Below are 52,976 nucleotides of genomic sequence, written 5' to 3'. Positions count from 1 at the left end.
TCGTCCACGACCGGCAGCTTCAGCCAGGTGTACGCGGACCGGCGGCCGAGCCCGGAGGCGATGGTGATCGACTTGATCACCGCATCGGGCGAGAGATCGTTGTGGATCTTGCCGTCCTGCCACGTGGACAGGAACGGCTCGACCAGGGCGATGAGTTGACGGTCATTCAGCTCGTCGACCGCGCGGGCGGAGTTCTCCAGGACCGATGGCGTCGCCGGGTCCTGAAGGGCGATGCGGGTGAGCATCTTGCCGCCGTCGAACCCCCTCGCGGCGATCGTCTCGGCGTCGTAGCCGGTGAAGCGGTCGTCGATCTCGAAGACGGACCCGGCGAGTCCGGCGCGGTTCATCGAGCCGAAGACGCTCTTGCCGTCGAGGACGCCGAGCAGCAGCAGGTCCTCCAGGATGTCCGCGGTGGCCAGCACGCCGGTCACACCGGGGCGCTCCAGGGCGGCACACAGCCGGTCCAGCAGCGCGGTGCGGTCGGCCATCGCGGAGGGGTCGCCGCCCACGGTGTTGGCGCCGCGCGCGGGGTGGTCGGCGGCGATGATCATCGCCTTGCCGTGCTCACCGAGCGGCGAGGAGGCTTTCACGCGTCGTGCGGCCGCTGTCGCGATGGCGCCGGGGTCACCGACCCGGGCGGCCACGATCCGGCTCATGTTGTCGGACACCACGTCGTCACACCTCTCGCTGAGAATCGTCGGAGGAACCGGAGGCCGCCCGGCGGAGTTTCTCCTCCACCTCGGCCTCCGTCGGCATGGCGTCGGAGCAGGACAGCCGGCCCGCCACCAGGGCGCCGGCGGCATTGGCGAAGGCGATCGTGCGGCGGGTCTCCCAGCCGGCCAGCAGGCCGTGGCAGAGCGCGCCGCCGAAGGCGTCACCGGCACCGAGGCCGTTGACGACATCCACCGGGACCGGCGGGATCTCGATGGCCGAGCCGTCGCGGTCCATGGCCAGCACGCCCTTGGGCCCCTGCTTCACCACCGCCAGCTCCACACCGGCGGCGAGCAGCGCCTTCGCCGCGGCGTACGGCTCGCGCTCACCGGTGGCGACCTCGCACTCGTCGAGGTTGCCCACGGCGACGGTGGTGTGGCGCAGGGCCTCTGCGTAGTACTCCCGCGCCTGGGCCGGGTCATGCCAGAACATCGGCCGCCAGTCGAGGTCGAAGACCGTGGTTCCGGACTTCGCCCGGTGGGCGAGGGCGGCGAGGGTGGCCGAGCGGCTCGGCTCCTCGCTCAGCCCGGTTCCGGTGACCCAGAAGACCTGGGCGTCGCGCAGGGCCGCGAGATCGAGTTCGTCGGAGCTGATGTCCAGGTCCGGGGCCTTGGGCAGCCGGTAGAAGTAGAGCGGGAAGTCGTCCGGCGGAAAGATCTCGCAGAAGGTCACCGGGGTCGGCGCGATGTCCGACGTACCGACGAAGCGGGTGTCGACGCCGTAGCCCGTGAGGGCCGTACGGACGAAGTCGCCGAACGGGTCGCGGCCGGTCTTGGTGATCACGGCTGCGGAGCGCCCGTAGCGGGCGGCGGCGACGGCGACGTTGGTCGGGCTGCCGCCCAGGTACTTGCCGAACGAGGTGACCTCCGCCAGTCCCACGCCGGTCTGGAGCGGGTATACGTCCACTCCTGTGCGGCCCATGGTCAGCACTTCCAGCGGCATAGCGTGGTTTCCCTTCGCTCCGGGGATACCGGGGGATGGAGGATTTAAAGCGCTTTAAAAGCGCCTTCGCGAGTACGATGCCTTCGCTTAAATGTCATGTCAATAGGTTGTTACTACGAGATTTCACGGGCCTGTTGACCAGGGCCCCGGCCGCCGCGCACCGGCAGGGCGGGAGTGCGCCCGAGGCGGGTGCCGGGGCGGCCGGGCTCGGCGGTGTCAGCGGGCCAGATACTCGGTGATCTTCTCGCGCATGAACACCGAGGACTCCTTGGCGCGCTCTTCCCAGGCGAAGACACAGGCCGTGAGGGTGCCGTCGAAACCGTTCGCGCTCAGCTCGCGGAAGAGCTCGTCGAAGTCGACCTCGCCCTGGCCGATGTCCAGGTGCTGGTGGACGCGGGCCGAGGTGCCGGGCGGGTTGAGGATGTAGCGGTTGCCGGAGGACGCGTTGTGGTCGAAGACGTCGGCCAGATGGACGTGGGTGAGGAGGTCGCCCGCGTACTTGATGATGCCCGGCGCGTCGTTGCCGATGTGGAACGTGTGCGGGGCGCAGTACAGGAAGCTGACGTTGGGATGGTTGATCCCGCGGATCAGGTTGACCGCGTCGTAACCGTTCTCGATGAAGTCGTCCGGGTGCGGCTCCAGGGCGAGGTGGATGCCCTCCTGCTCGAAGACCGGGAGCAGTTCCTCCATGGACCGCCAGAACTGCGCCTCGCTGCGGTCGGAGTCCTCGGGCCGGCCGTTGAACTCGGAGATCATGCTGTCCACACCGAGGTCCGCGGTGATACGGATGGCCCGCTTCCAGTAGCGGACGGCCGCCTGCCGGGCGTCCTCGTCGGGGCCGGACCAGCGGAACAGGGGCAGGACGGAGGAGATCCCGACGCCCGCGGCGTCCAACGCCTTACGGAACTTCCGCACGGTGGCGTCGTCGACGCGTGGGTGCCGGAAGAACGGGATGAAATCTTCCCGGGGGGACATCTCGATCCACTCGTAGCCCAGCTCGGCCACCACGGCGGGCAGTTCGAGGAGGGGAACGTGGCGGAGCATGTACGGGTCGAGGGCGATTTTCATGAGGGAATGCCTTCGGGTCGTTGGGAAGCGGTAGAACGCGGAGCCGGGGCGTCCCCGGCCGGGCGGCCGCGGCCCGGGGCGGAGGGACCGCCCCGGCGGACCACCGTTGTCAGGAGGCCCCTCCGGACGAGGTCCCCACGGGTGCGGTGAGGCCCTTCTCCTCGGGCAGCTCCTCGACGTCGACACCGCGGACCTGGGCCAGCTCGTGCTTGAGCGAGGCGAGTTCGGCGCCACCGGCCATGTGGTTGGTCAGCTCTTCCAGGCTGACCTCGGACCGGGCGGCGCTCAGCTCCAGGGTGCCGAGCCGCAACACACTGAAGTGGTCGCCGACCAGGTAGGCGTGGTGCGGGTTGTGGGTGATGAAGATGACGCCGAGACCCCGGTCGCGGGCGGCGGCGATGTACTTCAGGACCACACCGGACTGCTTGACGCCGAGCGCGGCGGTCGGTTCGTCCAGGATGAGCACCCGCGCACCGAAGTGGACGGCGCGGGCGATGGCCACACACTGGCGCTGGCCGCCCGAGAGCGTACCGATGGGCTGGTCCAGGTTGTCGAGGACGATGCCCATGTTGCGCAGCTCCTCGTCCACCGTCTGCTTCATGCGCTCGATGTCGAGGCGGCGGATCGGCCAGGGCCCCTTGGTCAGCTCGGAGCCGAGGAAGAAGTTCCGCCACACCGGCATGAGCGGCACGGTGGCGAGGTCCTGGTAGACGGTGGCGATGCCCTTGTCGAGGGCCTCGCGCGGGGTGCTGAAGTGCACCGGCTCGCCCGCGACCAGGAACTCTCCCTCGGTGTGCTGGTGCAGCCCCGCGATGATCTTGATGAGGGTCGACTTGCCGGCGCCGTTGTCACCGAGGACGCAGGTCACCTTGGAGGGATGGACGGAGAGGCTGACACCGTGCAGGGCGCGGACGTTCCCGTAGGCCTTGCCCGCGTTGCGCAGTTCGACGATCGGCGCGTTCTCCTCCGGGGCGGTGCCGGTGAGGACCGCTCCGTGTGCGGCGGTTCCGTTGGCTGTCATGGGTTACCTCCGGGTCGCCGTGCGCTGGACCCACAGATTGATGAGAGTGGCGCCGAGGAGCATCACGCCGAGGAAGGTCTTGAACCAGTCGGGGTTCCAGCCGGCGTAGACGATGCCCTGCTGCACCATGCCGAACATGAAGGCACCGAGGACCGGGCCGATGGCGGAGCCGTAGCCGCCGGTGAGCAGACAGCCGCCGATCACCGCCGCGGCGATGTAGATCAGCTCCTGGCCGACGCCCTCACCCGACTGAACGGTGTTGAAGGAGAACAGCTGGTGCATGCCGACGAACCAGGCGCCGAAACCGACCAGCATGAACAGCGAGATCTTGGTGAAGGTCACCGGCACACCGACGGCACGGGCGCTCTCCTTGCTGCCGCCGACCGCGAAGATCCAGTTGCCGTACTTGGTACGCAACAGCACCCACGTGGCCAGCGCCGCGAAGACCAGCCACCACACCACGGTGATCTTCACATGGACGCCGCCGACCTCGAAGGACGAGGCGAAGAGGGCCTTGGCCTGGTCGAAACCGTCCATGGTGCTGATGTCGTCGGTCGCCACATTGCCGGTGATCAGCTTGGTCACCGCGAGGTTGACGCCCTGGAGGATCAGGAAGGTGCCCAGAGTCACCAGGAAGCTGGGCAGACCGGTTTTCACCAGAATCCAGCCGTTGAACGCGCCGATCGCCAGCGAGACCAGCAGCGCGACGATCACACCCACCCAGATGTTCATGGTCAGCTGGTAGCTGAGCATGCTGGCGGTGAGCGCCGAGGCGACCACCGCGACACCCGCGGACAGGTCGAACTCCCCGCCGATCATCAGCAGGGCCACGGGCAGTGCCATGATCCCGATGGTCGACGACTGGTACAGGATGTTGGCTATGGCGCTGCCGTCACGGACCGGGGGGGCTGTGACGAGGAAGAAGACGAACACGGCGACGGCGCCGAGGAAGACCCCGACCTCGGGCCGGGCGAGCAGTCTGAACGCGAGCGGACGCTGTGTGGTCCGCCCGTCGGTCTGCTTCGGGCCGGGAGCCGGCGGTATGGTCACCGCCGGCTCAGCCTGCTGGGTCACACTCATCACCTGGTGCCCTTCGCGGCGAACTTGGCGATGGCGTCGACGTTGGTCTTGTCGACGAAGGCGGGTCCGGTCAGCACCGGCTGCTCACCGCCACCGCTGTAGTTGCCATTGTTCTTGTAAAGCCAGAGGGAATCGATCGCCAAGTAGCCCTGAAGGTAGGGCTGCTGGTCGACCGCGAACTGGATACTGCCCTTCTCTATGGCGGAGATCAGATCCTTGTTGAGGTCGAAGGTCGCGACCTTGGCCTTACTGCCCGTCTCGGATGCCGCCTGCGCGGCCGTCAGCGCGAACGGGGCGCCGAGCGTGACCACTTCGTCGATGGACTTGTCCTGCGTGAGCTTGGCGGTGATCGTCGACTTCACCGACGGCATGTCCGTGCCGTTGACGTAGAGGATCTCGGTCGTACCGCTGAAGGTCTTCTTCACCCCGGCGCAGCGCTCTTCGAGGTTGACGTCGCCCTGGGCCTGGATCACACAGAGGGTCTTCTTGGCGCCGGTGGTGTTGAGCTTGGTGCCGAGAGCCTGGCCGGAGACGGACTCGTCCTGGCCGAAGAAGGACAGCAGGCCCTGCTTCTTCCAGACACCCAGACCGGCGTTGAGGCCGACGACCGGGATGCCGGCCTCCTTGGCCTTGGCGACCACGGCCTTCAGGGCGTCCGGCTTGGCCAGGGTGACGGCGATGCCGTCGACCTTCTGGTCGATCGCGTTCTGCACCAGGCTGGCCTGGTCGCCGGAGTTCTCATCGTTGGAGTAGATGAGCTTGATGTTGTCCTTGGCCGCGGCGACCTCGGCTCCCTTGCGGATGGTGTCCCAGAAGGTGTCGCCGGAGGGGGCGTGGGTGACCATCGCGATCGTCATACGAGGGGTGCTTGCCTTGCCCGCGGAGGCACCGCTCTCGGCTTCTTCGGTCTTCTTGCCGCCCGCGCTGCTGGAGCAGCCGGCGAGGGTGAGGGCCGCCGCCGTGGCGACTGCCAGGATGGGGACGATTCTGCGGGAACGGGGGAGTGTGCGGGTCATCTTCATGCACCTCGCTGTGCAGTGGGAGTCGGGCAGTGGCGGTCGGGCAGTGAAAACGCGGCTGCTGTTCGGCCGGGTCGCGGCGTGTGAGTGGGGATTCGGACGGACCGGGTTCCGGCCGGTCCGCGGAAGAGGAGAGGCGGCGCCCGAAGGGTGTCGGTGGCCGGACGCGGGTCCTCGGTCCGGTCGAGTTCGTGACGCTTTGTATGAGCGCGCTTGGGCTTTACGGTCGTATCGGGGCCAGGATCGTGTGCGGGTTCGGGCCGGTACGAGGGATCGGGAGCGTACGGAGGGTCGGGGCCGTGGCCGGTAAGACGATGCCACGGCCGGCCATGCCAGAACCGTTCGGTCGTGTCCTCACGGGGACTCCTTCCGGCGCGGGGCTGCTGACTTGGTCGGAACATCAGGACAATTTAAAGCGCTTTAAGTTCTGGTACTATCGGCTTGTTTCGTGAGCGTGTCAAGGGTGTTGCGCGAGGAGATTGCGGCCAGGAGGCACAGGTGGAGGACGTGGGTTCCGCGCATCGTCGGAATGGTACGAAGAAGCGCCCGAGGCTGGAAGAGGTAGCGGCCCGCGTCGGTGTGTCCACCGCGTCGGTGTCCCTGGTGCTGCGGGGTGTGCCGGGTCCCAGCGAGCGCACCCGGCAGCGTGTCCTGAAGGCCGCCGCGGACCTCGGCTACCAGGCGGATCGTACCGCGAGCCTGCTGGCCAGCAGGCGCACCCGGCTGCTCGGTGTCATGGTCGACATCCGCAGCCCCTTCCACGCCGAACTGGTCGAGCACCTGCACACCGCCGCCGAGGGGGTCGGTTACGACCTCGTCCTGAGCACCCAGACCCGTACTCGCGACGAGCGCACCGCCGTCGAGACACTCCTCGCCTTCCGCAGCGAGGCGCTGATCCTCCTCGGTCCCACCGCCCCCACCGAGATACTCGCCTCCCTCGACCGCAAGGCGCCCGTCATCGCCGTCGGCCGTCGGATCGCCGAGGCCGACCTGGATGTCGTCCGCACCGCCGACGACGACGGGGTCGGCCAGATCGTCGACCATCTGGTGGCGCTCGGACACCGTGTGATCGCGTATGTCGACGGCGGCAAGGGCGTCATCGCCACCGACCGGCGCCGTGGCTATCGCAGCGCCATGCGCCGTCACGGCCTGGACGCGCATATCCGTGTCCTGCGCGGCGATCACACCGAAGCCGCCGGTGAGCGCGCCGCCCGCCAGCTCCTGGACGGCCGCGCCCTGCCCACCGCCGTCGTCGCGTTCAACGACCAGTGCGCCATCGGTGTGCTGGCCGCGTTGTTCCGCGCGGGGGTCGCCGTGCCCGGCGAGGTCTCCGTGGTCGGCTACGACGACGACACGCTCTCCCGGCTGAGCTGCTTCAATCTGACCACGGTGAGTCAGGGTGCCGAGGAGCAGGCCCGGCACGCGGTGGCCACCGCCGTCGAGCGGCTGGACCAGGGGCGGACGGAGTCCCGCGAGGTCGTCCTCACCCCGCGCCTGATGCTCCGCGGCACCACGGGCGAACCCGCCTGACGCGGCTGTCTGTTCATCATCCGTACGGTGACGTACGTTTCTCCTGTCCGGTGGCCGCCCGGACGTCGCACACTTACCCGTGCCGGAGGAATGCCGATGAGCCGCAGTAGCTTCAACAGTGGATGGCAGTTCCGTGAGAAGTCCAATCCGTTCGCGGAGATGGGCCGGGCCGCGATTCCGTACCAGGACGTCACGCTGCCGCACGACGCGATGATCGCCCGCGTCCGCGACCCCGGGTTGGAGCGGGGCGCGTGGACGGCGTACTACCCCGGTGGCGTCTACGAGTACCGCGCGTCGTTCATCCTTCCCGAGGATGCCGTCGGCAAGCGGGTGGTCTTCGAGTTCGACGGTGTCTACCGGGACGCCGTGATCCATGTGAACGGCGACTACGCCGGTCAACGGCCCTCCGGGTACGCCCGGTTCCTGATCGACGCGAGCGAACTGGTCCGCGCGGGCCGCAACGAGATCCATGTCGAGGCGCGCAACCACCAGGACGGCCGGTGGTACACCGGCGCCGGTATCTACCGGGACGTCTGGCTGCATGTCCTGGAACCGGTGCATCTGGCGGTCGACGGCGTCCGGGTCCGTACGCCCGACATCGAACCCGAACTGGCGTTCGTGGAAGCCGAGATCACGGTGGACAACGACTCCGCCGCCGTCCGCACGGTCGAGGTGCGGACCGAGATCGCCGACCCCGGCGGCCGTGTGGTGGGCTCGTCCCACGCGGTGGTCACCGTACTGCCCGGTGAGCCGGCCGTCAGCCGCCTCGCACACTACGTCGGCGATCCCGAACTGTGGAACGTCGACACCCCGCACCTCTACACCCTCGTGACCGAACTGTACGACGACGGCGGGCCGATCGAGTCACGGTCCACCCGATTCGGCATCCGCCGACTCCAGTTGAACCCGGTCTCGGGGCTGCGTATCAACGGCGAGACGGTGAAACTGCGGGGCGCGTGTGTCCACCACGACAACGGCGTCATCGGCGCCGCCACCGTCGCGCGGGCGGACGAACGCCGGGTGGAGATCCTCAAACAGGCCGGGTTCAACGCCATCCGGTCCTCGCACAATCCCCTCAGCACGGCCATGCTCGACGCCTGCGACCGGCTGGGGATGCTCGTACTCGACGAGGCCTTCGACATGTGGACCACGGGCAAGACCGAGTTCGGCGCGGCCCTGCACTTCGTGGAGTGGTGGGAGCGGGATCTGGAGTCGATGGTCGCGAGGGACTTCAACCACCCCAGTGTGATCCTGTACTCGATCGGCAACGAGATCCCGGAGACCGGGACGCCCCGGGGCGGAGTGTGGGGCCGCAGGCTCGCGGAGAAGGTGCGGTCGCTCGACGACACGAGGTTCGTGACGAACGCGATCAACGGACTGCTGGCCGTGATGCCCGACATCGTGGAAATGATGCAGCCACAACCTCGGCCCGGCTCAACGGAGTCGGCGGACACCGTGACCGCGCCCCCGGCCGGTGGCGACGGTCCCGGTGTCAACACGCTGATGTCGGACCTCGGCGACATGATGAACGCGATCGGATCCTCCGAGAACGTCACGCGCAGGACGGCGGAGTCGTTCGGTGTGCTCGACGTGGCCGGCATGAACTATCTCGACGGCCGGTACGAGACGGACCGCGAGCTGTTCCCGAACCGGATCATCCTGGGCACCGAGACCTTCCCGACCCGGATCGACCGCTACTGGGACCTGGTCCTGCGCCACGGCCATGTCATCGGCGACTTCACCTGGACGGGCTGGGACTATCTCGGCGAGGCCGGCATCGGACGGGTCCGCTATCCCGATGACGAGGAGCCCGGCGAGGCGCTGAGCGGCGCCTATCCCTGGCTGGTGGCCGCGTGCGGTGACATCGACATCACCGGGTGGCGGCGGCCCGCCTCCTTCTACCGGGAGATCGTGTACGGCCTGCGCGCCGATCCGTACATCGCGGTGCGCCGTCCCGGGCGCTATGGCCAGCGGGTCGAGACGGGCCCGTGGGCGTGGAGCGACGCCGTCGCGAGCTGGAGTTGGGGGGAGACCGAGGGGCGCCCCGTCGTGGTCGAGGTCTACAGCGACGCCGACGAGGTCGAGCTGCTCATCAACGACCGGTCGGTCGGCCGCCGTCCGGTGGGCCCGGCACATCGGTTCCGTACCGCGTTCGACACACTCCACGAGGAGGGGACCGTGACCGCGGTCGCCTATCGCGGAGGGGCCGAGACGGGGCGCTGGAGCCTGCGCTCCGCGACCGGTCCCGTACTGCTCCGGGCGGTCGCCGACCGGCCGGTGATCCGGGCCGACGACTCCGATCTGGCCTATGTCGAACTCTCCCTCGTCGACGGCGAGGGCACCCCGTTCGTCGAGGACCGGGAGGTCTCGGTGGCGGTGGCCGGTCCGGGCGTGCTCCAGGGGATGGGGAGCGGCGATCCGGCCACCGAGGAGAGCTTCGCCTCCGCGACCCACCGCACGTTCGACGGACGGGCCGTCGCGGTCGTACGGCCGACCGGGGCGGGCCGGATCGGCGTCGCCGTCACGGCGGCCGGGTGCCCGCCCGTGGAGGTCGTCGTGGAGGCGACGGCGGAGGCCGGGCGCCGGGGCTGAGGAGCGCCGGGCGGGGCGTATCGGATGGGGTCGGACGGGTCGGATCAGACGGGGCGTACCCGGTCGGTGAAGAGCGCCCGGTACAGCATGGCGCGGACGCGGTCGCTCATCTGCTCGCGGTGGACGAGGTCGTTGTCCGCCATCGCTCCGTTGGCCATGGGGAAGGCCAGCATCAGGTCCCGGACGCCGACATCCGGATGGACGAGTCCGGCCTCACTGCCCCGTGCGAGGTGGGGCCGGAACGCGGCCACGGTCCGGGCGGACAGCCCGGCCAGCCACGCGATGTCCGCGTCGCCGGTCAGGACGCGCGCGAGGCTGCGGTTGTCGCGCTGCATGTCGAGGACGAAGTCGAAGAGGCTCACGATGCCGTCCGGGCGCTCGCCGAGCGCGGCGGCGTGCTGCTCGATGCGGGCGACGTTGTCCTCGAAGACCTGCGCCGCGAGCTCCTGGCGGGTGGCGAAGTTGCGATAGAGCGTGGTCCGGCTGACCCCGGCGGTGCGGGCGATCTCCTCGAAGGCGACGTCGGGCCCGCACTCGGCGAACACTTGACGGGCGGCTGCCAGCAGCCGCTCCCGGTTGTGTGCGGCGTCGCGCCGCTGTGTGCGTTGAACGTCTTCCGGCATACGCGCAGACTACTGGTCATTATCCGTACGCGCATGTACGTTTCTTGTTCGTGCGCACTTGTACGTTTCTTGTGCCGGTGGCACACGGACCGAAGGAGATCGCTGATGGAAGGCCTCAAGAACAAGGTCGTCGTCCTCGCCGGCGCCGGTGGACTCGCCACCGCGACGGCGAAGTTCCTGGGTGCGGGCGGCGCCGCGATCGTGGTGAGCGATGTCGTCGAGGCATCGGCCGAGGCCACGCTCCGGGCCGCGCGGGACGCCGGGGGAGAGGGCATCGCCCTGACCGCGGACATCTCGGACGAGGGTCAGGTCAAGAGCCAGATCGACCGGGCGATGAAGGAGTACGGGCGGATCGACGGGCTGTTCAACGTGGCAGCCAACATTCACCCGGCGGAGGTCGTCAAGGACACCAACGTGATCGACATCGATCTGGCGGCCTGGCAGCGCACGATCGACGTCAACCTCACGGGCTATCTGCTGACCCTCAAGCACGCCCTGCCCCACATGATCGCGGGCGGTGGCGGCTCCGTGGTGAACACCCTGTCCGGCGCCGCCTACGCCGGTATGCCCGACAAGGTCGCGTACTCGGTGACCAAGGCCGGGATCGGCGCGCTGACCCGGCATGTCGCCCGTAAGTACGGCAAGGCAGGGGTGCGCGCGAACGGGGTCGCGCCGGGCCTGGTGATGACGGAGGCGACCAAGCTGAACCTCCCCGAGGACTTCCGCGACAGGATCCTCACGGGGACGCCCGCGCCGCGCCACGGCGTCCCCCAGGACATCGGCGCCACCGTGGCGTTCCTGCTGTCCGACCTGGGCGAGTGGATCACCGGTCAGATCCTGTCCGTCGACGGCGGCACCACCATGCGTGCCTAGTGGCCCTCCCGGCAAGCTTTGCCCGTCGCGCCGCCCATCACGCACTCCCCCAGCTACCGCTGGGAGGTGCCCCCACCCGGCGTTGGCCAAAAGCCCTCGTAGCTCCTCCCCCATAGCCTTGAGGACATGGGAGGTGCCCCCACCGAGGGCTCCCGGCCGCCTTGTGATCGCACGCACTGGACGACGCTCCTTACGGGGCAGACATTGCCGGTCACGGCACTGGCCACGACCGGTCCGGAGCCCGGCTGTCCGGGCGCGCCGTTCGCTCACAGGACGGGGAGGGCCACCTCGACCAGGGTCCCCCCGCCGGGCGGGCTGTCGACGCGGACCGTACCGCCGTGCAGGTCGGCGATGGCCGCGACGATGGCGAGCCCGAGACCGCTGCCGCCCCGGGCCCGGCTCCGGCTCTTGTCGGCGCGGTAGAAGCGGTCGAACACATGCGGGAGCGCCTCGGCCTGGATGCCCGCGCCCTCGTCGCGCACGCGCAGGACGGCCTGCCCGTCCGCCACCGACAGCACGACCGCGCAGGCGGTCCCGGGCGGTGTGTGCATCCGTACGTTGGCCAGCAGGTTGGCGACGACACCGCGCAACTGGGCCTCGTCGCCGCTGACCGTCACCTCGGGCGCCACCGTGAGCGTCCAGGGGCGGGCCGGTTCGACGGCGGCGGCGTCCCGGCAGGACTCGGTGACCACCCGGGAGAGGTCGACGGGTTCGAGGTCGGCCGGGTCGTCCTCGTCGAAGCGGGCCAGCATGAGCAGCGATTCGACGAGCCGTGTCATCCGGTGCACCTCGGCCAGCATGCGCTCCATGGCCTCGTCGACCGCCTGGGTGTCGGGCAGGGCGCCGCGCTGGTACAGCTCGCCGTAGCCGCGGATCGACTGGAGAGGGGTACGCAGTTCGTGTGAGGCGTCCGCGACGAACTGGCGCAGCCGCTCCTCCGAGGCGTCCCGCGCGGCGAGAGCGGCGTGGATCTGGTCCAGCATCCGGTTGAGGGCCCCGGAGAGTCGGCCCACCTCGGTCCTCGGGGCGATCCGGGCGTCGACCAGACGCGGGGCGAAGTCACCGGCGGCGATCCGGTCGGCGGTGTGCGCGGCCTGTTCCAGCGGGCGCAGCGAGCGCCGTACGACCAGGACCCCCAGCACGGCCAGGACGACATCGGCGAGCAGCTGGATGGCGATGAACAGCCGGACGGCGCTGTTGACCGCGGCCTCGGTCGTGGCGGTGTCGACGGCGGCCACGGCGGTGCGTCCGTCGGTGAGCCGGGTGGTGGCGAGCCGGTAGTGCGCGGAGCTCGACGGTGTGTCCGCCGGTACGGTCACGGGGGTGCCGGCCGGGGGCGGCGGGTCCGGGTAGCGGGGGCCGGGACCGGTGGGCCGCTGGTCGCCGCTGAGCAGGGCGATGTACAGGTCACCGCCGAACTTGACCCACCCGTACCGGGCCGAGTCACCGCCGGCGAACGAGATGCCCGAGGCGTCGGCGAGCGCGATGCCGGAGGTCGTCGCGGACAGCCGGTGGTCGAGCTCCTGGTACAGCGAGGACCTCAGGACGGAGAACGTCACGACGCCGGTGACCGCGAGCACACCGTTGCACAGGAGGATGAGCAGGAGACTGAGCCGGGTGCGCAGTGGCCGGCCGCGCCACCAGCCGGTCCTCAGCACTCCGGGGTCCGCAGGCTGTAGCCGACACCGCGGTGTGTGTGGATCAGTCGTTCCCCGTGGCTGTCGACCTTGCGGCGCAGATAGCTGATGTAGGTGGCCACCACGGTGTCGTCGCCGTTGAAGTCGTACGACCACACGTGCTCCAGCAGCCGGGCGCGGGTGACCACCCGCCCCTGGTGCAGCATCAGGTACCGCAGGAGCCGGAACTCGGTGGGCGAGAGGTCGATGGCCGCGCCGTCCCTGCGTACCTCGTGGGTCAGTGTGTTGAGGGTCAGACCGGCGGCGCGGAGTGTGGGGTCGCCGGGGCGGTGCTCCCGGGTGCGGCGCAGCACGGCGCCGATGCGGGCGGCGACCTCGTCGAGTCCGAACGGCTTGGTGATGTAGTCGTCCCCGCCCGCGGTGAGTCCCCGGACGAGATCCTTGCGGGTGTCCCGGGCGGTGAGGAAGACCACCGCGACCGGCAGCCCGTCGGCGCGCAGCCGGTTCAGCACCTCGAAGCCGTCGCAGTCCGGCAGCATGATGTCGAGCAGGATGAGTTCCGGCAGGAAGTCCCGGGCCAGCGCGAGGGCCTCACGGCCGGTGGCTGCGGTGCACACCTCGTACCCGGTGAACCGCAGGAACCGGGCGACGCTGTCCACGATCGCCGGCTCGTCGTCCACCATCAGCAGCCGTCCCCGGACGCCCGGCTCCGCGCGTCCGGTGCTGCTCCCGCGTGTGTCGACGGTCGCCTCCTCGCTCATCCACGCGGCCTTTCCACCTGTGCGACGGGATCCGGCGGTCACCGTATCCCCTGGTCAATCGTGCCCGAGGGGCCGGGCGCCGCGCATGGGAGTTCCGTGTGAGAAGCGGTCGGAACGGGGCAGAACGGCGTTCGCCGGTGGGCGCGGCTCGTAGCGTCGTCGTTGTCGGGTCCATCTGTCGATGTGCTGCCCGCGGGGCCTTTCGGCCGCGCACGGTCCGCCGGGCCCTCCCGTCCGCGTTCACTCATCAGGGAGTTTCCTTGTCCACGTTCCTGTATCGCCTGGGTAGATTCTCCTACCGGCGCAAATGGACAGTGATCATCGGCTGGTTCGTGGTGCTGTGCGCCCTCGGTGTGGCCGCCGTCACCCTGATGAAGCCGTTCACGTCCGGCACCAGCATTCCGGGGACCGAGGCCCAGCGGACCATCGACGTCCTCGACAAGGAGTTCCCGTCGGGCACCGACGGCATCACGGGACAGATCGTCTTCCGCGCGCCGCAGGGCAGGACGGTGACGGCCGGTCCCGAGGCGGAAGCGGTCCGTACGGCCGTCTCGCGCATCGCGAAGACGCCCGGCATCGAGTCCGTGACCACTCCCGCGCCCACGGCGGGGAACGTGTCCCCCGACGGACGTACGGGGATCGGGCAGGTCACCTTCACCGCGGAGCAGTCCGACAAGATCGACGCGGCGACGGTGAAGGTCGTCGAGGAGGCGGCGGAGCAGGCGCGGTCCGCCGGGCTGACGGTGGCGCTGGGCGGCCGTGCGTTCGACCCGGTACAGAAGGCCGTCGGCGGTGCCGGTGAGGCGGCCGGTGTGCTGGTCACCCTGATCGTCCTCGTCCTCGTGTTCCGCTCGCTGCGGGCGGCGATCATCCCGTTGGCCACCGCCATGGTGGGGGTGGGGCTGGGTGTGCTGTCGCTGCTGGCGCTCACCCATGTCGTCGAGATGGACAGCACCGCGCTGATGCTCGCGGTGATGCTGGGCCTGGCCGTCGGTGTGGACTACGCGCTGTTCATCGTCTCCCGGCACCAGAACCAGGTCAGGGACGGCATGGACCCGGAGGAGTCCGCCGGTCTCGCCGTCGGGACCGCGGGCTCGGCGGTCCTTTTCGCCGGGGCCACGGTGGTCATCGCGCTCGCCGCGCTGACCGTGGTGGGCATCCCGTTCCTCGGCGTCATGGGGCTGGGCGCCGCCCTCACCGTCGTCATCGCGGTACTGCTGGCCATCACCCTGCTGCCCGCCGTGCTCGGTCTGGTCGGCGCGCGCATCGCCTACAGCCGGATACCGGCGCTGCGCAGGTCCGCCGAGCGCTCGCTGGCCAAGGAGCGGTCCGGCGCGGTCCCGGTGGGTGTGCGCTGGGCGCGGCTGATGGACCGGCGCCGCTGGGCCGTCCTGCTGCTGGGCGTGGTGGGTCTGGGGGTCCTCGCGGTCCCGGCCGCCGATCTGCGGCTCGGGCTCTCGCTTCCCAGCACCAACGCGCAGGCCGAACTGGCCAAGAAGATGACCGACGAGGCGTTCGGCCCCGGCTACAGCGGTACGTTGATCATCCTGGTCCAGGGTGATGGTCCCCGGGCGACCCAGTCGGCCGCCGACCAGATCTCCCAGCGTGTCAAGGGCCTCCAGGACATCGCCGCCGTCGCGCCCGCCCGGCTGAGCAAGGCCGGGGACGCGGCCATGATCGCCGTCGCACCGGCCAGTGGTCCCGAATCCGAGCGCACCGAGAAGCTGCTCACCGACATCCGCCACTCCCGCGACGGCCTGGAGAAGTCCACCGGCGCGGAGATCAACGTCACCGGCTCCACCGCCGTGAGCCTCGATGTCGCCGCCAAGCTCAGCGACGCGCTGCCCGTCTACTGCCTGGTGGTCATGGGTCTCGCGGTGCTCCTGCTGACCCTGGTGTTCCGCTCCATCGCCGTTCCGCTGAAGGCCGCGCTCGGCTTCCTGCTGTCGCTCGGCGGATCGCTGGGCGTCCTGGTCGCCGTCCTCCAGTGGGGTTGGTTCTCCTCCGTACTCGGCACCCAGGCGAGCCCGACAGTGATCAGCTTCCTGCCGATCCTGCTGGTCGGCATCCTGTTCGGCCTCGCCATGGACTACGAGGTCTTCCTCGTCTCCCGGATGCGCGAGGAGTACGCCCACGGCAGGCCCCCGGTCACGGCCATGGTGAACGGCTTCGGCCTCGGCTCCAAGGTGGTCACCGCGGCCGCGGTCATCATGGTGAGTGTCTTCGGCTCGTTCATCTTCGCCGATATGCAGATCACCAAGGGCATGGGCCTCGCCCTGGCCGTCGGTGTCCTGCTCGACGCGTTCGTCGTCCGGATGTGCCTGGTCCCCGCCGCGATGTCGGTCCTCGGGCACGCCGCCTGGTGGCTGCCGCGCTTCCTGCACCGGGTGCTGCCGCACGTCGACGTCGAGGGCGAGAAGCTGATCCGTCAGCAGGCGCGTCCGGCGGAGAGCGACCAGGAGAAGGACCTGCTCGCCACCCACCGGTAGGTCATGGCGTACGTACGGTAGCGGCGGGGCCGGGAGCACTTCCCGGCCCCGCCGTCGTCGTACCTCACCGCCGGTGGCGCCCGGGAACCTCCGCGAGCCCGTACGGCAGCAGCCGCACCGGCGACGGCCGCCGCCGCGAGAAGGGATCCGCGCGAGAGGAAAGACATCATTTCCTTGGCTCGGGACCGGTTCACCCGGCGGACACCGACGGGTGGCGCGATACGACGAGAGGCCGCCGACAGCGGGCGGTCGCGCATCTGTCCGCTGTCGACGGCCTCCACGGGGGAGTGTGTTTCCCCGTTACGGGATCTCGACCTGCCGCGCCTCGCGCCGCATCTCGTCGGCGTCCTCCGCGAGGAGCCAGCCCTCGGCGACGAGTTCGTCCAGGCGGCGGTCGAAGCGCTGGAGATAGCCGTCGGAGTCGTGGTACAGCTGACGCAGTGTTTCCGCGTCGAGCGGCTCCTCGCTGCCGACCGTGAGCGAGCTCGGAGTGCCGTCCCGCCTGGTCGGGTTGGGCCGGTACGTGGAGTGCGGTACGTCCAGCTGGACGCTGCGCACCCCGCCCCGGGTGTTGCCGTGCTCGTCCCGCGCGAAGTAGCCGTCCTGGCCCACCTCGATACGGTCGGCGCGCGGTGGCACGGTGCCGTTGGCCACCCACTCGACCAGGTGGTGCAGGCCCATGCTGAACAGTTCGAAGTGGGGCAGGCTGTTCATCCGGGGGCCGAAGACGACATCGTCGTCCGGGAAGGTCGCCTTCCACAACGACACATCGTTGTAGGGCGCGTAACGGGTGCCCATGTGCGGGATGCCGGCGAGTTCGTAGAGCCGGAACAGGTCGCCGGGCTTGTCGCTGTCGTCGCGACGGTACGTGCGCCCCTCGTAGCCGGGGAGGAACGAGTAGCCGGGGACGGAGACATCGCCGTCGCACATGACCTGCACGACCGGCACATCGATGTTGTGGAAGGCGTCGAGGGGGAACCCCGAGGGGAAGAAGCCGTCGTAGACGGGCGAGCCGTCGGCGAGACGCCGTGTGGTGTGTCCGTCGCCGATGAAGGCGGTGGTCACACTGCCGGTCTGCGAGTGTCCGGCGAGGACGACCTGGGCCACCGGCGTCCCCTCGAACGGTCCGCCGGGACCGCGGAGGGCCGCGCCGACCTGGGCGAGGATCGAGCCGGTGGCCCGGTTCCTGCGGGTCAGCCCGGTGAAGAACGCCCTCGCCGGCTCGGGCTTTCCGAGGTTCGGGTTCAGGTCGAAGTCGCCGCTGTCGGGCCCCTCCATGTGCAGGGACTCGTAGCGCTGTGGGCCGGACGGCTTCACATGCAGGTCCAGCGTGGTCTTCTGCGCGGTGATCTCCACCCACGCGTGACCGGACCGCAGGATGTAGGGGCCGCTGTAGATCCAGATCGGCGCGATCCCGTGGACGTGCAGCGGTTCGGCGATCACGGTGCCGCTGAAACGCGCGCCGTCCCGGGGCCGTCGCACGAGCACCGTCGTCGCGTAGGTGTGACCGTTCTCCTCACCGGTGGCGATCCACTCCTCCTCGACGTAGTCGTACGTGTCGAGCGAGGGCACATGTGTGCCGTACGGGGTGAACGTCGCCGAGCCGTCGTCCGGCGATCGGCGCAGTACTGCGGGGGTCACAGCTTCCATGACGCTCCTTGATGGGGGCGGTCGTCAGCGGGGGATGACGGGGAGGATCAGGCGGGACGGGTGCCGCTCGTCGTGGAAGACGCGCTGGGTGGCGGGGACCGTCCTGTCCGAGGTGGCGTGGGTGATGCGCTCGCCCGTGTTGGGGTTGAGGTCGAAGGTGGGGAACTCACTGGAGGAGATGTCCAGCCGGACGCGGTGCCCCGGTTTGAACACGGTGCTGGTCGACCAGAGACCGATCTCGTAGCGGTACGCGGTCCCCGGCGTCCTGGGCTCGGTCACCCCGTGTCCGGTGCGGACGATGCCCTGGCAGACCGGGACGGCGGTGCCGTCGGGGAACACATCGACGAGCTTGGCGGTGAAGTCGGTGTTCTCCACCGAGGACGACGCCCACAGCTCCAGTGTCACCGGACCGGTGACCTCCAGCTCGGCCGTCAGCGGCGGGGTGGTGTAGACGAGCACATCGGACCGGCGGGCGACGGCGTCGAGGTCGACGGGGTCGTTGTACGTCGCGCCGGTCCTGATCGAGCCGGGCACCGGGTCGCTCGGGTCGTACACGTACTCGTCGGGCAGCTCGTCGGCGGGCGGATGTACGGACAGACCGCGGTCACCGCCGGTGTTGTGCAGGTGGTACGGGGTCCACTGGGTCCGGGCCAGCGGCCACTCCCGCTCCTCGCGCCAGACGTTGTCGCCCATCACGTACAGCCTGACCGGCGGCTCCTGTTCCTCGTAACCCGGCAGCCCGCCCTTGAGGTGGTGGGCGAAGAACCGCATGACCGGCGCCTCGGGGCCGAAGTCGACGAACAGCCCGGCGTTCGCGTCGGCGTCGGGCCGCAGCTGGCCGCAGTTGTGGTTCCACGGCCCGACGACCAGACGCTGTCCCGTGCGGGTCCGCTCGGTGACGCCGTGCTGCGACAGCGCGGTATAGGCCTCCAGATTGCCCTTGGCGAAGAAGTCGTACCAGCCGGCCAGATGGAAGACCGGCAGGTCGATGTCGTCGGCGTGGGCGGCGGCGCTGATCGGCTGCCAGTACGGGGCCTTCCCGTCCTCGCGGTCGCACCACTCGCGGAACCACGGCGCCAGCTCCCGCAGCTCCTCGACGTCCCGCAGCGGGCGGCGGTCCAGCATGCCGCGGGTGCCCTCCGCCTCCAGCCGGACCATCTCGGCGAGCTTCGCCGGGTCGCCGAGGCCCCTCTCGTCCATGATCCGGCCGGCGGCGGCGAATCCGGGCAGCGGCGACGGCACCCCCCGGCGGGCGGCCTCCTCGGTGGTCATGAGGCCGCTCCAGCTCAGCGCGAGGCCGAGATGAAGCACACCGGGGGCGTAGTACCAGGTGCTCTCGTTCCAGTCCCAGGAGCAGGTGAACGGGGCGATGGCGACCAGGTGGGGCGGCCGTGCGATGGCGGCGGCCCACTGCGAGAAGCCGCTGTAGGACATGCCCCACATGCCCACCCTGCCGGTCGACCACGGCTGCGCGGCCGCCCACTCGACGGCGTCGTAGCCGTCCTCCACATCCGGGAAGAACGGGTGGAACTCCCCCTCGGAGCCGTACCGGCCCCGGCAGCTCTGCACAGCTACGACATAGCCCTGACGGGCGATGACCTGCGCGAACATCGCCGCGATACCGTCACGCGGGGTGTACGGATAGCGCTGCACGAGCACCGGGTACGGGCCGGGCCCGGCGGGCCGGAAGATGTCGGTGCGCAGGCGGACGCCGTCGCGCATCGGCACCATCACATCGTTCTCGATGACGAGTTCATCGGTGGTGGTCATGTCGTTGTGCCCTTTCACGTTGCTGCCGGGGCCCGGTCCGGAGACCGGAGGGGATGCGAAGCGTTCGGACGCGCAGGTGTGACAGGGGGAGCGTGGGCGTGCCGTGCGAGGTGTCAGCGAAGGGCGCTGCCGATGCTGATGCCGCCGTCCACGTCCAGGACCACGCCCGTCACATACCCGGCGGCCTCCGAGCACAGATAGGCGGCGGCCTCGGCGATGTCCGTCGGGGCGCCGATGTGCCCCATGGGCACCCGGGCGGCGAGTTTCGCCCGCCCGGCGGCGTTCATCGAGGCCAGCATCGGTGTGTCGATGAGGCCGGGGGCTATGGCGTTGGACGTCACACCGTGGGGCGCGCCCTCCAGCGCGATCGTACGGGCCATGCCCACCACGCCCGCCTTCGCGGCGGCGTAGTTGACCTGCCCGAAGTTGCCCCGCCAGGACATGGACGAGAAGGACAGGATCCGGCCGTAGCCCTGCCGTTTCATCTCCGGGAACACGGCGCGGCAGCAGTGGAACATACCGCGCAGGCTGACGTCGATGACGGAGTCCCACTCGTCGTCGGTCATCCGCTCCAGGCGGTTGTCCCGGATGACACCGGCGTTGTTCACCAGCACGTCCACCCGGCCGAAGACCGCGAGGGTGCCGGTGACCCACTCGCCGACCTGCTGGGCGTCGGCCACGTCCACGACGGAGGTGTGGACGCCCTCACCGCCGCACAACTCGGCGGTCTCCTTCACCGCGGTCTCGTTGACGTCGCACAACGCCAGTCGCGCGCCCTCCGCCGCGAACCGCAGCGCCATGGCCCTGCCCAGTCCCTGTCCGGCTCCGGTGATCATCACGGTTCGGTCCGTATAACGTCGCACGGTGCTACCTCGTGGCTCGCTGGTCGAAGAAGTGGGTGAGTTTGGCGGCGATGTCCTGCTCGTGCCAGTGCTCGGCGAAGATGTCGAGCTCCCGGGCCAGGGCCTTCGGCGCGTTCGGATCGGCGAGCAGTCGCTTCATCCGGCCGTGGGCGCCCGGCGGCAGTCCGGTGTAGGTGGCGGCCAGGGCCGTCACGGCCGCCTCGAACTCCTCGGCCGGCGCGACGGCTCGTACGAAACCACTGGGCAGGAACTGTTCGGCCGGCAGCAGTTCGCCGGTGAGCATCAGATGCCGGGCCAGCGGGTCGCCGACCTTGCGGGGCAGCCGTACGCTCGAACCGGCGCCGGGCAGCAGGCCGTTGAGGATGTGCCCGTCGCCGATGACGGTGCCCGCCCGTGCCACGACCGCGTCACAGGCGAGCGCCAGCTCCAGTCCGCCGGCGACCACGTGGCCGTGCACGGCGGCGATGACGGGCTTCGGCGACTCCTCCAGCCGGGTGAAGCACTCGGAGACGGTACGGAGGAACGCCAGGGGGTCCTGGCCGGTGCGGGCCAGCTCCAGCAGATGGCGCAGGTCGGCTCCGGCGCAGAAGCTGGGCCCGTTGCCGGAGATGACCAGGGCCTCGGTGGCCGGGTCCTGGATCGCGGCGGAGACGGCGTGGTCCAGGGACTTGACAAGGTCGGGATTGATCGAGTTCCGGCTTCCGGGCCGGTTGAGCCGGATCCGGCGGACGCCGCCGGTCTGCTCGGTGAGAACCGCGGTGGTCACGGACGGGCTCCCGGGTCGGTCTGGCGCCGCTGGCGCAGGACGTAGCGTTGGATCTTTCCGCTGGGTGTCTTCGGCAGTCGGTCGACGAAGTGCACGGTGCGGGGGTAGGCGTGGGCGGCGAAGCGCTTCTTCACCAGTTGCTGGAGCGCGGTGGCCAGGGCGTCGGACGCCTCCTCGCCGTCCCGGAGGACGACGAAGGCCTCCAGGACCTCGCCGCGGACCTCGTCGGGCGCGGCGACGACCGCGCACTCGACCACCGCGGGGTGGGTGACGAGCACCGACTCGACCTCGAACGGGCCGATGCGGTATCCGGCCATGATGATGACGTCGTCGTCCCGGGACGAGAAGTGGAAGTAGCCCTCGTCGTCCACCCGGCCGACATCCCCGGTGTAGTACCACCGGCCGTCGTCGCTGAACTTCTCCGCGCTCTTCTCGGGATCGCCCTCGTACCCCTGGAACCAGGCGGGCGGGCTGGCGGTGAGGTCGGCGGCGATCCGGCCGACCGTGCCGGCGGGCGCGATCTCGTCGCGGTCCTCGTACAGTACGTGCAGGCTCCACCCGGGCATCGGATGCCCCATGGATCCGGGGCGCACCGGCCGGCGCAGCGCCGGGTGCTGGTGGTTGTTGACGAGCATGCCCGCCTCGGTCTGCCCGTAGTGGTCGTGGACCTGGATGCCGAACGCCTCCTCGGCCCAGGTGTTGACCTCGGGGGTCAGGGGTTCGCCCGCGCTGGAGACCCGGCGCAGCGCGAGACCGTCCGGCACCGGGACGCCGGAGGCGCGCAGCGAGCGGTAGACGGTGGGCGCGGCGGTGAAGTTGGTGACCGCGAGCTTCTCCATCACCTGCCAGGTCAGCTCCGCCGAGAACCCGGAGTGCAGCAGCACGCTGGGCACCCCCAGGCTGAGCGAGGCGATCACACCGAAGTAGAGGCCGTACGCCCAGCCGGGGTCGGCGGCGTTCCAGAAGACGTCGTCGTCGGTCACCCCGCAGCCGTACTCGGCGTAGAGCCGGAAGCCGGCGATGGCCGAGGTGGGCACCACGACGCCCTTGGGGCGGCCCGTCGTACCGGACGTGAAGATGTGGACGAGCGGTGCGTCACCGCCCAGAGCGGCGGCGGGGAAGCCGGGCCCGTGCGCGTCCAGCAGCTCGGCGAAGGAGAGATCACCGGGCCGGCCGGCGCTGCCGCTGACGATGATCCGCCACCGCGCGTCGGCCGGGATGTCCTCTCCCGGCTCCAGCTTCGCGCGCTGGGTGTCGTCGCAGATGACGACCTTGGCGTCGCCGGCCAGCAGGCGCAGCGCGATGGCCGGGGGCGCGAACGCGGTGAACAGCGGCACCGTCACGGCGCCGAGCCGCCAGGTGGCGAGCAGGGCGACGAGGTAGTCGGCGCTCTTGCCCATCAGGGTGGCCACGCGGTCACCGGGCCCGACGCCGAGCGCGGCGAGGGCGGCGGCGAACCGCTCGGATTCGGTCTTCAGCCGGCCGTAGGTGAGTACGGTGGCCGAAAGGTCCGGCTCGACGACGGTGTAGGCGACGGAGTCGGACGGATAGCGGTCGCACAGCAGCTGGGCGACGCTCGCGTGCCGGTCGCTGTAGCGGGTGACCAGTTCATGGACCCGGACGAGCGGGTCGATGGCCGGGCGGGGGTCGGAGGGGGTATCGGAGAGGACCATCGTGTGCCTCATAACGGAACAAGGAAGTCGACCCTAAGGTCTGGGTACGATTTCCTGTACGTTAGTACTCTGTTAAGTATCCATCAAGGGTTTGGGGTCCACTCTCCTTTCCGCTCTCCGAAGAGGGGCGGCGGAGCGGCGCGGTGGCCTCCGGCCGGCCCCGGGACAGCGCCCGGGGGACCCGCCGGCAGCGGCTACTACTGGCCGGTGTCCGACGGCTTGCGGCCGTCGAGCGCGCGCCAGCGCTTCCGCAGCGCGTGGGCGGCGGCCTTGGGCTGCCGGTCGCGGGTGAAGATGCCCTTCTTGTTGCCGCCCACCCGGTGGATGCCGTTCGAGGTCTGGAAGTCGGCGAAGTTCCAGACGTGCTCGCCCACGAAGGCGTCGATACGGTCGAACGCGCGGTGGTTCGCCTCCAGATAGGCGAGCTGGTACTCCTCGGTCCACGGCACGTCCCACACCGAGTGCAGCCCCGGCAGGGTGTCCGCGCCGTACTCGCTCATCATGATGGGCTTGCCGAACTTCTCCGCCCAGCCGCGCAGATCGCCTTCCGTGTACGTCTCGGCGGCGGCGAGGTCGCCGATGGCGATGTACCAGCCGTAGTAGCGGTTGACGCACAGGACGTCGAAGAGATCGGCGATGAGGTCGTTCTCGTGCGTCGCGAACATCACCGCCGCGTAGGTCACCGGACGCGTGGGGTCGAGCTTGCGGGTGAGCTCGACGAGCGGCTCGAAGTAGGCGCGCGCGCCCTCCTCGTTGGAGGCTGGTTCGTTGGCGATGCACCACATCACGACACTGGGGTGGTTCTTGTCCCGGGCGATCAGCTCCCGGATCGCCCGGGCATGCGCCGCTCGGGTGTCGTCGTTGAACGTCTCGTCGGAGAAGGTCGTCCGGGGCGGGGTGCCCATGAGCCCGCTCTCGACGGCCAGGTTCAGACCGACCGCCGCGGTCTCGTCGATGACGACGATGCCGTGCCGGTCCGCGAACTCCATGACCTCCTCGGCGTAGGGATAGTGCGAGGTACGGAAGGAGTTGGCACCGATCCACTCCATGAGCTGGAAGTCATGGACGAGATAGGCGTCGTCGTGGCCCTTGCCGCGCACGGCGGTGTCCTCGTGCTTGCCGAAGCCGGTGAAGTAGAACGGCTCGCCGTTGATGAGGAACTGGATGCCGCGCACCTCGACCGTGCGCACCCCGAACGGCTCGGTGTAGGTGTCCACGACCTGGCCCGCGCCGTCCAGGACCTCGACGACGAGGTCGTAGAGGTACGCCGCACCCGGCCGCCACAGCGTCACACCGTCGATCCGCAGTGTGCCGTTCGCGCCCTCCCCGTCGGCGACCTCGGTGCCGGCGGCGTCGAGCGCGCGCACCCGGACCGTCGCCGCCGTGTTCGTCCCGACCGAGTAGTCGACGGTTCCGGTGGTCCCGTCGAGGCCGGTGACGACCGTGATGTCGTCGACATGGACAGCGGGCTTGCTGTACAGCCACACCGAGCGGGCGAGCCCCGCGTAGTTGTAGAAGTCGTGCAGATACGTCTGCTTGCGCCGCCCGTCCTGGGTGACCGTGATGCTCCCCGGCGGGATGGAGACGCTCGTCAGCTCATTGTTCACCCCGATCGTGAGACGGAACTCCCCGCCGGGGCGCACCTGTTCGGTGATGTCGGCCTCGAAGGGCGTGTACCCGCCGACGTGTTGGGCGACCAGGACATCGTCGACGTACACCTTTCCCTCGTGCGTGGCGGCGTCGATCCGCAGGACGACGCGCTCGCCCGCCCAGCCGCGCGGCACCCGCACCGGGCGCTGGTACCACACCCAGCCGACGTGGTCGCGGATCGCGCTGTCGGTGAACACGTCGTTGTAGCTGGCCGGTACGGGGGCTTCCAGCCTCGTGTCGAGCGGGGCGGTCCACGGCTGGGGACCGACGGTCCCGGCGATGGCGAACCGCCAGATCCCGTCGAGGTTCACCAGCTCGCGGGTGGCGGTGGAGCGGGGCTTGAGCATCGAGGTTCTCCTACACGGTGTTGTCGTGGGGCCCGGCGGCGAACGGTCGGCCGCCGGGCGGACGTGCCGTGCGCCGTCAGTCGGCGCTCTTGAGGGTCAGCCGCCATTCCCATGCGTACTCGCTGCCCGGGAGCCGGTGGCGCGGGTGGGTGTCGGGGCCGAGGACCGCCGTACCGAGACCGCGGTGGGCGATGTCGAGGTGCACCACGGTCTTCTCGCTGGGCGCGAGCTCCCACCAGTGTTCGGCCGTTTCCAGCTCGTCCACCGAGTGCCGGCCCACATTCATGTGCAGCGGGGTGGGATGCGTGGTGTGGACCGTACCGGCGGGGCCGGTGAGCCGGAGCGCGGTGACCTCGCCGCGGGTGCCGTTCTCCTGCGGGAGGATATAGGGCACGGCCAACTCCTCGATGGGGCTGTTCCACGCTCCGAGCAGGGCCGATGCCCGCCGGTCGGGGTAGTTCTCCCACGGGCCGAGGCCGGTCCAGCCCGCGTCCCCGAAGCCGTCGACGAGTTCGAACTCCATGCCGACCCGCAGACCGTCCTGGGTGTCCTCGGGCAGCGACACCTGCTCGGCGAGGACCCAGTCGCCGTCGTCGAGCACCGTGACCGTCCGCCGGTGCACGACCTCGTCACCGAAGGCGGCCGCGTAGCGGGTGGTGACCACGGCCCCGTCACCGGTCTCCTTGACCTCGACGTCGACGGGGGTGAGCCGGAAGAAGCCGGAGCGGACGAACCGGTTGTCGAGGGAGAACGACTTGTCGTGGCAGGTGAGCGCCCGCCACAGACTGAGCTGCGGGGAGCGCCGCAGCAGGGGGTGGCGCAGGGCGCCCGTGGCGTCGACGGGCAGCGCGGCGGAGCGCGCCGGGGTCCGGGGAAGCGGTTCGGGCGCGTACGGAAGGACGACCTGCTCGGCGGCCACCTCGGTGCCCGCGTCCGCCCACAGGGCGGTGTGACGGGTGCGTACGGTCAGGGTGAGCGCCAGCGCCGACTGCGCGGCGAGCGGTTTCCGCAGCGTGGCGGGGATCTCGATGGTGTCCTCGTCGCCCGCGGCCAGCGCCGGGGTGGGGACCGCGACGGCGTCGGTCGGACCGGTGGGGGTCTCGACGCGCAGTTCGAGTGTGTACGCGCCGAGGTCCGCGAACGTCTGGCGGTTACGGATCCGCAGTGTTCCCGCGAGCGCTTCGGCGGCGTCCGAGACGATACGGACCGGGCTGAACACACCGCGTGCCTCGAAGAGCGCCGGCTTCGGGGTGAGGTCGGGGAAGACCACACCGTTGGCGAGCATGGGCCCGTTGTGGGTCTCGTCGCCGAAGTCGCCGCCGTACCGGAGCTTCCCGTCGCCGTCCCGGTCGAGGGAGTGGTCGGCGAACTGCCAGATGAAACCGCCCTGGAGACCGGGCAGCGACTCGAACAGCTTCCAGTAGTCGGAGAGCCCGCCCGTACCGTTGCCCATGGAGAACGCGTACTCGCAGGTGATCAGCGGGCGGTCGGCGCGCGGATCGGCGGAGTAGCCCTCAAGACTGGCGAAGGCCGGGTACATCGGACAGAGGAGGTCGCTCACCGCGTGGCCCGCGTGCCAGTCGGTGGAGACCGCGCCCTCGTAGTGCAGGGGGCGGGTGGGGTCGAAGCGCCGCAGCCAGCCGGCCGCCGCGTCGTGGGCCGAGCCGTAGCCGGTCTCGTTGCCCAGCGACCAGGAGATCACCGAGGGGTGGTTGCGGTCGCGCAGCACCATCCGCGAGACGCGCTCGACGATCTCGGACAGATAGCGGGGGTCGTCGGCGATCGTCGAGGCGAAGGCGTGTCCCTCGACGTCCGCCTCGTCGACGACGTAGAACCCGATCTCGTCGCACAGGTCGAGGACCTGCGGGTCGTTGGGGTAGTGGGAGGAGCGGATCGCGTTCACATTGAACCGCTTGAGCAGGGACAGCTCCGCCAGATGCCGCTCGCGGGACATGACACGCCCGGTGCGCGGTTCGACGTCGTGGCGCGCGACCCCCTGGACCAGGATCCGCTTGCCGTTGACGAGGAGGTCGCGCCCCTCGACCCGGACCCGGCGGAAGCCGATCCGGATACGGGTCTCGTCGGCGACGCTCCCGTCCGGGGCGAGGAGCTGGACCACGAGGTCTTCCAGGTGCGGGGTCTCCGCCGACCAGGGGGCGACCCCGAGGTCGCCGAGGGTGAAGGCCGCACAGCCGGCGGGCGCGGCCGGGTCCGGAAGCTTGGTCATGGTCGCGGGGATCGCCCGGAACTCCGGCGGGACGGGCGCGCCCGCCGCGTTGATGCTGATCAGGTCCATGAAGTCGGGGGGCAGCTGGGGCTCGGGCCGGGTCGACCTGTCCAGCGAGGGCTTGGGGAGGGTGCGGGTGGCGAGGCGGGCGGAGACCGGATGGGTCAGCGACTGGCCGAGCACCTCGATCCGTACCGACCAGTCGACCTCGTAGAGGTGGTCGAGGCCGACCGTGAACACGTTCACCTGAAGGTTGCCGAGCCCGGTCTCCGGGTCGTAGTCGGCGACGGCGGACACATCGGCGAGCGCGATGTCCGGCACGGTGCAGAGGAAGACCGGGCGGGTCAGCCCCGACTGCCACCAGTGGTCCTGGTCCTCCAGATAGCTGGCGGAGGACCACTTGGCGACCCGGAGGTCGATCCGGTTCGTACCGGGGACGACGGCTTCGGTGATGTCGAACTCGGCCGCGAGGTGTGAGTCCGAACTGTTGCCTATCGGGCGGTTGTTGACGACCACACGCAGCAGCCCGGAGGCGGCTCCGACATGGAGGATGGTCCGGCGTCCGGCGACGGGCGACAGCTGGATCACCCGGCGGTAGACGCCCGTCGGATTGTGCGCGGGGACCTGCGGGGGCACCTCGTCGAACGGCATCGGCACGTTCGTGTAATGCGGCACGTCCCCTTCGGCGAGCTCCTCCCGCATCGTCCACAGGCTCGGGACCTGGACCTTCTTCCAGTCCAGGCCGAGCGGCGCCGTGGGCGTCGGCAGCAGCTGGAAGTCCCAGACGCCGTCGAGCTCGATGTCGGGGGTACGGCGCAGCGCGCGCATCGGCAGCCGCCCGACGGAGTGCAGGCCGGAGGCGTCCCAGGGACCCGTGGTGTTGTCCGATGTTGTCATGCCGAGTCCTCCAGACCCTTGCCGCCGCGGCGGGCGACCTCTCCCAGCCAGCCGAGGCTCGGCTTCGGGTGCCGCTCGAACGTCTCGCGGTCGACCGCTATCAGCCCGAACGTCGGCTCCCAGTGGCCCCATTCGTAGTTGTCGAGGGCGCTCCAGTGGAGGTAGCCCCGTACGTCGATGCCGTCGTCGACCGCCGCGAACAGATGGCGCAGCGCCTCGGAGGTGTACGCGATCCGCCGGGTGTCGTCGTCGGTGGCGATGCCGTTCTCGGTGACGAGCACCGGGACCCCGCCCGTCGTCTCCCAGGCGTGCCGGACGGCGATGCCGATCGCGTCGGGCCGGTACGCGTTGCCCGTCAGTGTGGTGTCGGGGCTCAGCGGGTGGGGGACGATGCCGTTCGCGTCGACGGCCTGGCTGGAGTACGACTGCACACCGATGAAGTCGTCGCCGCGGGCGGCTTCGAGGTACAGGTCCTCACGGGTGTACCGGATCGCGCGCAGCTTCTCCTCGTACCCCGGGGTCGCGGTCAGCGCCTGACTGGCCACCGTCCAGCCGGACTTGGCGTTCGTGCGCTCCTTGAGGATCTCGCGGGCCGCGTGGTGTGCCTCGGCCAGGCGCCGCCCGATCCTCGGGTCGGGGTCCGGCAGCACCGGGCGCGCGGCCCCCTCGACGGTGGGGCTCATCCACTTCGCCGCGTCCTCCTCGGACACGGCCGCCGCGTTCTGGCTCATCGTGGCCATCAGGGCCAGCATGTTCGGCTCGTTGATCGTGCAGACCCACTCGACACCGTCGAGGATCCGGGTCGCCGTCTCGACGTACGACCGGAAGCGGTCGATCGCGCGGTCACCCATCCAGCCGCCGTCCTCGGTGAACCAGCGGGGGTGGGTGAAGTGGTGCAGTGTGACGACCGGGGCGAGGCCGAAGCCGATGGCGGTGTCGATCATCCGCCGGTAGTGGGCCAGTTCGGCGAGGGAGACATGTCCCTCGGCCGGCTCGATGCGCGCCCACTCGATCCCGAAGCGGTACGCGTTCAGACCCGCGTCGGCCAGCAGCCGCATGTCCTCGGCGTACCGGTGGTAGCTGTCGATCGCGTCACCGCTGCGCTCCATGCCGGGCATGTTCGGCTCGTGCGCCCACCAGTCGCTGTTGACGTTGTTGCCCTCGATCTGATGAGGGGCGGTCGACGCTCCCCAGAGGAAGCCGGGAATGAGTTCAGTCACCGTCGAGATCCTTGCTCTGGACCGGCAGGGGAAGCCACGGCTCGGAAGATGTGGAGCGGCGGCGAGGGTGACACGTTAGCATGAATTTCGAATCGCGATACTATTTTCGCGAGTGGCCGACAATGAAGGCCGCCGGACCGGTCCGTAATCCAGCAGCGGGAGAGAGCGCATGAACGCAAGCAACGGCCGCGGGCCGTACGCGAAGACGGCGGAAGTACGCCGCCGGATCCTCGAAGCCTGTGTGGACGCCTTCGGCGAGACCGGCTTCTACGGCGCCACCATGAAGGACATCGCCAAACGCGCCGGGATCAGTCACACCGGACTGCTCCACCACTTCGCACGCAAGGAGGGCCTGCTCATCGCCGTACTGGAGCTGCGCGACGAACTCAGCGCCCAGTTCCTGACGTCGGCCGACGCGATGGACCCGTCCTCGAACCCCGTCGAGGCGCTGCGCGGCATGCTCACCGTTGTCGTCGACAACGAACTCCAGCCGGGAATCATGGAACTGCACTGTGTCCTCTCCGGCGAGGCGACCTCACCCGGCCACCCCGCACACACCTACTTCGCGAAGCGCTATCGCAGCGTCCGCCGCTTCTACACCGACGCCTACACCGAGCTGGCCAAACGCGGCGAACTGCGGTCGGAGGCGACACCGGAGACCCTCGCCACGATGACGATCGCCCTCATCAACGGCCTCCAGGCGCAGTGGCTCTTCGACCGGGACTCGGTGAGGATGGAGTCCGCGATCCATGCCTTCCTGCGGTCCGTCGTTCCGGGACTGGCCCGATGAGCGTCACGGTCGGCGTGCTCGGCGCGGCGCGCGTCGTACGGTCGACCCTCCTGGAGCCCGCCGGAACGCTCGACGGCAGCGAGGTCACCGCCGTGGCGGCCCGGGGCAGGGAACGGGCCGTCGCGTTCGCCGGCGAACACAACATCCCGTGTGTGCTCCTCTCGTACGACGAGATCATCGACGACCGGACATCGACGCCGTCTACGTCCCCACCCCCGCCGTCCTGCGCGGACACTGGACCCGCCGCGCGATCGAGGCCGGCAAGCACGTCCTGTGCGAGAAACCGTTCATGGCCGACGCGGAGGAGGTCGCGGCGGTCGCCCGGCTCGCCGAGTCGAGCGGCCTCGTCGTGATGGAGGCATCCCACTCGCGCCACCACCCGATGCGGACGCGCGTGGCCGAACTGACCGGCTCCGGCGCACTCGGTGAACTCCGCACGGCCCGAGCGGAGTTCGCCGTGCCGCACGCGGACACCACCGGCATACGGTGGCAGCGTGAGCTCGGCGGCGGCGCCCTGATCGACCCGGGCTGTTATCCGGTACGGCTGCCGCGCCATCTGTTCGGCGAGCCGCAGGTGACCGGGGCACGGGCCGACGGTGTCGACGCGTCGGCGACGGCCCGGCTCGCCTTCCCCGGCGGGGTGTCCGCAGAGGTGGTCGCGAGCGTGCGGACGGAACGCCCGCACACGGTCGCACTCCACGTCACCGGCTCGGCGGGGACCCTGCGGGCCGCCGACCCCACGGCCGTACCACCGCTGCTGCGCGGGCTGCTGCCCGCCGCGGCCTGTTCGACGCCGCCATGGCGCTGAAGGAACCCCTGGTCGCGCCCGTCGGACTGGACCCGGCCGTTCCTGGACGTTCGCATGCCCTACCTGTACGGGCAGTCGACGATCACCGCGGACGCGGGCGTCGTCACCGAACAGGGCGGCCCGCGGACCAGTTGCTCCTTCCGGCCGGAGGCGTTCCGCGACACCGTGACCGACGGCGGCCCGAACCTGACGGATGTCCGGCAGGCCACGGCGGCCATGCGGGCGACCGGCGAGATCTCCCGGGCCGCCGGCCTGCGACCGCGCACCCCCCTGATTCCCTGGCCGAGCCGCCGCGACGGTGACCGGCCCGGCCGCCGGAAGGGGGCCGGGCCGGTCCGGGCGGCCGTGGGCGCGTACGGGATCAGGCCGCACCGGCTCGTACATCCTGCTCGCGGCCGGTCTCGGCCAGCCGCCGCCGCTCGGTACGCCGACGCGCCTGCTCGACCGGGTCCGCGACCGGAGCGGCGAGCAGCAGGCGCTGGGTGTAGGGATGCTCGGGGGTGGAGGTGACGAACCCGGCGGGACCGGTCTCGACGATGTCCCCCTTGTGGACCACACCCACCCGATGGCTCACATGCCGCACCACCGCGAGGTCGTGCGAGACGAAGAGATACGCGACCCCGGTGCGCCGCTGGATGTCGATGAACAGATCCAGCACCCGTGCCTGCGTCGACAGGTCCAGCGCCGAGACGGGCTCGTCGCAGACGATCAACCTCGGCTCGGGGGCGAGCGCGCGGGCGATGGCGACACGCTGGCGCTGCCCGCCGCTGAACTCGCGCGGCAGCCGCTCGGAGGCGTCCGCGGGCAGCCCCACCTGGTCGAGCAGACCACGCACCCGGGCCCGCGCGTCCTGGGCGGTGGCGCCCTGCACCACCAGCGGCTCGCTGAGGATGTCACCGATGGTCAGCGACGGGTTCAGCGAGGTGTACGGGTCCTGGAACACGACCTGGATGTCTCGCGCGAGAACGCGCCGTTCCCTGCCCGAGGCGTGGGTGATGTCCTGGCCCCCGAAGAGAACCCGCCCACCGCTCGCCTTCGCCAGCCCGAGCACGGCACGTCCGATGGTCGTCTTGCCCGACCCGGACTCGCCGACGATCCCCAGGGTCTCGCCCTGACGCACCGTCAGTGATACGCCGTGCAGGATCTCCACGGGACGGGCGCGGAAACCACGTCCCGGATAGGCCACCCGCAGATCGCTCACGTCCAGCAGCGGAGTCGTCATGACGCCTTCTCCTCAAGCACCTCGGCCGTGTCGACCGGGGGATCGGCCCGCAGACTGCCCTCGTCGAGGATGGAGCCCAGAAGCATGCGGGTGTACGGATGCTGTGGCGCCCGGAAGATCTCCAGTACGTCACCGACCTCGACGACCTCGCCCCGCTGCATGACCGCGACCCGGCTGCAACTGTCCGCGACCACACCGAAGTTATGGGTGACCAGCAGCACCGCCATGTTCAGCTGCTTCTGAAGGTCCCGCAGCAGGTCCAGGATCTCCGCCTGGACGGTCACATCGAGCGCGGTCGTCGGCTCGTCGGCGATGAGCAGCTCGGGACCGCTCGCCACCGCACCGGCGATCAGCACACGCTGTGCCATCCCGCCGGAGATCTGGTGCGGATACGAGTCGAAGGTGCGCTTCGGGTCCGGAATGCCCACCCGGTCCAGCAGCGCGAGCACATGGGCGCGTGCGGCCTGCCGTGACATCGGCTGCGAGGCGCGCAGACCTTCCACGAGCTGCGCCCCCACGGTGAACGACGGGGCCAGGTTGGACATCGGTTCCTGCGGTACGTACGCGATGGACGTGCCGCGCAGGTTCCGCAGCTCCCCCTCGCCCAGGTCGAGGAGTTCGCGTCCGTCGAGTCTGATCGAGCCGCGGGTGACGACTGCTTCCGACGGCAGCACACCGAGGGCCGCGAACGCGGTCTGGGTCTTGCCCGATCCCGACTCACCGACGAGGCCGAGTGTTTCGCCCGCCGCCAGGGTCAGTGTGACACCGCTGACGACCTCCCTCAGCTCACCGGAGGGCGACGGATAGGCGATGGCGAGGTCCTCGATCGTCAGCAGCGGCGGAGCCGGGGAGGAGGCGTCGGGGCCGGTGCTCCTGGTGACCCCGGCCCGCGCGGGCGCGGTGATCCTGGCCGCCTTCGGCACCACCTGCTCCAGCGCGTCCCGCAGGGAGTTGCCCATCAGCACGAACGACGCGTTGATGAGGCCGAGCAGCAGACTCGGCCAGACGAACTGCATCGGCTTCTCATAGAGGTTGACGAAACCGTCGGCGATCATCGCGCCGAAGCTGGGGATGGTGTTCGACCCGAGGCCGAGGAAGGCCAGCCCCGATTGCAGGCTGATGGACGACCCCATCAGGAACGCGGTCGCGATGATGATCGGTCCACGGATCACGAACAGCACATGCCGGGAGAGGATCCGCAGATCCGTCAGGCCCGAGACCCGCGCGGCGTCCACGAACAGTTCGTTCTTCACCCCGACGACGAGATTGCGTACGAGACGGAAGATGCCCGGGGCCGAGAGCACACCGAAGATCAGCATTGTCGCCCGGTAGTCGCCCTTCGTCACCGGAAGCAGCACGATCAGCAGGAGCAGCCCCGGGAACGTCATGATGAGGTTGAACGCCCAGTCGGTGAGCGACTGGATCCGGCGCCCGAAGTACCCGCCGATGAGCCCGGCCGTGACGCCGATGGAGAGGGCGACGCCGGTGCCGATCAGGCCGGCGATCATGCTCGTATTGATCGAGTTCAGCAGCCGGGCGAAGATGTCCCGGCCGCTCTGGTCGCCCCCGAGGGGATAGCCCGAGGCGCCGGGATCGGCGTTGATCGCGTCCAGGGAGGCGTGGTTCGGGCCGTGATCGGTGAGGGCCGGGGCCAGCACCCCCAGCGCGATGATGATCAGGAGCAGGCTGATCGTGATGACGGCCTGGGGGTCCTTGAGGAGCTTGCGCAGGAGCGACGTGCGCTGCGGGGCGACCGGCCCCGGAGCGGTCGCGAGGTCGGTGCCGCTCATTGGAGCCTCGCTTTCGGGTTCAGCCAGCCGTTCGCGACGTCGACGACGAGGTTGACGCCCACGACGAAGAGGACACTGAAGAGGGAGAGGCCCATGATGATGGGGACGTCTCCTTGGAGAGCCGCGTTGAAGGAGTAACTGCCGATTCCCGGCAGCGCGAACACGTTCTCGATGATGAGCGCGCCACCGAGCATCCCGATGAACTCGAAGGACAGGACGGTGAGCGCCGGTCCCGCGGCATTGCGCAGGGCGTGGCGCAGCACGATCGACCGGGTGGAGATGCCACGGGTGCGCAGGGTGCGCACGTAGTCCTTGCGCAGCTCGCCGATCATGGTGCCGCGGATCTGGGCGGACAGGCTCGCGATGCCGGCCACCATCAGGCCGATCACGGGGATGGTGATCGTGGCCAGCCAGCGGGCGGGGTTCTCGCTGAACGGTGTGTAACCGGTGGCCGGCAGCCAGTCCAGCTTGACGGCGAAGACGACCACCAGGCCGATCACGATCAGCAGGTTCGGGACGAGGTAGCCGAAGAGCGAGGCACCCTGTGCGAGCCGGTCGATCACACCGCCCCGCGACGCGGCGAGCACACCGAGTACGACACTGATGACGACGGTGATGGACAGGGCGACGGTGATGATGGACAGGGTGACGGTGAGGTGGTTCCAGACGGCGGAGCCGACGGGCTCACTCGTGAAGTACGAGTCCCCGAACTGACCCCGCAGGGCGTGGAACAGCCAGTCGAAGTACTGGACGATCACGGGGCGGTCCATGCCCATCTCGGCCTTCTTTGCCTGGATCGTCTCGGGGGTGGCGGCGCTGCCGAGGATGCTTCTGACGATGCCGTCGAAGGAGGTGCTCAGCAGAAAGAAAGTGATCATGGAGACCAGAACGGTGAGCACCAGGCTGGTGCCCAGCCGGCGTAGCACATAGAGGGTCATGGAAGGGGCTCCTTCGGGCCAGGACCGGTGGGAGGGGCTGCCGGGCCGGTGGTGTGGTCACCACCGGCCGGAAACCGCACGGGCCATGGCCTCTCGTCCGGATCGTGCTGGACCCGCGCGTGGGCTCTCCGCTGTGATCCGGCCTGATCCAGACGAAAGACCTAGCTGGATACGCCGAACAGACGGACGGTGCTGAACTGGTTGGATCCGTCGCCGAGGTAGTCGACGCCCTTCTTGGTGGTCCAGTTGTTACCGAGGAAGGAGACCGGCGCGTCCCACGCGTTCTCGACCACGAACTCGTTGACCTTCTTGTAGAGGGCCGCCGCCTTCACCGGGTCCAGTTCGGCCTCCGCCTGCTCCATCAGCTTCGTGAGCTCCGGATCCGTGGAGTGGAACGGGTTCAGCACACCGGCCGGGGAGAAGTTGTTGGCCGCCTCGCGCGAGGGGGTGTTCACACCGTCGACGAAGAGGAACATCGGGTACTTCTTGGAGGCGACCGCCGACAGGTTGTTCTGCGGAGGCACCGGTGTCCACGTCGCCTTGATCCCGATGTCACCGAGCGCCTGGCTGACGGTCGGCTCCATGATCTTGGTGAAGACGAAGCTGGGCATCGTGACGGAGAACCCGTTCGGATAACCGGCCTCGGCCAGCAGCTTCTTCGCGGCCGCGGTGTCGTGGGTGTAGGTCCGGTCGAGCGCGGCGTCATAGGCCGGGCCCTGGGGATTGAAGACCTGCACCGAGGGCAGTGCGACGCCCTTGAGCAGCTGGTCCGCGATCTTCTTCCGGTCGAACGCCATGTTGATCGCCTGCCGTACCCGGGTGTCCGCCAGCGGTTTGAGCACACTGCCGGCCCGGTCGGCGAGGATCAGGTTCGCTGTCGCGTTGGCCTTGATGAGTGTCATTTTGAACCCCGCCGCCTTGAGCCTGGCGGAGTACTCGGGGGCGGAGGACCCGGCGGCCAGCTGGCCCGCCTGCAACGCGTTGAACTGGGCGGTGGGATCCACCATCACCTTGAGTGTCAGGGTGCGGAACGGGTATGCCTTGGCGTTCCAGTAGTCGTCCCGCCGCTTGAGTACATAGGTCGAACCGTTCACGGTCGCCTTGTCGAGGACGTACGGGCCCGAGCCGACCGGGTCCAGCTGCGTGCTCTTCCTGGCCACCGTCGCCGGATCCGCGATCACACCGGCGCCCATCGTCAGGTTGGTCAGGAACGAGCCGTCCCGCCGCTTGAAATGGATGACGACGGTGCCGTCGTCGGGCGTCTCGATCGACTTGACGGTGGTCAGATGGGGCTGCTGTGGCCCGGGGGTGGACATGGTGCGTTCCAACGTGGCCTTCACCGCGGCCGAGTCCACCGGGGCGCCGGAGCTGAACTTCATCCCCGCGCGCAGATTCAGTGTGAGAGCGAGGCCGTCGGCGGAGTACTTCCAGCTCTTGGCCGCGTTGGGCTTCAGCGCACCCTTGTTGTCCGTGTACAGCAGTGTGTCGTAGAGGGAGCTCCAGATGAAGGCCGCCTGCCCGTCATAGAGCTGGGCCGGGTCGAGGGAGGACGGAGCGCCCTGGATGGAGAGGGAGAGTGTGGTGTTACCGGGCGACGAGGGGTTCTCGGCCTCGCCGCCTCCGCACGCTGTCAACGCCAGTAGTGCCGCCGCCGTGATCGCTGCGGGCAGTGTTCGAAACCGCGGTCGTGGGTCGTTGAACCGAATGCGCGTCATGTGGATTCCTTGTCCCGTGCGGTCCGGGGCCGGTGCGTTCGAATGCGGCCGGCACCACCCCGGAGTTCCTGCCGGACGGCTCACGGTCGGGTCTCTCCATACCGGACGCAGACGTGGCATCGCATCGTCTGAAGCCATGAGGGACTCGAACGAGCCAACTCGATAACACCTTCCAAGTGGTTAGTTTTCGCTCGTGGAAGGTAGGCATCATGGGGAGGGGCGGGGAAGGGGGCGTGCAGCGTTCTTGACCAGAGCGTTACCTTTCGGGCGGGATGGTGGGGGGTGAGGTGGACTCGAATCCTGACCATGTGGAAAAAATTCGCGTCGGGGGCTAGGGTGCCCGGGGCGAGCTCGGTGGGAACCTCACCTCGACCACCACGAAGGTGTGCGGCCAACGACAAGGGGACGCGACGTGGACCGGACAAAGGCACGCGGGCCTTACGCGAAAACGGCGGCCCGGCGAGCGGGCATCATCCGCGCGGCCCGGGACAGCTTCGCCGAGCACGGGTACGAGGGAGCATCCCTGCGCGACATCGCGAAGCGGGCCGGCATCACCCACGCCGCCGTGCTCCACCACTTCGAGAACAAGGACGAACTGCTCACCGCGGTCCTCGCGCAACGCGACGACGAGGAGTGGGAGAGGGGCTTCGCCGAAGCGGGCGCCCTGGATTCACCCGCCCAGTACCTCGGGGAGCTGCTGCGCCGGCATCAGGAGACACCCGAACTGATGCGGCTCTGGGCGGAACTCAGCGCGTCGGCCTCGCGCCCCGACCACCCCGCCCGCGCGTACTTCGTCGACCGCAACGAACGGGTACGTTCCTACACGGCCGGGGTCCTGCGGGAGCGCGAGGCGCAGGGGAGGCTGCCGGAGGGGCTGGATCCGGACAGCGCGGCCGCCCTTCTCCAGGCCGTACTCCACGGTTTGCAGACACAGTGGCTGCTGAACCAGGAACTCGACATCGTCAAGCCGCTCCACCGCTTCTTCGACCTCATCCTTCTGCCGGTCGAGCGGGGGCGCTCCACGGACACGCCTTAGCTTCCGCGCGGGTCGACATGGATCTTGGGCCCCGGACCGGCGCCGGGCGGGCGCTCACCGGCGAGTACGGGGCCGACCAGGTCCAGGCCGACGGTCGCGGCGACGAGCGGTCTCGGGTCGACCGATCCGTCGGCGTACGCCCGGATCGTGGCGTCGAGGCCGGGGGAGGCGGACAGGACGCCCACCGCGGTCACGTCCTTGAGAGCGAGCGCGCGGGTGTCGATCAGGCTGGGCCCACCGGCCAGTCCCACGTACACGACGCGGCCGGCCGGCTCGACCGACTCCAGGGCCAGCGCGGGCAGATGGGCGGCGTTCGAGGCGTCGACCACCGCGTCGAACGGTACGTCGGGGACGGCGTCCTCCTGCCACGCGTACGCGAAACCCAGAGCGCGGGCGAAGGCGAGTGAGCTCTCGGTGGTGCCCATCAGATGCACCTCCGCGCCGAAGGCGCGCGCGAACATCGCGACCAGCAGCCCGATGGTCCCCGGGCCCAGCACCAGGAGCCGGCTCCCGGGCCGCGCGTCGGCTGCCTGTACGGCGCGCAGCGCGTTGCCGCCCGGCTCCACCAGCGCGCCCAGCACGGCGTCGACGGAGTCGGGCAGGACACGCAACGAGGAGACCGGTACGGTGAGTTGCTCGGCCAGGGCGCCGGCCCGCCGCCCGCGTACACCGACCTCCTGGCGCTTCTCGCACACATGCTGATGGCCTCCTCGGCAGCGGCGGCAGGCGCCGCAGCCGAGCATGGTGTCGCCCATGACGCGCCGGCCGACCCAGGCGGGGTCGACACCGTCACCCACCGACGCCACCCGCCCGGCCCACTCGTGGCCGAGCCGCATGGGGTAGGCGGAGTGACCGTGGTGGAGGTAGGCCATCTCCCCGGTGAAGAACTCTACGTCGGTGCCGCACACACCGACCCGTTCGACATCGACGACGGCTTCACCGGGTGCGGCCACCGGCGCCGGGACCTCCCGTACCACGTACTGGCCGGGGGCGGTCAGTACGAAGGCGCGCATGGGGCGTTCGCTCACCTCGGCCCGAGTACGCGCTGGCGTTGTGTGCCGAGGCGGTCGATGCCCAGCTCCATCACATCACCCGGCTGGAGCCACACCTGCGGGGTGAGCCCCATGCCGACGCCGGGCGGGGTGCCCGTGTTGATCAGGTCGCCGGGCTCCAGGACGAGGAACTGGCTGAGGTAGTGCACGATGACGTACGGGTCGAAGACCATTGTCTTGGTGCTGCCGTTCTGGCGGCGCACACCGTTGACATCCAGCCACATGTCCAGCGAGAGGACATCGTCGATCTCGTCGGGGGTGGCCAGCCACGGACCGGCGGGGTTGAAGGTCTCGGCGGACTTGCCCTTGGCCCACTGCCCGCCGCGTTCCAGCTGGAAGGCGCGCTCGCTGATGTCGTTGACGACCAGATATCCGGCGATGGCGTCGCGGGCCTCCGACACCGAGTCGAGATAGCTGGTGCGCCGGCCGATCACGATGCCCAGCTCCACCTCCCAGTCGGTCTTGCTGGAACCGCGCGGGATGCGCACGTCGTCGTGGGGGCCGACGAGTGTGTTGGGCGACTTGGTGAACAGGATCGGCTCGTCTGGCACGGGCATGCCGGTCTCGGCCGCGTGGTCACGGTAGTTGAGCCCGATGCACAGGATCTGGTGCGGGCGCGCTATGGGGGCGCCGATACGTTCCCCGGCGAAGCGGGACACCTGGCCGGCGGCGGCTCGCTCGGCCACCACGGGGCGGACACGGTCGATGCCGCCCCCGTCGAAGAACGCCTCGTCGAAGTCCGTGACGATGTCGGAGAGGTCGACATAGGTCTCGTCGTCGATACGGGCGACGGGCTTCTCGGCGCGGGGAGCGCCGATGCGCATGAGATACACGAGGTCAGTCTCCAATGTGGGGTCAGTGGGGCAACGGACAGTGGATCGGCAGGTCGGCAGGTCGGCAGGTCGTGGAGTGGGTTCAGTGGGTTTTCACCGGTGCGGCTCTCCCAGCGGGGCGAGTGCGGCGCGGATCTCGTCGAGCGCGTCGACCAGTGTGCGCAGGGGTGTCCGGTAGGCCAGCGCGCTGACGCTCACCGCGCCGGAGGGGGCCGCCGCCGAGGTCGAGTACACCGGCAGGGCGAGGCAGTTGACGCCGGTCTCGTTCTCCTGGTCGTCGAGGGCGTAACCCCGGTCGCGGGTGATCCGCAGGTCGCGGTGGAGGTCGGCGGCCGTGCGCAGGGTCCGTGGTGTGCGGCGTACCGGGGGAGGGTCACCGATCCACGCCTCGACCTCTTCGAGCGTGGTCAACCGGTGGGAGAGCAGCAGTTTTCCGACGCCGGTGGTGTGGGCCGGGTTGCGCCCGCCCACCGTGGACGTCAGCCGGACGGCGCCGGTGGGCGGGTCGACCTTGGCACGGTAGACGACCTCGCGGCCCTCCAGGACCGCGTAGTGGGCCGTCTCGCCGAACCGGTCGGCCAGGCTTTCGAGTACGGGACGGATACGGACGTGCTCGGGGCGTGCCTCGTGGTGGGCGAAGGCCATCCGGAGGAACTCGTCCCCGAGTACGTAACGGCCACGCGCGTCCTGGTCGGCCAGCCCGGCCCGGCGCAGCGCGCCCAGCGCCCGGTGCACGGTCGGCTTGGGGCTGTCGATCGCCCGGGTCAGCTCCTCCAGCCCCGCGCCGTCGGGATGGCGGGCGAGCTCCTTCAGGACGGCGAGGACCCGGTCCGAACCCACGAGCCGGCCGCCCCCGGCGGCTGTCGCACCGTCCTCACCGGGGGCTGTCGAACCGTCGAGCGTCTGCGTATGCTTCATGGCGTTCCAAATATTAGACCGTTGTGTCGATTATTGGAAGGAATCCATGGTGAGGTTCCGCAGCGCACAGTGGTACGAGGGTCAGGACCGCAACGCCTATATCCACCGGGCGTGGATGCGGCGCGGCGTACCGGAGGACGCCTTCACCGGTCGGCCGCAGATCGCCATCGCCAACACCGCCTCGGAGCTGACCCCCTGCAACGCGCACCTGACCGAGGTCGCGGCCTCGGTCCGCAACGGTGTGTACGAGGCGGGCGGCATCCCGCTGGATCTGCCCGTGGTGTCGCTGGGCGAAACACAGGTGCGGCCCACCGCCATGCTCTGGCGCAATATGGCCGCGATGGCCACCGAGGAGATGCTCCGGGCCAACCCGATCGACGGGGTCGTCCTGTTGGGAGGCTGCGACAAGACCATTCCGTCGCTGCTCATGGCCGCCGCCTCGGTGGATCTGCCCGCCGTCGTCGTCCCCGGCGGCCCGATGCTGACCGGGACCTTCCGGGGCACACCGCTGGGCTGCGGGACCGATGTGTGGCGGCTGTCGGAGGAGGTCCGCGCGGGCACCCTCTCGCAGGAGCAGTTCACCCAGTCCGAGTCGTCGATGATCCGCAGCCGTGGCCACTGCAACACGATGGGGACCGCCTCGACGATGGCGCTGGTGGCGGAGGCCCTGGGCATGATCGTCCCCGGCGTCGCGGGCACCCCCGCGCCCGACAGCCGGCTGTTGGAGGCCGCGCACGGCACCGGCCGGCTGGCGGTGGAGATGGTGTCCGCCGACCGGCGTCCCCGTACGTTCCTGACCAGGGCGTCCTTCCACAACGCGATCGTGGCGCTGGCCGCCGTCGGCGGCTCGACCAACGCGGTCGTCCATCTGCTGGCCATCGCCGGCCGGCTGGGCATCGACCTGCCGCTCGACGACTTCGACCGCGTCGGCTCCCGCGTTCCGGTGCTCGTGGACCTCCAGCCGGCGGGCCGTTTCCTCATGGACGACCTCCACCGGGCCGGCGGGCTGCTCGCCGTCCTGCGCGAGGTCCGCGACCTGCTCGACCCCGACGCGCTGACCGTCTCCGGCAAGCCGCTGGTGAGCTATCTCGACGACGCCCCGATCTGGGACCCCGAGGTCATTCGTACCCGCTCGGCACCGCTCGTCGCCGAGGGCGGTATCGCCGTACTGCGCGGCAACCTCGCCCCCGACGGAGCGCTCATCAAGCCCGCGGCGGCCTCGCCGCACCTGCTGCGCCACCGCGGCCGGGCCGTGGTCTTCGACTCCATCGAGGACTTCCACGCCCGTATCGACGACCCCGCTCTCGATGTCGACGCCGATTCCGTCCTGGTCCTGCGCGGCTGCGGCCCGAAGGGTTACCCGGGCATGCCCGAGGTGTCGAACATGCCGCTGCCCAGGAAGCTGCTGGAGCAGGGCGTCCGTGACATGGTCCGGGTCTGCGACGGACGTATGAGCGGTACGGCGTACGGCACCGTCGTGCTGCACGTGGCCCCGGAAGCGGCGGCGGGCGGCCCGCTCGCGCTCGTACGGACCGGGGACTTCATCGTCCTCGACACCGAGGCCCGCCGCCTCGACCTCGACGTACCCGCCGGTGAACTCGCCCGCAGGGCCCCCGACGAGGCCACCGTCAAGGGCTTCGCCAACCCCCGCCGGGGCTGGGAGCGGCTCTATGTCGACCATGTCCTCCAGGCCGACACCGGCGCCGACCTGGACTTCCTCATCGGCTCCAGCGGTTCGGAGGTGAGCCGCGAGTCGCACTGACCGCCGGGATCCTTCCGTAACCTCTGCCCCGCAGGAGAGCCATGACGATCACCAGCACAGCTCTGGTCACCGCAGGCACCCGCGGACTCGGCGCCGCCGTCGCCGAACGGTTCAGGGCCGACGGGCCGGAGGCGGTGGCCCTCGGCCTCGACGGCGCCGACATCCGCGCGGACGTGACGGAGGAGGAGACCCTGCGCCGGGTCGCCGACGAGATCGGGCCCGTGGACATACTGGTCAACTCGCCGGGCATCGCCGGGCCGAACAAGCCGCTCACCGAGACCACTCCCGAGAAGGGACGCCGCGTCCTCGACGTCAACGTCCTGGGCACCGTGAACACCATGCGGATCCTCGTCCCCGGCATGCTCGACCGGGGCTGGGGCCGCGCGTACCGCGGAAGCCCGCGGCGAGGGCGTGCGGGCTTCCCGATCTTCCCCGACACCGCCGAGCAGGCTCGCGCCCCGGGCGGGCGGCACGGCTTCGGGGGCTTCGAGTACGACCGCACCGATCGCGCCCGGCATCCCCGCTCGGCCGACGCCCTCACCTGGTCCAGCGTCGATCACCTGGCCTTCTCGACGCCTTCCGCTCCGTCGACCTGATCGCGCCCCGGGACCCATCTGTGACCACTGTGACATGGCGCGCGAACACGCTCTAGCCGTTGAGTTCCTCCCGCGCGCGGCGGGACGGGCGGAAGGTGTACAGCTCCAGGATGCTGGGCGGGTCGGCGAGGCCGGGGCCGCCCGCGCGGATCCAGGACGTGATGTCGGCGGTGGCGTCGGGGTCGTTGACCAGGCCCAGCCAGACGGGACGGCCGCCGGCGGCGCGGCCCTCGGCGGAGGGCTGGACGACGATCACGTTGGCGTGCTCGCAGGCGTCCAGGCAGGGCACCGGGCGGACCCGGGCGGTATCGGCGAGGGACGCGCGCAACTCGGTGAGCTGGGCGGCGTGGTCGAGGCCGGGGATCTTCGGGGTGCCGCAGCAGCAGCCCCGGCAGACCGTGACGGTGGGCCGGGGCGCTCCCGGTATGCGCTGAGGTGTGGAACGGCGGCTCATGAGGGCAGATTACCGGCGCGCGTCCAGGCGGCCTCACGCAGGAGCCGCAGACCGTTGAGGCCGACGACGACGGTCGAGCCCTCGTGGCCGAGGACGCCCAGCGGCAGGGGCAGATGTCCGGCCAGGTCCCAGACGACCAGGACGGAGATGAACACCGACGCGATCACCAGGTTCTGCACGACCAGCCGGCGGGCCGCCCGGGAGAGGGCCACGACGGTGGGAACGGCGCCGAGTTCGTCCCGTACGACGATCGCGTCCGCGGTCTCCAGGGCCAGGTCGGAACCCGCGCGGCCCATGGCGATCCCGGTGTGCGCGGCGGCCAGCGCGGGGGCGTCGTTCACCCCGTCGCCCACGACCAGCACCGAGCGCCCGGCCCGCTCCAACTCCCGTACGACGGCGACCTTGTCGCCGGGGAGCAGTGCCGCCCGTACGTCGGTGATGCCGGCCTCGGCGGCGAGGCGCGCGGCGGCCCGGGGGTTGTCGCCGGTCACCAGGGTGGGGGCGGTGCCGGTCAGCGCGGTCAGCGCGCAGACGGTGGCGGCGGCCCCGGGGCGCAGCCGGTCCGCGATGCCGAGCACCCCGACGGGCGCGCCGTCGCGCCGTACCAGCACGGAGGTGTGTCCCTCCTCCTCCCACCGCGCGATGACGGGGGCGGCCGGTCCTTCGGTGTCGTACGCGAGCCGGGCGGGGGCGCCGACCTCGATCCGTACCCCGTCCACGGTCGCGCTCACACCGATGCCCGGCGCCGAGGTGAAGCCGTCCGCCGCCGGGACGGGCAGCCGCCGTTCGCGGGCGGCGCCGGTGACGGCGCGGGCCAGGGGGTGCTCGCTGGCGTGTTCGGCGGCGGCGGCCAGCGCCAGCAGCCCGTCCGCGTCGAGGCCGCTGCCGGGCAGCGGTTGGACGCCGCTGACCCGTGGCGTGCCCTCGGTCAGGGTGCCGGTCTTGTCCAGGGCGACCGCGTCGATCCGGCCGAGCCGCTCCATGACGACGGCGGACTTCACCAGCACCCCGTGGCGCCCGGCGTTGGCGATGGCGGACAGCAGCGGCGGCATGGTGGCCAGCACCACCGCGCACGGCGAGGCCACGATCATGAAGGTCATCGCCCGCAGCAGGGCGTCCGTGAGCGACGCGCCGAAGGCGAGCGGTACGGCGAAGACCGCCAGGGTGGCCAGCACCAGCCCCATGGAGTAGCGCTGTTCGACCTTCTCGATGAACAGCTGCGTCGGCGCCTTGGTCTCGGACGCCTCCGCGACCATCGCCACGATCCGGGCGATCACCGACTCGGAGGCGTCCCGTCCGACCTCGACCCGCAGTGCGCCGGAGCCGTTGAGGGTCCCGGCGAACACCTCGTCGCCCCGCTCCTTGACCACCGGCAGCGGCTCACCCGTGATGGTGGCCTGGTCGACCTCGCTGGCCCCCGTCAGCACCCGCCCGTCCGCGCCGACGCGCTCTCCCGGTCGTACGAGGATCGTGTCGCCCACCGTGAGCCCGGCGGCGGGCACGCTCTCCTCGCCGCCGTCGTCCGTCAGCCGGGTCGCCGTGGCGGGGGCCAGGTCGAGCAGCCCCCGTACCGAATCCTGGGTGCGCGCGGTGGCCAGGGCCTCCAGCGCGCCCGAGGTGGCGAAGATGACGATCAGCAGCGCGCCGTCCATCACCTGCCCGATCGCGGCGGCCCCGATCGCGGCCACGATCATCAGCAGATCGACATCGAGGGTGCGTTCCCGGAGCGCCCGGAGCCCGGACCGGGCGGGCTCCCAGCCCCCGGCCGCGTAGGCGAGCGCGTACAGCGGGCCGTAGCTCCACACCGGCGCGTCCGACAGCTGGAGGGGGAGCGCGGCCAGGAACAGCGCCAGGGACGCCAGGGCCCAGCGGGCCTCGGGCAGCGCGAGGACACGGGTACGGCGCCGGGGCACCGACGTCGCGCGGGCCGGAGCGGCCCCCTCGGAGCGCTGGGCCAGGAGAGAAGGCATGACAAAACAACCCTTCGCGGGCAGGAGAGGGCAACAGGAACACCATACAGGAACACATGAACAGATCTTCATGCGTGATCGCTAGACTGGACGCCATGGGTCATGGAGCCGACGCCGCGCACACCGCCACCACCCGCGACCGCCTGGACGCCGTGGGGCCCGCCGAGGTGGCCGCCACCCTCCAGGCGCTGGCCACCCCCTCCCGGCTGCGGATCCTCGCCCACCTCCAGGAAGGCCCCTGCGCGGCCGGTGATCTCGCCGAGGCCGTCGGCATGGAGCAGTCCGCCTGCTCCCATCAGCTCAGGCTGCTGCGCAACCTCGGCCTCGTGACCGGCGAACGCCAGGGCCGATCGGTCATCTACGCCCTGTACGACCACCATGTCGCCGAACTCCTCGACCAGGCCCTCTACCACGTCGAGCATCTGCGGCTGGGCCTGCGCGACGCCCCGGCCCCGGCGGCGGGGGCCGTCTGACCGGCCTGTCCGGCTACCGGATTTCCTCGGCGGACCTCGCGGGATCTCCCTGGCGGACGCCGTGAGATCTCCTCGGCGGACCCCGCGGGCGATCTGGGCCGGTGTCTCCGGAGTCCTCGGATACCGGAGACACCGGAGACACCGGAGATACGGAACACACCAAAAACACCGACAGCGGTACGGATCCGACCACCTGCACCTTCACCGGAGACGCCATCAGCACGCGGTACGGCACGGTCCAGCTCGCCGCCACCCTCAAGGCCGGGAAGCCGACCGGCGTCAAGGTCCTCCAGGTGCCGTCGCACCGGACGCGTCGTCGATGTCCAGGACCAGGGCGGTGACGAACCGTTCGGGCTCACCGGTCTGCGGGGCGAACGCGTTGTGCCGTACGACCGAGGACTCCAGGGCGTCCACGAGCCCCGTGAGGCTCGCCTCGCGGAAGGAGCCGAGCGCGGCGAAGGCCACCCCGATGGCGGGCAGCCCCTTGCCCTGGACGTCACCGATCAGCACCCGGGTGCCGTACGGCGAGGAGACGAGGTCGTAGATGTCACCGCCGACGAGCTTGTCCTCGTGCAGCGGCTCGTACGCACCGTCCATCAGCACCCGGGTGTCACGCAGCGGGAGCGGACGCAGGATGGAGCGCTGCATCGCGGTGGCGGTGGACCGCAGCCGCAGCAGTTCGTTCTCGTGGTGGATCCGGTACCGGCAGCCCAGCACACTCAGCACCCCGAAGACCACGGTGACGCAATAGGGCGGGGACGCTGTCGGCGCGCCGGTCGGGCCGGGACACCGGCGCCAGTACGGTCGCGACGGTGGACCAGCAGGCGGTCACTCCCTCGGGTCGCGCCGGCTTCTCCCACTCTCGGCCCCGTCCGGGTGGTGCGAGCGGCGGCGGGCAGGAGTGTGAGCGCGGCGGCGGATCCGGTACGGAAATCCGGTGCCGCCCGCTGTCCGTCCCCCGAAACCGCGAGGGGGGCGGACAGCGGCGCGTGCCATCCGTACGCTCAGCCGCCGAGGGCCGCCGAGACGACCGCCTCGGCCTCCTCCTGGACCCGCTCCAGATGACCGGCCCCGAGGAAGGATTCGGCGTAGATCTTGTAGACGTCCTCGGTCCCCGAGGGGCGGGCGGCGAACCACGCGTTCTCGGTGGTCACCTTGATGCCGCCGATGGCCTCGCCGTTGCCGGGCGCCCGGGTGAGCACCCCGGTGACCGGCTCCCCGGCGAGGGTGTCCGCGGTGACCTGCTCGGGCGAGAGCCTGGCCAGGACCGCCTTCTGCGGCGGGGTCGCGGGCGCGTCGATACGGGCGTACGCGGGCTCCCCGAACCGGTCGGTGAGCGCGCGGTAGTGCTCGGACGGCGTCCGGCCGGTCACCGCGAGGATCTCGGAGGCCAGCAGCGCCAGGATGATGCCGTCCTTGTCGGTGGTCCACGCCGAACCGTCGTGGCGCAGGAACGACGCCCCCGCCGACTCCTCCCCGCCGAAGCCGAGCGAGCCGTCGGACAGCCCGTCCACGAACCACTTGAAGCCGACCGGCACTTCGACCAGCTCGCGGCCGAGCCCGGCGGCGACCCGGTCGATCATCCCGGACGACACCAGCGTCTTGCCGATCCCCGCCGCGGCGGGCCATCGCTCGCGGTGCGCGTACAGATAGCCGATCGCCGTGGCGAGATAGTGGTTCGGGTTCATCAGCCCGCCGTCCGGGGTGACGATGCCGTGCCGGTCCGCGTCGGCGTCGTTGCCGGTGGAGATCTGGAAACGGTCGCTCCGCTCGATCAGCGAGGCCATGGCGTACGGCGACGAGCAGTCCATCCGGATCTTCCCGTCCCAGTCCAGCGTCATGAACCGCCAGGTCGGGTCGGTGAGCGGATTGACCACGGTGAGGTCCAGCCGGTGCTGCTCGGCGATCCGGCCCCAGTACGCGACCGACGCGCCGCCCAGCGGATCGGCTCCGATGCGCACCCCGGCGGCGCGTACCGCGTCCAGGTCGAGGACGGCGGGCAGGTCCGACACGTACGTACCGAGGAAGTCGTACCGCCCGGTCGTCGGCGCGGCCAGGGCGCGCGTGCAGGGCAGCCGTCGTACGTCCTTGAGGCCGCCCGCGATGATCTCGTTGGCCCGGTCCTGGATCCAGTCGGTCGCCGCCGACCCGGCCGGGCCGCCGCTCGGCGGGTTGTACTTGAAGCCGCCGTCGGCGGGCGGGTTGTGGGACGGGGTGACGACGACACCGTCGGCCAGGCCCGAGGTCCGGCCCCGGTTGTGGGTGACGATCGCGTGCGAGACCGCCGGGGTGGGCGTGTAGCCGTCGGCGCTGTCGATGAGCACCGTCACCCCGTTGGCGGCGAACACCTCGACGGCGGTCACCCGGGCCGGCTCGGACAGCGCGTGCGTGTCGGCGCCGAGGAAGAGCGGCCCGTCGGTGCCCTGCCGGGCCCGGTACTCGCAGATCGCCTGACTGGTCGCGGCGATGTGGTCCTCGTTGAAGGCGGTGGCCAGCGCCGACCCCCGGTGGCCCGAGGTCCCGAACGCCACTCGCTGACCCGGCTCACTCGGGTCGGGGTGCAGCGCGTAGTACGAGGTCACCAGCCGGGCGACATCGATGAGCTCCTCCGGCCGCGCCTGCTGTCCCGCTCGTTCGTGCGGCATCTGCGCACTCCTCCAGATCGATTGCTGCTTCATGACGCTCTGTATCGATCAATTCTGTCCGATACGGTCCGGAGGTCATCTTCCCCGGGTTCGCCCCTCCGAGGCCCGTCCCGCCGTTCGTTACGATGGTCCATCACGCCACCGAAGGGGCGAGGATGGCCACCATCAGGGACGTCGCCGAGCGGGCCGGGGTCGCGCCGAGCACCGTCTCGTACGTGTTCAACGGCTCCCGGTCCATCTCCGAGGAGACCCGGCTGCGCGTGCGAGAGGCCGTGGAGGCGCTCGGCTACCACCCACGGGCCAGCGCCAGGACCCTGCGCAGCAGCCGTACCCATGTACTCGCCCTGGCGCTGCCGCGCGCGGCCGGGGGGCGGCCCTCCGTGGACGGCCGGTTCGCCATCGAGGTCAGCGACGCGGCCAACGTCCTCGGCTTCGATCTGCTGCTCACCACGTCCCAGGACAAGGCCGAGGGGCTGCGCCGGGTGGCCCGCAGCGGGCTGGCCGACGCGGCGGTCCTGATGGCGGTCGACATGGAGGACGCCCGGATCGACGTCGTACGGGAACTGGGCTTCCCGGCGGCGCTGATCGGGCGGCCCGCCGACGAGGACGCGCTCCCCTGGACCGACCTCGACTGGGAGGCGGCGGCGGCCCTCGCGGTGCGCGAACTGGCCGCCGCCGGACACCGCGCGATGGTGTACCTGGCGCCCGGTGAGGCGGAGGTCAGGGGGCGGCGCAGTTACGCGCTGCGCGGGATCGCCGGGGCGCGCCGGGGGGCCGGGGCGACCGGAGCCGCCGTCAAGGTGGTGCACTCCGTGGGCGATCCCGCCCGGCTGGCGCACCGGCTGCGCGGGCTGCTCGGGGACGCGGGCGGGCGGCCGACCGCCCTGATCGTGCAGCACGCCTCCGCGCACCACCACATCCTGGCGTCGGTGACGGCGGAGGGGCTCCGGGTGCCCGAGGACCTCACGGTCGTCGTCATCGGTACGCTCCCGGGCGACCCGTCGAGCCGCCGGCTGCCCCGGATCGAGCTGCCGGTCGGGACGCTGGCCGCCGAGGTCACCCGGCTCGCCGTGTCCGCCGCGGCGGCGCTGCGCGAGGACGGCGCGCGGGGTCCCGGGCCCAGCGAGCGCCTGCTCGCCGACTCCGTCGGCCATCTGCTGATCGCCCCGGTCCTGCTGCCGGGCGATTCCCCGCTCGGCTCACCCGACGGGCCCTGACGCCCGTACCGCGGCCGGAACACCCCCTTGTCGCCGTTTCGGCGAGCGCCTAGCATCGCCGCAGCATCGATCGAATCGATTCGACTGTACGACTCCCCGCGCGGCCTCCCGTCCTCCTCCGTCCACCGCGGGACAGTACGGCTGGGTTCCGTGTGGCGGCGCGGCTGGTTCCGTGAGGCGCCAGGGCCGCACGGCTGTGGACAGCGACGAGCAGAGAGCGGGAGCACTGATGAAGTTCACCGACGGGTACTGGCTGATGCGCCCCGGCGTCACCGCGCGCCACGCGGTCTCGGTCGCCGACGCCGTCGTCACCGACGACCGGGTCACGCTCCACGCCCCGGTCGCCCGGGTGACACACCGCGGCGACACACTCAACAGCCCCCTGCTGACGGTGGAATGCTGGTCACCGGCCGAGGGCGTGATCGGTGTCCGCGTCACCCACCACGGCGGCCGGGCGCCCCGGCGCCCCGAGTTCGCGCTCGCCGTCGGTACGGACGGCACCGGGGCCAAGGCCGTCAGGGAGGGGTCGGTGATCGAGCTGATCTCCGGCGACCTCGCCCTGCGCACCGACACCGACGCCCCCTGGCAGCTGGATTTCATCGCGGGCGGGCGGACCCTGACCTCCCTCGGCGCGCGCGGCGCCGGTTTCGCCACCGACGCCGAGGACCGGCACTTCATGCTCGCGCAGCTGTCGCTGGGCGTCGGCGAGAGTGTGTACGGACTCGGCGAGCGCTTCACCCCGTTCGTCAAGAACGGCCAGACCGTGGACATCTGGCAGGCGGACGGCGGCACCAGCAGCGAACAGGCGTACAAGAACATCCCGTTCCACCTCACCAACCGGGGGTACGGCGTCTTCGTCAACCATCCCGGGAAGGTGTCGTACGAGGTGGGCTCGGAGGCCGTGGGACGGGTCCAGTTCAGTGTCGAGGACCAGAGCCTGGAGTTCTACGTGATCCACGGCCCGGGACCCCGCGAGATCCTCGCCCGGTACACCGCGCTCACCGGCCGTCCCGCGCTGCCGCCCGCCTGGTCCTTCGGGCTGTGGCTCTCCACCTCCTTCACCACCTCCTACGACGAGGCGACGGTGAACCGCTTCGTCCAGGGCATGGCCGACGCCGAAATCCCGCTGAGCGTCTTCCACTTCGACTGTTTCTGGATGCGCGAGTACCAGTGGAGCGACTTCGTCTGGGACCCGGAGGTCTTCCCCGATCCGGAGGGCATGCTGGCCCGGCTGAAGGAACGGGGACTACGGATCTGCGCCTGGATCAACCCGTACATCGCGCAGAAGTCCCCGCTCTTCGCCGAGGGGATGGCCGAGGGCTATCTGCTGCGGAAGCCGGACGGCGATGTCTGGCAGTGGGACCGCTGGCAGCCGGGGATGGCCCTGGTCGACTTCACCAACCCGGCCGCGTGCACCTGGTACACCGACAAGCTGCGGGTCCTGCTCGACCAGGGCGTGGACTGCTTCAAGACCGACTTCGGCGAGCGCGTCCCGCTCGACGTGGTCTGGCACGACGGCTCCGACCCCGAGCGCATGCACAACTACTACACGCAGATCTACAACGAGACCGTCCACGATCTGCTCCTGAGGGAGCGCGGCGAGGGCGAGGCCGTCGTCTTCGCGCGCTCCGCCACCACCGGGGGCCAGCGGCTGCCGGTGCACTGGGGCGGCGACTGCGAGTCCACCTTCGAGGCGATGGCCGAGTCGCTGCGCGGTGGGCTCTCCCTCGGGCTGTCCGGCTTCGGCTTCTGGAGCCATGACATCGGCGGTTTCGAGGGCACCCCGACCCCCGCCGTCTTCAAACGCTGGGTGCAGTTCGGCCTGCTCTCCTCGCACAGCAGGCTGCACGGCTCCAAGTCCTACCGGGTGCCGTGGGACTACGGCGACGAGGCCGTCGCCGTCACCCGCGCCTTCACCCGGCTCAAACACCGGCTGATGCCGTACCTCTACCGCGCGGCGACCCAGGCCGGGGAGCTGGGCACGCCCATGATGCGCGCGATGCTCGTGGAGTTCCCCGACGACCCGGCCTGCCACCCGCTGGACCGGCAGTACATGCTCGGCGACGATCTGCTGGTGGCCCCCGTCTTCACCGAGGACGGCACCGTCGACTACTACGTGCCCGAGGGCACCTGGACCCAGGTGCTCACCGGCGCCGAGGTCTCCGGACCCGGCTGGCGGCGCGAGACCCACGGGTTCGACACACTGCCCCTGCTGGCCAGACCGGGCGCGGTGATCCCGTTCGGCGCCACCGACGAGGCGCCCGAGTACGACTGGGCCGACGGTGTGACACTGCGGGTGTACGCCCCGGCCCCGGCCTCCGTCGAGGGCGGCGCGGACGTGGTCACCACCATCCCGCTGCCCGACGGCTCCGGCGCCGCCGCGGTCTTCACCACCCGGCGCTCCGGCGACGGGATCGTCGTCGAGACCGAGAGCCGACTCCCTTGGAACGTCCTGCTGATGGGCGCCGCCCCGGCCGGTGACGCGGTCGCCGACCCGCTCGGCGCGCTCTACCGCTGCCCGGCGGGAACCCGTCGCCTGACCGCGAGTTGGTGAGCGGCGCGGGCCTGGCGCTAGGTTGGCGCGATGATCACGGAGACGGACACACCGAAGAGGAAGAAGAGGAAGAAGGAGGGCGGTGGGAAGGACGGGGGAGGGCTCGTACGGTCGTCCCTGCTGATGGCCCTGGGCACCGTGGTGTCCCGGGCCACCGGACTGATCCGGCAGATACTCCAGGCCGCGGCCCTCGGCACGGGGCTGCTGGCCAGTACGTACAACACCGCGAACACCGTGCCCACGAGCCTGTACACACTGCTGATCGGCGGGGCGCTCAACGCGGTGCTCGTACCCCAGCTGGTACGGGCCAGGGCCACGGACGCGGACGGCGGACGGGCGTACGAACAGCGGCTGGTGACGCTCGTCCTCTGTCTTCTGGGCGCCGGGACCGCGCTGGCGGTGTGGGCGGCCCCGGGGATCGTCGGCCTCTATATGAGGGACACCCCCGACACCCACGCGGCCTTCGAACTCACCGTGGTCTTCGCCCGGTTCCTGCTGCCACAGATCTTCTTCTACGGACTGTTCGCGATCCTGGGCCAAGTTCTCAACGCCCGCGAGAAGTTCGGGGCGATGATGTGGACCCCGGTGCTCAACAACACCGTACTGATCGGCATGTTCGCGTGCTATCTGGGACTGATGACGGTCCCCGACCGGGTCGAGGACATCACCACTGCCCAGGTGCGGCTGCTGGGGATCGGCACGACCTGCGGCATCGCCCTCCAGGCCGTCGCGCTGATCCCCTTCGTCCGCGCCAGTGGCTTCCGCTTCCGGCCCCGGTTCGACTGGCGGGGCAC

General features: G+C 70.3%; 41 protein-coding genes (1 of these 41 cut by a window edge). 13 read left to right on the top strand and 28 right to left on the bottom strand.

What is annotated here, in order from left to right; genetic code table 11:
- From ACIP8W_RS22060 to ACIP8W_RS22035, 6 genes are all read right to left on the bottom strand, one after another.
- A partial coding sequence (locus tag ACIP8W_RS22060; RefSeq protein ID WP_402204268.1) for an aldolase occupies nucleotides 1–671 on the bottom strand: 671 nt, incomplete at its 3' end.
- Between the two features lie 4 nt (nucleotides 672–675).
- Nucleotides 676–1,653 (bottom strand): 5-dehydro-2-deoxygluconokinase, encoded by a 978-nt coding sequence (gene iolC, locus ACIP8W_RS22055; protein WP_402204266.1) that lies wholly within the window; start codon nucleotides 1,651–1,653, stop codon nucleotides 676–678.
- 216 nt (nucleotides 1,654–1,869) lie between these two features.
- Nucleotides 1,870–2,721, bottom strand: a complete 852-nt coding sequence (locus ACIP8W_RS22050; protein WP_401957044.1) for a sugar phosphate isomerase/epimerase family protein — start codon at nucleotides 2,719–2,721, stop codon at nucleotides 1,870–1,872.
- Between the two features lie 109 nt (nucleotides 2,722–2,830).
- The gene (locus ACIP8W_RS22045) at nucleotides 2,831–3,742 is read right to left on the bottom strand and encodes an ATP-binding cassette domain-containing protein (RefSeq protein ID WP_401957046.1); all 912 of its coding nucleotides are present in this window, start codon (nucleotides 3,740–3,742) and stop codon (nucleotides 2,831–2,833) included.
- A 3-nt stretch (nucleotides 3,743–3,745) separates the two neighbouring features.
- Entirely contained in the window at nucleotides 3,746–4,822 is a 1,077-nt protein-coding gene (locus ACIP8W_RS22040) for an ABC transporter permease (RefSeq protein WP_401957049.1), read from the bottom strand.
- Nucleotides 4,822–5,838, bottom strand: a complete 1,017-nt coding sequence (locus ACIP8W_RS22035; RefSeq protein WP_402204264.1) for a sugar ABC transporter substrate-binding protein — start codon at nucleotides 5,836–5,838, stop codon at nucleotides 4,822–4,824. Before ACIP8W_RS22035 ends, ACIP8W_RS22040 begins: the two co-directional genes overlap by 1 nt.
- A gap of 501 nt (nucleotides 5,839–6,339) precedes the next feature.
- Between ACIP8W_RS22035 and ACIP8W_RS22030 the strand changes: the two genes are divergently transcribed.
- Nucleotides 6,340–7,371 carry a LacI family DNA-binding transcriptional regulator gene (locus ACIP8W_RS22030; protein WP_401957054.1) on the top strand — a complete coding sequence of 344 codons (1,032 nt, stop codon included), beginning with the start codon at nucleotides 6,340–6,342 and terminating at the stop codon, nucleotides 7,369–7,371.
- 96 nt (nucleotides 7,372–7,467) lie between these two features.
- On the top strand, nucleotides 7,468–9,963 hold the full coding sequence (locus ACIP8W_RS22025; protein ID WP_402204262.1) for a glycoside hydrolase family 2 TIM barrel-domain containing protein: 2,496 nt from the start codon (nucleotides 7,468–7,470) through the stop codon (nucleotides 9,961–9,963).
- 44 nt (nucleotides 9,964–10,007) lie between these two features.
- Here the strand turns inward: ACIP8W_RS22025 and ACIP8W_RS22020 are convergent, their stop codons facing one another.
- On the bottom strand, nucleotides 10,008–10,586 hold the full coding sequence (locus tag ACIP8W_RS22020; RefSeq protein WP_401957058.1) for a TetR/AcrR family transcriptional regulator: 579 nt from the start codon (nucleotides 10,584–10,586) through the stop codon (nucleotides 10,008–10,010).
- Nucleotides 10,587–10,691: 105 nt separating this feature from the next.
- Here ACIP8W_RS22020 and ACIP8W_RS22015 point away from each other — a divergent pair, with 105 nt between their 5' ends.
- Nucleotides 10,692–11,459 carry an SDR family NAD(P)-dependent oxidoreductase gene (locus ACIP8W_RS22015; RefSeq protein ID WP_401957060.1) on the top strand — a complete coding sequence of 256 codons (768 nt, stop codon included), beginning with the start codon at nucleotides 10,692–10,694 and terminating at the stop codon, nucleotides 11,457–11,459.
- 266 nt (nucleotides 11,460–11,725) lie between these two features.
- On the opposite strand, the gene ACIP8W_RS22010 is transcribed toward ACIP8W_RS22015, so the two are convergent.
- Together ACIP8W_RS22010 and ACIP8W_RS22005 are read right to left on the bottom strand one after the other, a co-directional pair.
- The gene (locus ACIP8W_RS22010; RefSeq protein ID WP_402204260.1) at nucleotides 11,726–13,117 is read right to left on the bottom strand and encodes a sensor histidine kinase; all 1,392 of its coding nucleotides are present in this window, start codon (nucleotides 13,115–13,117) and stop codon (nucleotides 11,726–11,728) included.
- Nucleotides 13,111–13,857: a response regulator transcription factor gene (locus ACIP8W_RS22005; RefSeq protein WP_402204258.1), complete on the bottom strand. Its 747-nt coding sequence runs from the start codon at nucleotides 13,855–13,857 to the stop codon at nucleotides 13,111–13,113. Before ACIP8W_RS22005 ends, ACIP8W_RS22010 begins: the two co-directional genes overlap by 7 nt.
- 260 nt (nucleotides 13,858–14,117) lie before the next feature.
- On the opposite strand from ACIP8W_RS22005, the gene ACIP8W_RS22000 reads away from it, so the two are divergent.
- On the top strand, nucleotides 14,118–16,346 hold the full coding sequence (locus ACIP8W_RS22000; RefSeq protein WP_402204256.1) for an MMPL family transporter: 2,229 nt from the start codon (nucleotides 14,118–14,120) through the stop codon (nucleotides 16,344–16,346).
- Nucleotides 16,347–16,646: 300 nt separating this feature from the next.
- Here the strand turns inward: ACIP8W_RS22000 and ACIP8W_RS21995 are convergent, their stop codons facing one another.
- The 8 genes from ACIP8W_RS21995 to ACIP8W_RS21960 all read right to left on the bottom strand — a co-directional run bounded on the left by ACIP8W_RS21995 (nucleotide 16,647) and on the right by ACIP8W_RS21960 (nucleotide 29,409).
- Nucleotides 16,647–17,996 (bottom strand): alpha/beta hydrolase domain-containing protein, encoded by a 1,350-nt coding sequence (locus ACIP8W_RS21995; protein ID WP_402204254.1) that lies wholly within the window; start codon nucleotides 17,994–17,996, stop codon nucleotides 16,647–16,649.
- Nucleotides 17,997–18,020: 24 nt separating this feature from the next.
- Nucleotides 18,021–19,766, bottom strand: a complete 1,746-nt coding sequence (locus ACIP8W_RS21990) for a CocE/NonD family hydrolase (protein ID WP_402204252.1) — start codon at nucleotides 19,764–19,766, stop codon at nucleotides 18,021–18,023.
- A 113-nt stretch (nucleotides 19,767–19,879) separates the two neighbouring features.
- Entirely contained in the window at nucleotides 19,880–20,602 is a 723-nt protein-coding gene (locus ACIP8W_RS21985; protein ID WP_402204274.1) for an SDR family oxidoreductase, read from the bottom strand.
- A 31-nt stretch (nucleotides 20,603–20,633) separates the two neighbouring features.
- Nucleotides 20,634–21,395, bottom strand: coding sequence for an enoyl-CoA hydratase/isomerase family protein (locus ACIP8W_RS21980; protein ID WP_401957077.1), 762 nt, complete (start codon nucleotides 21,393–21,395; stop codon nucleotides 20,634–20,636).
- The gene (locus ACIP8W_RS21975; protein ID WP_401957079.1) at nucleotides 21,392–23,068 is read right to left on the bottom strand and encodes an AMP-binding protein; all 1,677 of its coding nucleotides are present in this window, start codon (nucleotides 23,066–23,068) and stop codon (nucleotides 21,392–21,394) included. The genes ACIP8W_RS21980 and ACIP8W_RS21975 overlap by 4 nt, the downstream gene beginning before the upstream one ends.
- 197 nt (nucleotides 23,069–23,265) lie before the next feature.
- Entirely contained in the window at nucleotides 23,266–25,065 is a 1,800-nt protein-coding gene (uidA, locus tag ACIP8W_RS21970) for a beta-glucuronidase (RefSeq protein WP_402204250.1), read from the bottom strand.
- A 76-nt stretch (nucleotides 25,066–25,141) separates the two neighbouring features.
- A complete protein-coding gene (locus ACIP8W_RS21965; RefSeq protein WP_402204248.1) occupies nucleotides 25,142–28,189 on the bottom strand; it encodes a glycoside hydrolase family 2 TIM barrel-domain containing protein in 3,048 nt (1,015 codons plus the stop codon).
- Nucleotides 28,186–29,409: a family 1 glycosylhydrolase gene (locus ACIP8W_RS21960; protein WP_401957083.1), complete on the bottom strand. Its 1,224-nt coding sequence runs from the start codon at nucleotides 29,407–29,409 to the stop codon at nucleotides 28,186–28,188. The genes ACIP8W_RS21965 and ACIP8W_RS21960 overlap by 4 nt, the downstream gene beginning before the upstream one ends.
- Nucleotides 29,410–29,578: 169 nt before the next feature.
- Here ACIP8W_RS21960 and ACIP8W_RS21955 point away from each other — a divergent pair, with 169 nt between their 5' ends.
- Together ACIP8W_RS21955 and ACIP8W_RS21950 are read left to right on the top strand one after the other, a co-directional pair.
- Nucleotides 29,579–30,199: a TetR/AcrR family transcriptional regulator gene (locus ACIP8W_RS21955; protein WP_401957085.1), complete on the top strand. Its 621-nt coding sequence runs from the start codon at nucleotides 29,579–29,581 to the stop codon at nucleotides 30,197–30,199.
- Nucleotides 30,200–30,347: 148 nt separating this feature from the next.
- Nucleotides 30,348–31,007: a Gfo/Idh/MocA family protein gene (locus tag ACIP8W_RS21950; protein WP_401957087.1), complete on the top strand. Its 660-nt coding sequence runs from the start codon at nucleotides 30,348–30,350 to the stop codon at nucleotides 31,005–31,007.
- Nucleotides 31,008–31,368: 361 nt separating this feature from the next.
- Here ACIP8W_RS21950 and ACIP8W_RS21945 read toward each other — a convergent pair whose 3' ends face one another.
- The 4 genes from ACIP8W_RS21945 to ACIP8W_RS21930 form a co-directional block, all read right to left on the bottom strand.
- Entirely contained in the window at nucleotides 31,369–32,229 is an 861-nt protein-coding gene (locus tag ACIP8W_RS21945; protein ID WP_401957088.1) for an ATP-binding cassette domain-containing protein, read from the bottom strand.
- Nucleotides 32,226–34,019, bottom strand: a complete 1,794-nt coding sequence (locus ACIP8W_RS21940; RefSeq protein WP_402204246.1) for an ATP-binding cassette domain-containing protein — start codon at nucleotides 34,017–34,019, stop codon at nucleotides 32,226–32,228. The genes ACIP8W_RS21945 and ACIP8W_RS21940 overlap by 4 nt, the downstream gene beginning before the upstream one ends.
- On the bottom strand, nucleotides 34,016–34,957 hold the full coding sequence (locus ACIP8W_RS21935; RefSeq protein WP_401957090.1) for an ABC transporter permease: 942 nt from the start codon (nucleotides 34,955–34,957) through the stop codon (nucleotides 34,016–34,018). The genes ACIP8W_RS21940 and ACIP8W_RS21935 overlap by 4 nt, the downstream gene beginning before the upstream one ends.
- 161 nt (nucleotides 34,958–35,118) lie before the next feature.
- The gene (locus ACIP8W_RS21930; protein WP_401957092.1) at nucleotides 35,119–36,591 is read right to left on the bottom strand and encodes an ABC transporter substrate-binding protein; all 1,473 of its coding nucleotides are present in this window, start codon (nucleotides 36,589–36,591) and stop codon (nucleotides 35,119–35,121) included.
- A gap of 493 nt (nucleotides 36,592–37,084) precedes the next feature.
- Between ACIP8W_RS21930 and ACIP8W_RS21925 the strand changes: the two genes are divergently transcribed.
- Nucleotides 37,085–37,708, top strand: coding sequence for a TetR/AcrR family transcriptional regulator (locus ACIP8W_RS21925; protein WP_402204244.1), 624 nt, complete (start codon nucleotides 37,085–37,087; stop codon nucleotides 37,706–37,708).
- Here ACIP8W_RS21925 and ACIP8W_RS21920 read toward each other — a convergent pair.
- From ACIP8W_RS21920 to ACIP8W_RS21910, 3 genes are all read right to left on the bottom strand, one after another.
- Nucleotides 37,705–38,721, bottom strand: a complete 1,017-nt coding sequence (locus ACIP8W_RS21920) for a zinc-binding dehydrogenase (RefSeq protein ID WP_401957167.1) — start codon at nucleotides 38,719–38,721, stop codon at nucleotides 37,705–37,707. The genes ACIP8W_RS21925 and ACIP8W_RS21920 overlap by 4 nt on opposite strands.
- Nucleotides 38,722–38,732: 11 nt before the next feature.
- Nucleotides 38,733–39,593, bottom strand: coding sequence for a fumarylacetoacetate hydrolase family protein (locus ACIP8W_RS21915; RefSeq protein ID WP_401957095.1), 861 nt, complete (start codon nucleotides 39,591–39,593; stop codon nucleotides 38,733–38,735).
- Nucleotides 39,594–39,686: 93 nt separating this feature from the next.
- Nucleotides 39,687–40,511 carry an IclR family transcriptional regulator gene (locus ACIP8W_RS21910; protein ID WP_401957097.1) on the bottom strand — a complete coding sequence of 275 codons (825 nt, stop codon included), beginning with the start codon at nucleotides 40,509–40,511 and terminating at the stop codon, nucleotides 39,687–39,689.
- Nucleotides 40,512–40,557: 46 nt separating this feature from the next.
- On the opposite strand from ACIP8W_RS21910, the gene ACIP8W_RS21905 reads away from it, so the two are divergent.
- Together ACIP8W_RS21905 and ACIP8W_RS21900 are read left to right on the top strand one after the other, a co-directional pair.
- Entirely contained in the window at nucleotides 40,558–42,273 is a 1,716-nt protein-coding gene (locus ACIP8W_RS21905) for an IlvD/Edd family dehydratase (RefSeq protein WP_401957100.1), read from the top strand.
- 41 nt (nucleotides 42,274–42,314) lie between these two features.
- A complete protein-coding gene (locus tag ACIP8W_RS21900) occupies nucleotides 42,315–42,869 on the top strand; it encodes an SDR family NAD(P)-dependent oxidoreductase (protein WP_402204241.1) in 555 nt (184 codons plus the stop codon).
- Nucleotides 42,870–42,921: 52 nt separating this feature from the next.
- Here the strand turns inward: ACIP8W_RS21900 and ACIP8W_RS21895 are convergent, their stop codons facing one another.
- On the bottom strand, nucleotides 42,922–43,323 hold the full coding sequence (locus ACIP8W_RS21895) for a (2Fe-2S) ferredoxin domain-containing protein (RefSeq protein ID WP_401957105.1): 402 nt from the start codon (nucleotides 43,321–43,323) through the stop codon (nucleotides 42,922–42,924).
- Nucleotides 43,320–45,293, bottom strand: a complete 1,974-nt coding sequence (locus tag ACIP8W_RS21890) for a heavy metal translocating P-type ATPase (protein WP_402204239.1) — start codon at nucleotides 45,291–45,293, stop codon at nucleotides 43,320–43,322. Before ACIP8W_RS21890 ends, ACIP8W_RS21895 begins: the two co-directional genes overlap by 4 nt.
- A 95-nt stretch (nucleotides 45,294–45,388) precedes the next feature.
- On the opposite strand from ACIP8W_RS21890, the gene ACIP8W_RS21885 reads away from it, so the two are divergent.
- Nucleotides 45,389–45,766, top strand: a complete 378-nt coding sequence (locus ACIP8W_RS21885; RefSeq protein ID WP_401957111.1) for an ArsR/SmtB family transcription factor — start codon at nucleotides 45,389–45,391, stop codon at nucleotides 45,764–45,766.
- A gap of 279 nt (nucleotides 45,767–46,045) precedes the next feature.
- On the opposite strand, the gene ACIP8W_RS21880 is transcribed toward ACIP8W_RS21885, so the two are convergent.
- Nucleotides 46,046–46,504 carry a SpoIIE family protein phosphatase gene (locus tag ACIP8W_RS21880; protein WP_402204237.1) on the bottom strand — a complete coding sequence of 153 codons (459 nt, stop codon included), beginning with the start codon at nucleotides 46,502–46,504 and terminating at the stop codon, nucleotides 46,046–46,048.
- Nucleotides 46,505–46,770: 266 nt separating this feature from the next.
- Nucleotides 46,771–48,411 (bottom strand): phosphoglucomutase (alpha-D-glucose-1,6-bisphosphate-dependent), encoded by a 1,641-nt coding sequence (gene pgm, locus ACIP8W_RS21875; protein WP_401957114.1) that lies wholly within the window; start codon nucleotides 48,409–48,411, stop codon nucleotides 46,771–46,773.
- A gap of 155 nt (nucleotides 48,412–48,566) precedes the next feature.
- Between pgm and ACIP8W_RS21870 the strand changes: the two genes are divergently transcribed.
- The 3 genes from ACIP8W_RS21870 to murJ form a co-directional block, all read left to right on the top strand.
- Complete coding sequence (locus ACIP8W_RS21870; protein ID WP_401957117.1) at nucleotides 48,567–49,628, top strand: LacI family DNA-binding transcriptional regulator; 1,062 nt, start codon at nucleotides 48,567–48,569, stop codon at nucleotides 49,626–49,628.
- A 229-nt stretch (nucleotides 49,629–49,857) separates the two neighbouring features.
- Nucleotides 49,858–52,182, top strand: coding sequence for an alpha-xylosidase (yicI, locus tag ACIP8W_RS21865; RefSeq protein ID WP_402204234.1), 2,325 nt, complete (start codon nucleotides 49,858–49,860; stop codon nucleotides 52,180–52,182).
- 30 nt (nucleotides 52,183–52,212) lie between these two features.
- Nucleotides 52,213–52,976: the beginning of a murein biosynthesis integral membrane protein MurJ gene (gene murJ, locus ACIP8W_RS21860; protein ID WP_402204233.1), read on the top strand. The gene runs 913 nt beyond the window's last position; 764 of the gene's 1,677 nt are visible here — the first part of the coding sequence; the start codon lies at nucleotides 52,213–52,215; the stop codon falls past the right edge of the window.

This window comes from Streptomyces sp. NPDC088554, assembly GCF_044752945.1.
GTDB lineage: Bacteria > Actinomycetota > Actinomycetes > Streptomycetales > Streptomycetaceae > Streptomyces.
This window is presented reverse-complemented; position numbering and strand designations above follow the sequence as displayed.

What these genes read in the sequence shown, in the direction of transcription:
- iolC (WP_402204266.1), bottom strand. Translation starts at nt 1,653, where the DNA reads ATGCCGCTGGAAGTGCTGACCATGGGCCGCACAGGAGTGGACGTATAC.
- ACIP8W_RS22050 (WP_401957044.1), bottom strand. Translation starts at nt 2,721, where the DNA reads ATGAAAATCGCCCTCGACCCGTACATGCTCCGCCACGTTCCCCTCCTC.
- ACIP8W_RS22045 (WP_401957046.1), bottom strand. Translation starts at nt 3,742, where the DNA reads ATGACAGCCAACGGAACCGCCGCACACGGAGCGGTCCTCACCGGCACC.
- ACIP8W_RS22040 (WP_401957049.1), bottom strand. Translation starts at nt 4,822, where the DNA reads ATGAGTGTGACCCAGCAGGCTGAGCCGGCGGTGACCATACCGCCGGCT.
- ACIP8W_RS22035 (WP_402204264.1), bottom strand. Translation starts at nt 5,838, where the DNA reads ATGACCCGCACACTCCCCCGTTCCCGCAGAATCGTCCCCATCCTGGCA.
- ACIP8W_RS22025 (WP_402204262.1), top strand. Translation starts at nt 7,468, where the DNA reads ATGAGCCGCAGTAGCTTCAACAGTGGATGGCAGTTCCGTGAGAAGTCC.
- ACIP8W_RS22020 (WP_401957058.1), bottom strand. Translation starts at nt 10,586, where the DNA reads ATGCCGGAAGACGTTCAACGCACACAGCGGCGCGACGCCGCACACAAC.
- ACIP8W_RS22015 (WP_401957060.1), top strand. Translation starts at nt 10,692, where the DNA reads ATGGAAGGCCTCAAGAACAAGGTCGTCGTCCTCGCCGGCGCCGGTGGA.
- ACIP8W_RS22005 (WP_402204258.1), bottom strand. Translation starts at nt 13,857, where the DNA reads ATGAGCGAGGAGGCGACCGTCGACACACGCGGGAGCAGCACCGGACGC.
- ACIP8W_RS21995 (WP_402204254.1), bottom strand. Translation starts at nt 17,996, where the DNA reads ATGGAAGCTGTGACCCCCGCAGTACTGCGCCGATCGCCGGACGACGGC.
- ACIP8W_RS21990 (WP_402204252.1), bottom strand. Translation starts at nt 19,766, where the DNA reads ATGACCACCACCGATGAACTCGTCATCGAGAACGATGTGATGGTGCCG.
- ACIP8W_RS21985 (WP_402204274.1), bottom strand. Translation starts at nt 20,602, where the DNA reads ATGATCACCGGAGCCGGACAGGGACTGGGCAGGGCCATGGCGCTGCGG.
- ACIP8W_RS21975 (WP_401957079.1), bottom strand. Translation starts at nt 23,068, where the DNA reads ATGGTCCTCTCCGATACCCCCTCCGACCCCCGCCCGGCCATCGACCCG.
- uidA (WP_402204250.1), bottom strand. Translation starts at nt 25,065, where the DNA reads ATGCTCAAGCCCCGCTCCACCGCCACCCGCGAGCTGGTGAACCTCGAC.
- ACIP8W_RS21965 (WP_402204248.1), bottom strand. Translation starts at nt 28,189, where the DNA reads ATGACAACATCGGACAACACCACGGGTCCCTGGGACGCCTCCGGCCTG.
- ACIP8W_RS21955 (WP_401957085.1), top strand. Translation starts at nt 29,579, where the DNA reads ATGAACGCAAGCAACGGCCGCGGGCCGTACGCGAAGACGGCGGAAGTA.
- ACIP8W_RS21945 (WP_401957088.1), bottom strand. Translation starts at nt 32,229, where the DNA reads ATGACGACTCCGCTGCTGGACGTGAGCGATCTGCGGGTGGCCTATCCG.
- ACIP8W_RS21940 (WP_402204246.1), bottom strand. Translation starts at nt 34,019, where the DNA reads ATGAGCGGCACCGACCTCGCGACCGCTCCGGGGCCGGTCGCCCCGCAG.
- ACIP8W_RS21935 (WP_401957090.1), bottom strand. Translation starts at nt 34,957, where the DNA reads ATGACCCTCTATGTGCTACGCCGGCTGGGCACCAGCCTGGTGCTCACC.
- ACIP8W_RS21920 (WP_401957167.1), bottom strand. Translation starts at nt 38,721, where the DNA reads ATGCGCGCCTTCGTACTGACCGCCCCCGGCCAGTACGTGGTACGGGAG.
- ACIP8W_RS21910 (WP_401957097.1), bottom strand. Translation starts at nt 40,511, where the DNA reads ATGAAGCATACGCAGACGCTCGACGGTTCGACAGCCCCCGGTGAGGAC.
- ACIP8W_RS21905 (WP_401957100.1), top strand. Translation starts at nt 40,558, where the DNA reads ATGGTGAGGTTCCGCAGCGCACAGTGGTACGAGGGTCAGGACCGCAAC.
- ACIP8W_RS21900 (WP_402204241.1), top strand. Translation starts at nt 42,315, where the DNA reads ATGACGATCACCAGCACAGCTCTGGTCACCGCAGGCACCCGCGGACTC.
- ACIP8W_RS21895 (WP_401957105.1), bottom strand. Translation starts at nt 43,323, where the DNA reads ATGAGCCGCCGTTCCACACCTCAGCGCATACCGGGAGCGCCCCGGCCC.
- ACIP8W_RS21890 (WP_402204239.1), bottom strand. Translation starts at nt 45,293, where the DNA reads ATGCCTTCTCTCCTGGCCCAGCGCTCCGAGGGGGCCGCTCCGGCCCGC.
- ACIP8W_RS21885 (WP_401957111.1), top strand. Translation starts at nt 45,389, where the DNA reads ATGGGTCATGGAGCCGACGCCGCGCACACCGCCACCACCCGCGACCGC.
- pgm (WP_401957114.1), bottom strand. Translation starts at nt 48,411, where the DNA reads ATGCCGCACGAACGAGCGGGACAGCAGGCGCGGCCGGAGGAGCTCATC.
- ACIP8W_RS21870 (WP_401957117.1), top strand. Translation starts at nt 48,567, where the DNA reads ATGGCCACCATCAGGGACGTCGCCGAGCGGGCCGGGGTCGCGCCGAGC.
- yicI (WP_402204234.1), top strand. Translation starts at nt 49,858, where the DNA reads ATGAAGTTCACCGACGGGTACTGGCTGATGCGCCCCGGCGTCACCGCG.